Genomic DNA, 57,671 nt, shown 5'->3' with positions numbered 1-57,671 from the left:
ATTAAAGAAACTGCCAGTAGCCTGCGGATCGTTATGCGGCGTCCGTTCCCCACTGAGGTAAGGCAAAAACAGCGGCGCACGTCGCAACGCGTCATCGGTCAGTTGTGCGATCTCTTCCATTAACTGACTTTCCGTGACCGACAGCAGGTTACACACCCAGCGCAGACAGCTTGCGGCACTGAGCATCACGCTCATCTGATGCCAGCGACCGGGCAGTGCGTGGCAAAAGGCATGTACACCGGAAGCGGGATCGGCCTGCAATGTATCGTTAACCACGAAAATCACCCCGGATGTCCCCAGGGAAATAAAAGCATCGCCCGGTGCAACCGCCCCCACGCCCACTGCAGAGGTGGCGTTATCGCCACCGCCGCCCGCAACGACTACGGAGGAACTGAGCCCCCATTCCGTTGCCAGCGACGCGCGCAATCGGCCACTCACAGCACAGCCTTCCACCAGCGCAGGCATCTGTTCACGGCGTAAATCGGTCATCGCCAGCAGTTCATCAGACCAGTCGCGCTTCGCCACATCCAGCCATAGCGTTCCGGCCGCATCCGACGGATCGCTAACAAACTCGCCGGTCAACCGCCAGCGCAGGTAGTCTTTCGGCAACAACACCTTCGCCACCCGGTTAAAGATGTCCGGTTCGTGGCGTGCGACCCACACCAGCTTCGGTGCGGTGAAACCGGGCATGATCATATTGCCGCTGAGGGCCATCATTTCCGGATGGTGATCGCGCAACCAGTCGCATTCGGCGGCGCTGCGTGTGTCGTTCCACAGAATGCACGGACGCAGCACATTGCTTTCGTTGTCGAGCAGTACCGCGCCATGCATCTGCCCGGACAGGCCAATACTACGAATCGCCGCCCACTGTTGCGGGTACTGCTGGCGCAGTTCGCTGACCACGCGCCCACACGCCTGCCACCAATCCTGCGGATCCTGTTCCGCCCAGTGCGGATGCGGGCGCTGTACCGTGAGCGCCGCATGCGCGGACCCCACAATTTCACCCTGCGCATCCAGCAGCAGTGCTTTCAGTTCCGAGGTGCCAATATCCATTCCCAGGTACATATCGCCCCCTCAGGCTGTTGCCAGTTGCGCCTGCGGCTGCTTGACCCACTGTTCAAGCTCAGCCACCGTGCGGCGCAGCAAGGCAAGAAAATCAGCCGATTGCGCGAGCTCAGCGAACAGGGCTTCATCTTTTGCGAAGGTCGCCAGCGGATCGTCAGAAGCAAACAGTGCCTTTATCGCCTCCGGTCGCATGACGCCGTCCTGATAGGTATACGGCAACGTGCCGTCCGCCCAGCGACGCAGGAACAGGAAGAACAGTCCCGGCAACACGGCGGTTGCAGACGGCGTTGCACCGCGCTGGTAGCACTGAACCAAAGTGGGCGTCACCATCCCCGGGATCTTCGATAAACCATCAGCAGCGACACGCTGGTTGGTATCTTTGATATACGGGTTACCAAAGCGGGCAAGCACCACATCCCGGTATTTAGCAAGATCGAGCGGGCTGGGCGTTAATGAAGGGATCACGTCGCGGGAGACATACTCCCAGGCCATCTGACGAATCGCGCTCTGCCGGGTGCTTTCATCGATGTAGCTCAGGCCAATTAACGTTCCGGCCCAGGCAATGCAGCTATGGGTCGCGTTCAGAATGCGAATCTTCGCCTCTTCCCACGGCAGCACAGATTCCACCAGCTCGACGCCAACGTTTTCCAGCGCCGGGCGGCCGTTAATAAAGTCATCTTCAATCACCCACTGGATAAAAGATTCCCCCATCACAGGCACTGCATCGTGAATGCCCGTCGCCGCCAGCACGCGTTCGGCGACATCCGGCGTGGGTCGCGGCGTAATGCGGTCAACCATGGTGTTCGGTGAGGTGGTGTAATGTTTCACCCAGTCATACAACGCCCGTTCGCCTTTGGCTTTAAGGAAAGAGAGAAAACCGTGGCGGAAGCGTTCACCGTTATGGCGCAGATTGTCGCAATTGAGCAACGTTACCGGGCCGCCATTGTTAGCAATACGCTGGGTAAGAATGCGGGTCAGCGCACCGTACAGGGTGCGAATGCCGCCGTTGAGATCGGCCTTGATATCCGCCTGCTGCATATCCAGTTCATGTTCCGGCGTCAGGTAGTAGCCGCTTTCAGTCACGGTGAAGGCAATAACCCGGGTTTGCGCATCCGCCCCTTGTGCCACCAGTGCACTGATTTCACTGTCCCACGCCAACACTTTACGGATTGACGTGATGGTTTCGTACTGGCGTTCCCCATCCGGAGAAACGGTCTCCAGCACATACTCCCCTTTCTGCGCAGCGAGTGCGCCAAGCAGCGCATTGGCATCATCACGAATATTCCCCAGCGCGATACTCCAGCTGTCGTCACCTTGCTGCATCAGGCTGTGCAGGTACCACGCCTGATGCGCCCGATGAAACGAGCCTGCGCCAATATGCATCCACACCGCTTTATTACCGGACATAATCATCACCTTATAATGAGCATTTGACATATTCACGGGCATATGCCCGTTTATGAGGAGTATGTTAGTAGCCGTAAGCGAAATCTTTCTGCGAGGCAACTCACGAAATTAGCATTTGCCCTAGAAGCGGACTTTTGCCCACTCACACCATCAGGCTATTCAGCGGTACACTGTTGGCAGGTAATTTCAGGAATGCGTTGATGAACAAAGAAGAGAAAAAACAGGAACTCGCCGCACGCGCCGCCTGGATGTATTACGTGGCAGGCTTAACACAGCAAGATATCGCCACGGCGCTGGGATTATCCCGCCAGGTGGCACAACGGCTGATTTCCGGCGCGCGGGAAATGGGCATGGTCACGGTGAATATCAGCCATCCGGTGACCCGTTGCATGGAACTGGCGGCGAATTTACAGGAAAAATATGCGCTCTCACTGTGCCGCGTGGTGCCTTCCGCCGGGCTTGAGAATGAAGCCATCCAGCAGATGCTGGCGGTAGAAGGCGCAGACGTAATGGCTAAATTCATTGCCAACGATTCCCCGCAGGTGTTCGGCATTGGTTCCGGGAAGACGTTGCGTGCAATTATTGATGCATTGCCCTGGCTGGAACGTCCGCAGCATCAGTGCGTGTCGATGATCGGCGCCATCGCGCGTGATGATTCGGGTACCCGTTACGATGTGCCGCTGAAAATGGCGGAGAAAATGCAGGGAAAATATTTCTTCATTCCGGCACCGCTGTATGCCGACAGCCCGGAAGACAAAACCATGTGGTGCCAGCACCAGCTTTACCAGCGCGTGGCGGAGCGGGCGCTGAATGCGGATATCACGTTTCTGGGAATTGGCGAAGTGGGTCTCGGCTGCCCGCTCAATGCCGAAGGTTTTATCACCGATGAACAGGTCAAAGCACTGGAACAACAGCATGTTGCTGGCGAGATGCTGGGCCATTTCTTTAACCATCAGGGAGTGCGTCTGGAAGGAGAACTGGACACGCGACTGACCAGCGTGCCGCTGTGCAGCCAAACGCCACGTAACGTTTATGGCTTTGCCGGGGGCGCGAAAAAATACGCTGCGATCCGCGCCGCATTAACCGGACAGTGGGTGAATGGCCTGGTCACGGATGAAGACACGGCGGTGAAATTGCTGGCGGAAAAGTAGCGACTTGCCCGAGCGCAGAGCCTTTACCGGGCCTGAAAAAAAGAAAAGCGCCATTCGGCATTTCACCGGATGGCGCAACATTTAGCAGGCCAACCGCCCCCGTAATACGGTGACTTATTTCAATGAGCCTTTGAGGAACTGCTGCAAACGCGGGCTTTTCGGGTTGGTAAACACCTCTTCCGGCGCGCCTTCCTCTTCAATTTTGCCCTGATGCAGGAAGATAACGTGGGTGGAAACATGGCGCGCGAACCCCATTTCGTGGGTCACCACCACCATCGTTTTCCCCTCTTCCGCCAGCTGTTGCATAATGCGTAGCACTTCGCCCACCAGCTCCGGATCCAGCGCTGAAGTCGGTTCGTCAAACAGCAGGACTTCCGGCTCCATTGCCAGTGCACGGGCAATGGATACACGCTGCTGCTGGCCGCCGGAGAGATGCACCGGGTATTTTTGCTGCTGCATTTCGTCGATGCCGACCTTCGCCAGGTACTTCACCGCACGTTCGCGGGCTTCCTGCTTGCTTAAGCCCAGCACCTGGATCGGCGCTTCCATCACGTTCTCCAGCACCGTCATATGGCTCCACAAGTTAAAGTGCTGGAACACCATGGTCAGCCGGGTACGTAACAAGCGCAGCTGGTGCTTATCGGCCACTTTCAGTTGACCGTCTTTGTCGCGCACCAGGTTGATATTCTGCCCGTTCACGACGATCGAGCCTTCGCTCGGTTTTTCGAGGAAGTTAATACAGCGTAAAAACGTACTCTTGCCGGAGCCGGAAGAGCCAATGATGCTGATCACATCACCCGCATTGGCCTGCAACGACACGCCTTTCAGCACTTCATGCTCACCGTAGCGTTTGTGTAAATCGATAACGTTTAATTTATTCTCAGACATCGTGTTCTCAGTGCGTCGAAGAAGGCTTCATATGCTGCAACCAGCGCTTTTCCGCTTTGCGGAATAAGCTAATCAGCACATAAGAGATAATCAGATACAGCACCGCCGCCAGACCAAACGCCGTAAAAGGCTGGTAGGTGGCAGAGTTAATATCCCGGGCGATTTTCAGCAGATCCGGCACGGTGGCGGTAAACGCCAGCGCCGTAGAGTGCAGCATTAAAATCACCTCATTACTGTAGGCGGGCAGCGCAATACGCAGCGCCGACGGCAGAATAATGCTGCGGTACATTTTGAACGACGAGAAACCATAGGCCCGCGCCGCTTCAATTTCACCGTGCGGCACCGAACGGATCGCCCCGGCGAAAATCTCGGTGGTATAGGCGCAAGTGTTTAGCGTCAGCGCCAGTACTGTACAGTTGAGACCGCTGCGGAAAAACGCGTTCAGCAGTTCGGTGCCTTTCACCACTTCCAGCGTATACATTCCGGAATAGAACACCAGCAACTGGACATAGAGCGGCGTCCCGCGGAAAACGTAGGTAAATAACCAGATAGGGAAACGGATAAATTTGTTGTTGGAGACGCGCCCGATAGCGAGAAACACCGCCATTACGCCCCCCATCGTCACCGATGAAATCAGCAACCACAGGGTGATAGCCACGCCAGTCAGGCGGTAACCATCGCTCCACAACAAGGATTGCCAGTACTCCTGAATAATCTCGATCACAGGTCAGCCCTCTTCACACCCACGGAGTAGCGACGTTCGAGAAGAAGCAGCACACCATTGGAAACCGTTGTAAACGCGAGGTAAATCACACCGCAGACAATGGCGAAATAAAACGGCTCCCAGGTGCTTTTCCCGGCGAGCTGGGTGGCTTTCACCACATCCTCCAGTCCCAGCAGAGAGACCAGCGCCGTGGCTTTGAGGATCACCTGCCAGTTGTTGCCAATGCCCGGCAGCGCATAACGCATCATCGCCGGAAACAGAATACGGCGAAACGTCTGTCGCCCGGTAAAACCAAAGGCGGTAGCCGCTTCAATGTGCCCTTTCGGCACCGCCATATAAGCGCCGCGAAAGGTTTCGGTGAAGTAAGCGCCATAGATAAAACCGAGGGTGATAATCCCCGCTACCATCGGGTCAATATCCAGTTGCTCCAGACCCATGGCATCAGTGATACCGTTAAGGGCGATTTGCAGACCATAAAAGATCAGCAACATCAGCACCAGATCCGGCACGCCGCGGATAAGCGTCGTGTAACCTTCAAAGATTAATGCCAGCGCCCGGTTTTTCGAAAGCTTCGCTCCCGCCCCCGCAAGGCCAATCAGTACCGCCAGCACCACGGAACTGAGAGCCAGTTCCAGTGTGACCAGCGCACCGTGTAATATGACTTGTGAAAACCCGTACAGCATGCAGCCAGTCCTGTCGTGTGTGGTGTTCGCCGTGTCTCTTCCCCTCCCGTAGCGGGAGGGGCCGCACGTTAAGCACAGGTGGGATTAGCCACCGTAAACGTCAAAATCAAAATACTTTTTCGCGAGTTTTTCGTAAGTGCCGTCGGCGCGCATTTCAGCAAACGCTTTGTTCAGCGCTTCGCGCAGCTCGTTATCCTCTTTGCGCAGCCCCATACCGGTGCCGACGCCAAACAGCTTCTCGTCTTTAATGGACGGGCCGCCGAATTTATATGCTTTGCCCTGCGGCGTTTTCAGGAAACCTTCGCTGGCCGCGACTTCATCCTGGAATGCGGCATCGATACGGCCTGCAGTCAGGTCAGAGTAGATATTGTCCTGCCCCTGATAGGAGACAATTTCCACCCCTTTCGGTGCCCAGTTCACGTTGCCGTAGGTCTCCTGCGTAGTGCCTTGCAGTACACCAACGCGCTTACCTTTCAGCTTATCCAGCTCGGGCTGAACATCAGAATCTTTTGCGACGACCAGTCGGGAATCCGCCGCGTAAAGTTTGTCGGTAAAGGCGATTTCTTGCTGACGCTTTTCCGTAATGGAAAGCGACGACATAATGACGTCGATTTTTTTCGCTTTCAGCGACGGGATCAGCGCGTCCAGCGGGTTTTCGATAAACGTACACTGCGTTTTAATGCGTTTGCACAGTTCCTTCGCCAGATCGATATCAAAACCCACTAATTCACCCTGCGCATTTTTCGATTCAAACGGCGCATAAGTGGGATCGGTACCGATACGTAATTTTTGCGGGATAGCGGCGAACACGGTTGAAACGCTGGAAACAGCGAGTACCAGAGAAAGAGATAACACCAGTTTTTTCATCATTATCCTCAACAGACTGTCTTTCCTAAGGGAATTAGCTGAACAATACGGTGCCGTTATCGTGCCATCATATGCCCCGGCATGGCAAAAGATTCTGCCCGCACGATGGCTTTTTTTGCATCCTGAATGCGTAATTATGCATCCATGCACTATTATGGCGCGCGTCATGCACCACAATAGAACATCAACCGTATTTCTGCACCACGCCACGTAATGCGCGTGGTGCATTTTCCCTCAGACCCGGGAGCCCGGGCCATGCAGCCTTACTCGCCGTAGACGTTAAAGTCGAAGTATTTTTTGGCAAGTTTGTCGTAGGTGCCGTCTTTACGCAGTTCGGCAAATGCTTTATCGAACGCGGCTTTCAGCTCGGTATCATCTTTACGCAGACCAATACCGGTACCGTCGCCAAAGTATTTTTTGTCTTTCACTGACGGGCCAGCAAAGGCGAACCCTTTACCGGCGGGCTGTTTTAGGAAGCCTTCGCTGGCAGCGACTTCATCCTGGAACGCAGCATCAAGACGCCCCGCAGCCAGGTCAGAGTAGATCAGATCCTGGTTCTGATACGCCACCACATCGATGCCTTTGGTCCGCCAGTTGTCGTTGGCATAACCTTCCTGCGTTGACCCTTGCAGCACGCCAACGTGCTTGCCTTTCAGCGAATCCAGTGTCGGTTGGATAGGCGAACCTTTTGCCGCAATCAGGCGGGAATCCGCCGCGTAGAGTTTGTCAGAGAAGGCGATCTCCTGCTGACGTTTTTCCGTAATAGAGAGAGAAGAGATAATCGCGTCGATTTTCTTCGCTTTCAGCGACGGGATCAGCGCGTCAAAGTCGCTCCCGACCCACGTGCATTTCACATGAATGCGTTTGCACATCTCGTTACCCAAATCGATATCGAAACCCACAAACTCCCCTTTCGCATCTTTGGATGAGAACGGCGCGTAAGTCGCATCAGTGCCGATGCGCACCGTCTGGGGAAGCGCTGCATAAACGCTGGCGGTCGCAGACAGACCCAGCATTAAAGACAGAGCGAGAACCGTCTTCTTCATACATTACCCTCAAGTGTTCTGTTTTTATTTTGTATTGCGTTGTGTTGTGTGTTGCTGCCAGTTACCTTGCATGTCTTATGCCAGTTTCCCGCAGTGCATTCATAACCGCGTTAAATTTGTTAATAAAACGTTGCAAATTCACCTTAGTGATGAAAGATAGCAGGTCTGCCGAACGAACCGGAGCGTTAAGCGGGGAAAAGAGGGATTAAATGTTGAGGATATGATCGCGCTTGCAGAATTGCCCCAAAAAAGCGCACGCCCTGTAGCAACGCACTATTTTGCAGCATCCCCCCCTTGCCAGCGGGTAAAAAGATCCTGCGGCAGGTCGATAGCAAACTGATCCAGCACGCGGTTGACCGTTTGATCAATGACATCGTCAAGGGTATGCGGGCGGTGATAAAACGCCGGAACCGGCGGCATGATCACCGCACCCAACTCAGCGGCCTGGGTCATTAAACGCAAGTGACCGAGATGCAGCGGGGTTTCCCGTACGCAAAGCACCAGCGGCCTGCGCTCTTTCAGCACCACATCCGCCGCGCGTGTGAGCAGACTGTCGGTATAGCTGTGCACAATGCCGGAGAGGGTTTTAATGGAACACGGCAGAATAACCATGCCTGCGGTTTTAAATGAGCCGGACGAGATACTGGCGGCGATATCGCGCGCGTCGTGCACCACATTCGCCAGCGACTGCACATCGCGCAGAGAAAAATCCGTTTCAAGAGAGAGGGTCTGACGGGCTGCCTGGCTCATGACCAGGTGGGTTTCAACTTCCGCCACATCACGCAGCACCTGTAACAGACGCACGCCGTAGATCGCGCCGCTGGCGCCGGAGATCCCCACAATTAGTCGTTTCATGATTGTCGCCCCTCTTTAGTGCGAGAACTTTGCCTGATTATAGAGGGCGTTGCAACAGGTTGCGCCCCTCACTGGCGGAGGGGCGCGACAGGATCAACCTTCGTTATGCATCTCTAAGCTTTCCACTTCGTTCTGGCGCTGCACAGCTTTGGCATCGTCGTTACGCAGGGAATCGAGATAGTCGAGATACTGCTGATTAACGTCTTTGGTCACGTAGACACCGTTAAATACCGAGCACTCGAACTGCTGGATATCCGGATTTTCCGCACGTACTGCATCAATCAGGTCGTTGAGATCCTGGAAGATCAGGCCGTCGGCGCCAATAATCTGGCGGATTTCATCGACCTCGCGACCGTGCGCGATAAGCTCATTCGCAGTAGGCATATCAATGCCGTACACATTCGGGAAGCGAATTTCCGGTGCAGCGGAAGCGAGATAAACTTTCTTCGCTCCGGCTTCACGCGCCATCTCGATAATCTGCTCAGAAGTGGTGCCGCGTACGATGGAGTCATCCACCAGCAGGACATTCTTATCACGGAATTCGGCGCGGTTGGCGTTCAGCTTGCGGCGCACGGATTTACGACGCAGTTGCTGACCCGGCATGATAAAGGTACGACCAACGTAACGGTTTTTCACAAAACCCTGGCGATACGGTTTACCGAGGATACGCGCGATTTCCAGCGCGATATCGCAGGAGGTTTCCGGAATCGGGATCACCACGTCGATGTCCAGGTCTTCCCATTCGCGGGCAATCTTCTCACCCAGCTTGGTGCCCATGTTGACGCGGGCGCTATAGACAGAGATTTTGTCGATAAAGGAGTCCGGGCGCGCAAAGTAGACGTATTCAAACAGGCACGGATTGCTGACCGGGTTATCCGCACACTGGCGGGTAAACAACTGACCTTTTTCGGTGATGTACACCGCTTCGCCCGGTGCGATATCGCGCAGGAATTCAAAGCCCAGCGTATCCAGTGCCACGCTTTCAGAGGCCACCATAAATTCCGTACGCCCATCACCGACATCACGTTTGCCAAGCACCAGCGGACGAATACCGTTCGGGTCGCGGAAGGCAACCATACCGTGGCCGATAATCATCGCCACGCAGGCGTATGCGCCGCGGATTTGGCGGTTAGTGGCGGCAACGGCGGCAAAAATATTGTCTGCTTCCAGCGGATAGTGGCGGAAATTATCCAGTTCGCTGGCAAAAATATTGAGCAGAATTTCAGAGTCAGATGTGGTGTTAATGTGGCGGCGCTTTTCTTCAAACAGCTTTTTACGCAACTCGTGTGCGTTGGTCAGATTGCCGTTATGCGCAAGCGTAATACCATACGGGGAGTTGACGTAAAAAGGCTGAGCTTCCGAGGCGCTGGAGCTGCCTGCGGTGGGATAGCGCACGTGGCCAATGCCCATGTTGCCCTGAAGACGCTGCATATGGCGGGCTTCAAAAACATCATTTACCAGACCGTTCGCTTTACGCAGACGGAAACAGTTGTTCGCATCAATAGTGATGATACCCGCTGCATCCTGCCCACGGTGCTGTAGCACCGTTAACGCGTCATAAATCGACTGGTTGACCGGCATAACACCGGCGATACCGACAATACCGCACATACGTCTTTTCCTCGTTAAGCCACATCTCAGGGGTTATGCCCTGGGCAAGAAACTCGACGAGCCTTGCAGATAGTCAAAGAACCATCTGATGATGAAGCTGAATTGCGGGATAAGCTGCGACTTTTGCCAGTCTTCGCTTTTCGACAGGCCTGTAAATGTATCAAGAAAGAACAGAATGGCGGCGACGATCAGCACGCCACGCAGCGCGCCAAAACAGATCCCCAACACCCTGTCTGTACCCGACAGGCCGGTTTTCTCCACCAGCGCCCCTAACACGTAGTTAACGATGGCGCCAACAATCAGCGTTGCGATAAACAGCACGGCGATGGCAATCCCATTGCGCACCAGTTCATCTTCAAAGCCCGTGAACCAGACAGACAGGTAAGTGTAGTAATGACTGGCAACAAAGAAAGCACAACCCCATGTCACCAGCGATAACGCTTCACGAACAAAGCCGCGGATCAGGCTTACCAGACAAGAAAAACCAATCACCGCAATGATGGCGTAATCAATCCAGACCATATGTGTCCCACGATTTTACGCCCTGTCGTCCAGTTCGGGGCGAATTCTAACAGAAAAAGAAAACGTTTGCGTAGGGATTTCCTTCCCGCGCGTAAATAAAAATGGCGCTGAAAAAATATTCAACGCCACGTTTCCGGTCGCCTGTATTTGGGCGTTATTCAGGCTTTTTCCTCCTCACTCAGACCCTCTTCCGGAAGAGTGAGGAAGGCGTCATGCGACGCACTCTACACATTGACTGAGGGCCGGGTTAAGGAGGCGTAACACTTAGTTCGGCGTATACCCCATCACCACGCCGCTTAACCCTGACAACTGATTAAGTTCGCTAAGGGAGCCTTTCAGCTTATCCCTCGACGCGTCGGGCCCGACCAGAATACGGGTGATTTTACCCTGAACCGGCGTGGTCGGCGATGTGTAAACGCGGTACCCTGCGCCACGCAATTTGCCCACGATTTCATTGACCTTATCGGCATTTTTCAACGCGCCAAGCTGCACCACATACGCCTTGCCGGTCGGTGTTGGCTTCTCATCTTGCGCTTTCGGCGGCTCGGCGGGCTCTTCGTTCGCCATCGCCAGCTGTTCGCTGGTCTTATCACGCACGGCCTGAGGTTGCGTTTGCTGTGGTGCCTGCGGTTTTGGCTGCGGTTTCTCAACCGGTTTAGGTTTTGTCACCGGCGGTGTGGTCACTTCCGGATTGGCATTGCCGCTGGCGGCAAGTCTTGAAGCATCGAGGGACGGCGCAGCCGCATCACCAGCCTGCACCTCTTCCGCTGCCCCTTCCGGCGGCTGGGCCGGCAGCGCCTGCGTTGCAGCCGGCATCATATCGGGTTCGTCGCGATCGCCAGGTTTCGGCACCAATGGGATCGCCGCGAATTCATCCTGGTAATGCTTTTTCTGCCCGTCGAGCAACCCGGGAAGAATGATCACCCCGAGCGCGACAAGCACAATAGTGCCCATTAAACGGTTCTGAAACTTACTTGCCACCGGTTCTCCCCGCGTCCATCGCTTCCATCACATGCGCTACAGTGTGGAACGATCCACACACCAGCACAGTATCACAGGCGTCGGCTTCCGCCATTGCCGCCTGCCAAGCCTGCGCCACATCCGGCCATGCGCGGCCAGAGGTCAAATGCGCCAGCAGTTGCTCCGCTGTAGCGCCACGCGGCCCTTCCAGAGGGGCACAATACCAGCTATCGACCACCGGCTCCAGACAGGCAAGCGTCCCGGCGATGTCTTTATCATGCAGCATGCCAATAACCGCCAGCACGCGTCCTTTTTTCGGCAACGCTGCCAGACGCCCGGCGAGGTAACCCGCTGCATGAGGATTATGCGCGACATCGAGAATAAGACGCGGCGACTCGCTCACAATCTGGAAACGTCCAGGTAGAATCGCTTTCGCGACCCCGTCGCGTATCGCCTGCTCGCTGACCTCCAGCTGGCTGGCCCGCAGTGCCGCCAGTGCAGTCGCCGCATTGGGTTGCGGTACCTGCGGCAGCGGCAGATGGTTCAGGTCGCCTTGCGCATCGCTAAAGTCCCAGCCGTCTGCATTCACGGTATAGCGCCATTCCACACCGCGACGCATTAATAACGCGCCCTTTTCCTGCGCAACGTCAGCAATGGTGTGCGGCATATCCGGCTCACCAACCACGGCGGGTTTACCGCTGCGGAAAACACCGGCTTTTTCCCGACCGATGCTTTCGCGATCCGGTCCCAGCCAGTCAGTGTGATCGAGTGCAATACTGGTTACCACGGCAACGTCGGCATCTACCATATTCGTGGCATCAAGACGGCCGCCAAGCCCCACTTCGAGGATCACCACATCCAGCGCAGCCTGCTTAAATAACCACAGCGCGGAGAGTGTACCGAATTCAAAATAGCTTAATGAGATGTCGCCACGCACGGCTTCGATTTCTGCAAAGGACGCAGTGTGTGCAGATTCGGCAAGTTCTTCCCCCTGCACGCGCACACGCTCTGTGTAACGCACCAGATGCGGGGAGCTGTAAACACCCACCCGATAGCCCGCCGCCAACAGAATAGACTCCAGCGTACGACAGGTGGTGCCTTTGCCATTGGTGCCAGCAACCGTAAAGACAAACGGCGCGGGGCGCAGCACATCCAGACGCGCCCCGACCTGGCTTACGCGATCAAGACCCAGATCGATGGTTTTACTGTGCAGATTTTCCAGATAAGAAAGCCACGCGGCCAGGGGCGACGTGGCTTGCGGAATGCGTTTAGTTTCCATGATGCCCGTTGATATGTACGGTTTGAAAAACAAAAGGGCAGTGCCTGGTGGCCCTGCCCTTCGGTATTATCAGGCGTCGCCTTCCTGAACTGGCGCCGATGGGATCACCGTGCCAACATGCGTATCGTCCGGATCCGGCGAGGGCAGATTCATCAGCTTCGCCAGAATGCGCGCCAGTTTCAGGCGCAGTTCCGGGCGGCGGATAATCATATCGATAGCGCCTTTTTCGATCAGGAACTCACTGCGCTGGAATCCCGGCGGCAGTTTTTCACGCACGGTCTGTTCAATGACGCGCGGACCGGCAAACCCGATCAGCGCTTTCGGCTCAGCGATGTTCAGATCGCCCAGCATCGCGAAGCTCGCGGAAACGCCACCCATGGTCGGATCGGTCAGTACCGAAATATACGGCAGGCCGCGCTCCTGCATTTTTGCCAGTGCGGCGGAGGTTTTCGCCATCTGCATCAGTGACATTAACGCTTCCTGCATACGTGCACCGCCGGAAGCGGAGAAGCAGATCAGCGGGCAGTTATCTTCCAGCGCCTGCTCAACTGCACGCACGAAACGCGCGCCAACGACAGAGCCCATCGAACCGCCCATAAAAGCAAACTCAAACGCCGCCGCAACAACCGGCATGCCATGCAGCGTGCCTTTCATGACCACCAGCGCATCTTTCTCGCCGGTCTCTTTCTGGGCTGTCGCCAGACGGTCTTTGTATTTTTTGGAATCACGGAACTTCAGCACGTCTTTCGGCTCAAGTTCGCTACCCAGTTCCACCAGTGAACCTTCATCCAGCAGGCTATGCAGGCGATTACGCGCTGTCATACGCATGTGGTGGTCACATTTCGGGCAGACCTCAAGGTTACGCTCCAGCTCGGCACGGTACAGCACCTGGCCGCAGCTATCGCATTTTGTCCACACACCTTCAGGGATGCTTGCCTTACGGGTGGGGGTAATGTTGCTCTTAATTCTTTCAATCCAGCTCATTGATAACCTTTATACATGAACCTGGTAGCCCATAAATGGTGCACATTAAAACATAACGGTTCGCAACTTGGGATAAAAAAGTGGTCGAACCGCCGTTGACTTCTTATTTTGCCTGTCGCGCCGCGGCGCGGCGGTGGCGAATAATCTCAAACACACCGGGAAGTATAGACACCACGATGATTCCCACAATCAGCAGCTTAAGATTCTCCTGGATTGCCGGAATGGTGCCAAAGAAATACCCGGCGTAGGTAAACAGGAGTACCCACAACAGCGCGCCTACAACGTTATAGGCGGCGAAATGGCGATAAGACATATGCCCCATACCGGCGACAAAAGGCGCGAAAGTACGCACTATCGGCACAAAACGCGCCAGAATAATCGTTTTGCCGCCGTGTTTCTCATAAAACTGATGGGTTTTATCAAGATAGCTGCGACGGAACACCTTCGAATTCGGGTTGCTGAATAATCGCTCACCGAATAGCCGCCCGATAGTGTAGTTCACCGCATCACCGGCAATCGCCGCAATCAGCATGAGTAACACCATGGTGTGAACATTCAGATCATTGGTTTCCAGCGATGCCAGCGCACCGGCGACGAACAGCAGAGAATCCCCCGGCAGAAACGGCGTGACCACCAGCCCGGTTTCGCAAAACAGGATCACGAACAGGATCGCGTACACCCACACGCCATATTGCGCCACCAGTTCCGCCAGATGAACGTCAATGTGCAGGATGAAATCAATCAGAAAGCGTATTAAGTCCATATGTACTTATGCCTTTTTCAATTGCGACTAGTCCGCCAGGAACAGCGGGCCCATTGGCGCAGAGGGAAGGTCAAAACGCTGTGGGTAATCCACCGACACCAGATACAGTCCTTCCGCTTTCGCCGTTGCTGCTGCCAGCGTTCTGTCCTTTACCGCCAGCAACTCTGCTATCCAGCTCTCCGGCTGGTTGTTGGCACCTACTTCCATCAGGCTGCCGACAATATTCCTGACCATATGATGTACAAAGGCATTGGCTTTGATATCGACCACCACATAAGGGCCGTGACGACTGACATTAATGTGCATCAGATTGCGCCACGGTGTGCGCGACTGGCACTGCACCGCGCGAAACGAGGTAAAGTCATTTTCACCGATAAGACACTGTGCGGCGCGATGCATCCGCTCTGCGTCCAGCGGATGGTAGTAATGTGTTACGCCCATGCCTAACACCGCAGGACGCAAGCGATGATTATAAATGACGTAACGGTAACGGCGAGCCGTTGCGCTGAAACGGGCATGAAAATCATCGGGGACATCTTTCATCCAACGTACCGCGATGTCACCAGGTAAATTCGCATTTACACCCAACGTCCAGGCTGCCGCTTTGCGCAGCGCGGTGGTTTCAAAATGCACCACCTGACCGGTTGCGTGCACCCCTGCGTCCGTACGCCCGGCACAAAACACGGTGATCGGTTCATTCGCAACTTGCGAGAGCGCTTTTTCCAGCTTCTCCTGCACGCTACGCACTTCCTGCTGACGCTGCCAGCCGTAATATTTGCTGCCGTCGTACTCAATGCCAAGAGCGATTTTGTAGATCGGCGCTTTCAGCTCGTCCTGCATCAGTACAGATACTCCTGCACCAGTTTTTCAGCGATTTTCACCGCCATCAGCGCGCCGCCGAAGCGAACATTATCCGCCACGGACCAGAACTGGATCTGCTCCGGCATGCCGTAATCATTACGCACGCAGCCCACGGAGAGGTGTGCCTGGCCGGACGCATCGCCCACCTGCGTCGGGAAATCGTTCTCTTCCGACAATGCAATATCTTCAAAACGACCGAACGCATCGCGCGCTTCTTCTGCCGCCAGCGGACGCATGGCTTCAAAGTTCACCATCTGCGCATGACCGTAGAACACCGGCGACTGCACGCAACTGGCAGAGATCATTAACCCATCGTCCTGCAAAATTTTACGTGTCTGATCGATAATCACGCGCTCTTCGCGCACGCTGCCTTCGCGGTCAGCCAACAACGGCAACATATTGAACGCCAACTGGCGACCAAAGTAGTCATCTTCATCAATCGGGATACCGTTCAACAGCTTGGCGCTCTGCCCTGCCAGCGCATCGACGGCCTTTTTGCCATTACGTGAAACGGACAGCATACTGGTCACCGCAATACGTGACAGCCCACCTTCGTCAATCAGCGGTTTCAGCGCCGCCAGCAACTGACTGGTCAGGCTGTCCGGGACGGCAATAATGTTACGATTGCGGTAATCCGCCAGCACAAACGGGTTGATATCCGGCATCACCAGCGGCACATCCGGCTCCAGCGCGAATAAGCCGCTGGAGTCGATAACCAGACACCCCGCATTCGTCGCGTCCTCAATACAGGTTGCAGACGCCTGTGCGCCAGCCACGAAGAACGCCAGTTGCGCTTGCGTCCAGTCAAACTCAGCCGCGTCTTCCACACGCACGGTTTTGCCTGCAAAACGCAGGGTTTCGCCGACGCTTTCGCGTGTTGCCAGCGCATACAGTTCGCCTACCGGGAACTGGCGCTCCGCCAGCGTTTCGAGCAAGGCTTCTCCGACAGCGCCCGTCGCGCCGAGAACGGCAATATTCCAGCCTTCAGACATGGTGAATTACTCCAGAAAAAAGCGTCCTTGCCGGAGTGTCGGCAAGGAGCATTAAGAAGACATTAACGAACCGGGGTATGAACGGCGTTGAAGCCCAGTTTAAGCAACAACGCAGCAGCGTCAGCGTCATCGCACTGAACATACAATGATGACCATTCGCGACGCTCAAGATAATGTTTACGCAGTTTATCGAACTCACCCGGTGTGCCCGCTACTTTTCGCAGCAATGCATCGTCGCGGCGCACATCATACACCAAATGAACCAGCCTTTTCAGCGTTGACTGATCAAGCCCACCATGCAGCGTAATGCGGCCAAATTCCGGGGCCGGCAGCAGCGTATCCAGCGCCACCTGTTGGCGTTTACCAATAAATTCACTATAGGCTTCAAAGACCTGCGTTGTCCCACGTGCTTTGCCTTCAAGCGTATAACCGGCGATATGCGCCGTACCGATGTCCACGCGATCCAGCAGCGCCACGTTCAGATCCGGCTCCGGCTCCCATACGTCAAGCACCACACTCAACGCCTGACCGGCTTGTAGCCGCTGCAACAGCGCGGCATTATCCACCACCGGTCCGCGACAGGCATTAATCAGAATAGTGCCAGGCTTGAGGCGGGCAATCAGCGCCTCATCCGCCAGGTGCAGCGTTTTATACGGGCCATCTTTAAACAGTGGCGTATGGAAAGTCAGGACATCCGCCTCACGCACTAACTCGTCAAGGCTACGGAAATCGCCCGCATCACCGCGATCGGCGCGCGGCGGATCGCACAGCAATGTGCGGATCCCTAAGGCTTCCAGCCGCGCCTGCAAGCGCCCGCCAACGTTACCCACGCCGACAATACCCACCGTACGATCGGTAAGCGCAAAACCGTCACGTTCCGCCAGCATCAGCAGTGAAGAGAACACATATTCCACCACTGCAATTGCATTACAGCCGGGCGCGGCGGAAAAAGCGATCCCCGCCTGTTCCAGCCAGGCATCATCCACATGATCGGTACCTGCGGTTGCCGTACCGACAAATTTGATCCCCGTTCCCTGCAATAACGCAGCATTGACTTTCGTTACCGATCGCACCATTAAGGCATCGGCATCCGCCAGTTCCGCCACCGGGATCGGGCGACCTGGAACAGCTTTAACCTCACCCAAACGACTGAAGAGATCGCGGGCGTAAGGCATATTTTCATCAACAAGGATTTTCACTAGAGTACCTGTTTGAGAACGGGAGTTGAGCGCGCAAGTGTGCCATAATCTGGCGGCCAGGCATACCCGCAATGCCGACAACGCCATGCGAGAGTAAGAGGATTTTCATGATGCAACCCATTCAGGGTGCCCCCGGGCGCCCTCCCGGGCAGGAGCCGCTACAAACCGGCAGTGTTCCCGGTGAACTACCTTTATCCAGTGTGCAACGCACGGTGCTGGAACGCCTGGTTATTCGCCTGATCGCGTTGACGCAGCAACAGAGCGCAGAAGTCTGGGCTGGCGTGAAACACGATTTAGGGCTGAAGAACGATGCGCCGCTGCTTTCCCGCCACTTTCCGGCTGCAGAGCAGAATCTGAATCAGCGGGTGGAAACCGCCACGCAAAACCATACCACCCGGCAGATAATCTCACAGTTGACCGAACTCCTGGGCCAGGGGAATAACCGCCAGGCAGTGAGTGATTTTATTCGCCAGCAGTTCGGGCAGACGGCGCTGAGCCAGTTGACGCCGCAACAACTGAAAACCGTACTGACGATGCTGCAAAACAACCAGATTGTTATTCCGCAACCGCAGCAGCGCCCGGCCACCGAGCGCCCGTTACTGCCTGCGGAGCACAATTCGCTTAACCAGGCGGTGACAAAACTGGCGGCAGCGACAGGCGAATCCGGCAAGCTTATCTGGCAGTCGATGCTGGAACTGTCCGGGGTGAAAACAGGTGAGCTGATCCCGGCAAAGCACTTCGCCCCGCTGATGACGTGGCTACAGGCGCGCCAGACACTGAGCACCCATCCCGCGCCGACGCTGCACACGGTGCAAACTGCGTTGAAACAGCCGCTGGATCCCATCGAGATGCGCACGATGACGGAATATGCGCAGCAAAACTGGCAAGCGACACCGCAAACGGTACTGACCACGGCACAGGTGCAGGATATTCTCAATCAGGTGTTTTTACGCCGCACCGAGCGTTCGCCGGAAGCGCTGGAGATCCGCAATATTCAGCCGATCTACAGCCCGTTTGTCGCACCAATTATTGAGACGGTTAAATCGATTTCCACCCGACCGGGTTTGTTCTTTATCGCGCTGCTGGTCGTTGCGTTCCTGTTCTGGCTGGTGAGCTAAAAAAGGCCCGACGGCGTTCACGCCTGTCGGGCCTGTAGTCTTATCCGGCTTAACTTAAATATTCTCGCCGTTTTGTTTGATCACATCCTGATACCACCAGAACGATTTTTTGCGGCTGCGCGCCAGCGTCCCGTTACCGTCATTGTCTTTATCGACGTAGATCATACCGTACCGTTTTTTCATCTCGCCGGTACCTGCCGAGACCAGATCGATACAGCCCCACGGCGTATACCCCATTAAATCGACGCCATCCTCAACCACCGCTTTTTTCATTTCACTGATATGGTTGCGCATATAGTCAATACGGTACTGGTCATTGACGATACCGTCACTTTCCGGTTGATCAATGGCACCGAACCCGTTTTCCACAATAAACAGCGGGAGCTGGTAAAGGTCGTAGAAATAATTGAGCGAATAACGTAAGCCAACCGGATCAATTTGCCAGCCCCAGTCCGACGCTTTGACATAGGGGTTTTTCACCAGGCTTTTGGTTTCGTCATAGTCCAACTGTGGATTGTCTTCCATCGCTTTGGTGACGAAGGACATGTAATAACTAAAGCCGATATAGTCGACGCAACCACGTGTCAGGATCTGCAGGTCATCGTCGGTAATATCGAGTTTAAATGCCCGGCGGGCGAAATAATTGAGCAGATGCTGCGGGTAATAGCCACGCACATGCACATCGGTAAACCAGTAACGGCGGTGCATGGCCACCACCGACATCATCATATCGTTGGGATCGCAGGTTAACGGGTAAATCGGACACATGGCGATCATGCAGCCAATTTTAAAATCCGGATTGATTTTATGCCCGGCTTCTACCGCCAGCGCACTGGCGACCAGCTCGTAATGCGCGGCCTGATACATGATGACTTCACGATCTTCACCGGGTTGGTATTTCACCCCGGAGTTGGTAAATGGCGCAAAATCTTCGTGGTAGTTGGCCTGATTATTGATTTCGTTGAACGTCATCCAGTATTTCACCTTGCCGCGATAGCGGGTGAAAACGGTGCTGGCGAAGCGCACAAAGAAATCGATCATCTTACGGTTACGCCAGCCACCATATTCGGTGACAAGGTGATAAGGCATTTCGAAGTGAGAAAGGGTGATGACCGGTTCGATGTTGTATTTCAGGCACTCATCAAAGAGATCATCGTAAAATTGCAGCCCCGCTTCATTTGGCTCCTGTTCGTCCCCTTTCGGGAAAATACGCGTCCAGGCAATCGAGGTGCGAAAGCATTTAAATCCCATCTCGGCGAACAGCTTAATATCGTCTTTATAGCGATGGTAAAAGTCGATGGCATCATGGTTGGGGTAGTTTTTACCAGGCAGCACGCCATCAGTAATTTCACGCGGTACGCCGTGCGCACCGGCGGTCATAACATCGGCAACGCTGACACCTTTGCCGCCCTCTTGCCAGCCGCCTTCAAGCTGATGTGCCGCTACCGCACCACCCCATAAAAAATCCGCTTTAAACCCGGGCATATCACTCTCCTTTCGCTAATGATGCTGAAAGAATAAACAAGCCAGCGGTGACATAACATCACCGCTGTCTCGTTTTGTGAAACCGGTTGCAAAGAGAGTCATCCGCGCTGTCGGTACGCGATTATTTATGTGAACGAAAAGCGATTAACGTCACCACAATACCCATAACTGCAGAGATCGCGCCGGCCAGGAACACAGAGGAATACCCCAAAGACGTCGCAATCAGACCGGTTAACGGGCCGGTCAAGGCATACGAGATATCCTGAAAGGCAGCATACCCACCAAGCGCCGTCCCCCGTACCTGTGGCGGTACGCGTTTCACCACTTCGACGCCCAGCGCCGGGAAGATCAACGAACAACCGCAACCGGTTAATGCTGCGCCCAACAGCGCCATCCACGCGCCGTGCGCTTGCCACAGCAGCACCAGGCCAAGGGTTTCAATCACCAACGAGACAATGGCGACGCGCACCCCGCCGAAACGGTCCGGCATCCAGCCGAACAGGATGCGCATCAGCACAAATGCGCCGCCAAAAGCCGTCAGGGTAAAACCGGCCATTGGCCAGCCCTGGCTGGCGAAATAGAGCGAGACAAACGTACCAATCACCGCAAAACCCACGCCCTGCAAGGCGAGCCCGAGGCCCGGCTGCCAGATAAGCCCTACGACGCTCCATAACGACGGGCGGCCCCCTGTATGCGCAGGAACGCTGCGCACGCTGCCGTTAAACGCCCACGCGACAAGCGGTAACAGCATGGTGGTTGCCGCCAGAACAGCAAAACCAAAATGGCTGTGGATCATCAGCCCCAGCGGCGCCCCGGCGGCCAGTGCGCCGTAAATCGCCATGCCATTCCACGACATCACTTTGCCGGAACGTGCAGGCCCCACCAGCCCCATGCCCCACGTCAACGTGCCGGTCAGCAACTGGCTTTCGCCGAACCCCAGGATCAGACGCCCGATAACCAGCAACGCGAATTTCACCATCGGCTCCACCGGCAATAGCGCGGCCAGCAACCAGGCCACTCCCGCCAGCCCACAGGCAAACATCCCCTGCAATGCTGAACGCTTAGCGCCAAACTGGTCCGCCAGGCGACCGGCATAACCGCGCGTTAGCACCGTGGCAAGAAACTGAATGCCCACGGCGATGCCAACCAGGGTGTTGCCATAACCCAGTTCATTGTGCACAAACAATGGGATCACCGGTAACGGCAGCCCGACGGTCATATACGTCAGAAAAACCGCAAAAGCGATGCGAAACAGCGAGACATTCGCTGAAGAGGAACGAACAGATTGTGTTTCTACAGACATGCATTACTCCATAACGCAGAGTAAGGCGGGATTGGGAAGTGCCCACGCCCCCTCTACCTGAGTGCCAGGATTAAGGTGCGTTGGATAACGTTAAACGCTTACGCATTATCGTATTGATAATGTTGCGGTGTGGAGTTTGCCTGCCACAGTGACAGGTTGTCAACGCATAAAAAAAGGGAGCCTCAGGCTCCCTTTATCTGTTTGCTTATGGTTACTTCAGTTTGCGCATAACGAGCGTGGCGTTTGTGCCGCCGAAACCGAAGCTGTTGGACATTACCGTCGTCAGTGCGGCATCAGTCGGTTTGGTCACAATGTTCAGGCCGGCCGCTTGCTCATCCAGCTCTTCTACGTTGATGCTCGGCGCGATAAAGCCGTGTTCCAGCATCAACAGCGAGTAGATGGCTTCCTGTACACCGGCAGCGCCAAGAGAGTGACCGGTCATCGCTTTGGTCGCGGAGATTGCCGGGCTGTTATCACCGAACACTTCGCGGATAGCACCCAGTTCTTTCACGTCGCCAACCGGCGTCGAGGTACCGTGGGAGTTCAGGTAATCAATCGGCGTATCCACACCGTGCATTGCCATCTTCATGCAGCGTACTGCGCCTTCGCCTGACGGAGCCACCATGTCAGCACCATCGGACGTTGCGCCGTAACCGACGATCTCCGCATAGATATGCGCGCCGCGCGCCAGTGCGTGCTCCAGCTCTTCAACCACAACCATACCGCCGCCGCCTGCGATAACGAAACCATCGCGGTGTGCGTCATAAGTACGGGAAGCTTTGTCCGGCGTCTCGTTGTATTTGGTGGAGAGTGCGCCCATCGCGTCGAACTCACAGGCCATTTCCCAGCACAGCTCTTCACCACCGCCAGCAAAAACGATGTCCTGTTTGCCCAGTTGAATCTGCTCTACCGCATTACCAATGCAGTGCGCAGAAGTAGCACATGCAGAACTGATGGAGTAGTTCACACCGTGAATTTTAAACGGCGTTGCGAGACAAGCGGATACCGCAGACGCCATCGCTTTGGTCACCACATACGGACCGACCGCTTTCAGACCACGCGGGCTACGCATTGCGTCAGCGCCAAAGACCTGAGATTTAGAAGAACCGCCAGAACCGGCAATCAGGCCCACGCGCGGATTGTTCTGATAAACCTCTTCTTTCAGGCCAGCATCTTCAATCGCCTGCTGCATGGAGAGATAGGAATAGATAGAGGCATCGTTCATGAAACGAACCACTTTACGGTCAATCAAACCGGTCGTGTCCAGTTTAATGTTGCCCCATACGTGGCTGCGCATGCCGGAATCTTTGAATTCCTGAGAGAATGTGATCCCTGAGCGCCCTTCACGCAGAGATGCCAGGACTTCCTGCTGGTTGTTACCAATGCTGGAAACGATGCCCAGGCCAGTAATCACTGCACGTTTCATTCAATACCCCTAAGTCGCACTAATTAAGTTTCGTGTCGCAAGATAGCGTACACTTGTACGCCGAACAAGTCCGATCAGACAATTTGTGAGGAAATTTGCGCCTTTCCTTGACGACCGTTAAGATCGTGCCACTGCCTGATGGACGAGTAACTTACGTGAAACAAACCGCTATACAATCCGCCAACCTCGAATTCAACGCTGAGGGTACACCTGTTTCCCGAGATTTCGACGATGTCTACTTCTCTAATGATAACGGGCTGGAAGAGACGCGTTATGTCTTTCTCGGCGGTAATCAGCTTGAACAGCGTTTTCCGGCGCATTCCCGTCCGCTGTTTATCGTGGCGGAGAGCGGGTTTGGCACCGGGCTGAATTTCCTGACCTTGTGGCAGGCATTCGCGGCCTTTCGCGTAGCACATCCCGACGCTACCCTGGAAAGATTACATTTCATCAGTTTTGAAAAATTTCCGCTGACCGCAGACGATCTGTGTAAAGCCCATGCCCACTGGCCGGAGCTTGCCCCTTGGGCAGAGCAGTTGCAAGCGCAGTGGCCGTTGCCATTTGCGGGCTGCCACCGTGTATTACTTGATGAAGGGCGCGTTACGCTGGATCTCTGGTTCGGCGATATCAACACGCTGACGGAGAAGCTGGACGATTCGTTAAACCAGCGCGTGGATGCCTGGTTCCTCGACGGTTTCGCGCCGGCGAAAAATCCGGATATGTGGACTCCGGCGCTGTTTCAGGCCATGGCGCGCCTCGCCAGACCTGGCGGCACGCTGGCGACCTTTACCTCTGCGGGTTTTGTGCGCCGCGGATTGCAAGATGCCGGGTTTACCATGCACAAGCGCAAGGGATTTGGCCGTAAACGCGAAATGTTGACCGGAGTGATGGAACAAACGCTCGCCCCCACGCCCCGCGCGCCGTGGTTTGCCCGAAGCGCTGCCCGTGCGCGCGAAGTGGCACTGATTGGCGGCGGTGTAGCCAGCGCCCTGCTCTCTCTGGCGTTGTTGCGCCGTGGCTGGCAGGTGACGCTCTACTGCGCCGACAGTGCTCCGGCAGAAGGGGCATCCGGCAACCGCCAGGGGGCGCTTTATCCGCTCCTCAGCGCGCATGACCCGGCGCTGGCACACTTCTTCCCTGCTGCTTTTACCTTTGCCCGCCGGCTTTACGACGCGTTACCACTGGCGTTTGATCACCAATGGTGCGGTGTGACGCAACTGGGTTGGGATGGAAAAAGTCAGCAGAAGATTGCGCAGATGCTGACGCTGGAATTACCGGGTGCGCTGGCCCACGGAGTGGATGCGCTAACCGTTCAGACCCTGACCGGCGTTAATACCGGCTGTGGCGGCATCACCTATCCGGCGGGCGGCTGGCTCTGCCCGGCACAGCTGACGGCGGCAGCCATCGCGCTGGCCTGTGAACAGGGTTTGCAGGTGCACTACGGGCATGACGTACAGCAGCTCACGCCTGCGGATAATGGCTGGCAACTGCATTTTCACCACGGCGAAGCACAGCAACATGCGGTGGTGGTACTGGCTAACGGGCACCGCATCAACCAGTTTGCACAGACGGAACACCTGCCTGTCTACCCGGTTGCCGGGCAGGTCAGTCATATCCCGACCACACCCGCGCTGGCTGAACTGCGTCAGGTACTCTGTTACGACGGTTATCTGACACCGCAAAACCCGCTTAATCATCATCACTGTATCGGCGCCAGTTACCATCGCGGGCAGGCGCAGGCAGCGTATAGCGAAGCGGATCAACAACAGAATCGCCAGCGCTTGCTGGACTGCTTGCCACAAGCTGAGTGGGCTAAAGAGGTGGATATCCGCGCCGGTGAAGCCCGCTGCGGCGTGCGTTGCGCCACGCGTGATCATCTGCCCATGGTGGGCAATGTTGCGGATTATGAGGCAACGCTGGTGGCATACACGCAGCATGCCACTGAGGCAGGAAATACCGTCAGCGCGCCCGTTTATAAGGGGCTGTTCATGTTAGGCGCACTCGGTTCGCGCGGTTTATGCAGCGCCCCGCTGGCGGCGGAAATTCTGGCATCGCAGATGAGCGATGAGCCTATCCCGCTGGACGGCGAAACGCTGGCAGCGATGAATCCGAACCGGTTATGGGTGAGAAAGTTATTAAAGGGCAAAACGGTAAAATAAGGATTAAAGGGGCAATCGCCCCAATTTATTGAGCTCACGCCGAATGGCATGATCGATATGATGCAGCTGTATCTTCTCGCTCTGTTCATCTGCAGCAAGCACAGCGGCCAGTAACGCCACATTGCAGATGCTTGCCCCCGTCAGATTGCCCCGAATAGCCAGCTCGGCAAAATCCACATCTTCAGCAAGTGCCAGTGTGGCTGGCCATATACTCTGCCACATTTGCGTGCGCAGCGTCACATCCGGGTAGGTAAAGTGCGTGATAAAGGTGAACCGCCGACTAAAAGCCGTGTCGAGGTGCCCACGATGGTTGGTCGCAAGGATCACTAACCCAGGATAGTTTTCCAGTCGTTGCAGAAGGTAAGAGACTTCAATATTGGCATACCGATCATGGGCGTCTTTACTTTCACTGCGTTTACCGAACAACGCATCCGCTTCATCAAAGAATAATATTCCACTGTCTGTTTCTGCGAGATCAAAAACCAGCGACAGGTTTTTTTCCGTTTCCCCCACGTATTTACTGACCACCGCGGAGAGATCCACCTTTATAAGATCTGTATCGAGATGCTGCGCCAATACTTCCGCTGCCAGCGTTTTCCCGGTTCCGGGCTCGCCATAAAACAAAGCGCTTAACCCCTTTTTTCCGCCGGTTTTATGGGCAAAATGTTTGATAGTCACCCGTTCCCTCAGCCTGATGGCCGCCAGAATTTCCTCCATTTGTTTTTTAACAGACGGCGAAAGCACAATATCGTCGAACGTCCGAACAGGCGTTATACGGTGGGCCAGATTGCCGAAATTCTTACGTGACCGGTACAGCAACGTTTTTTGCAGATCGCCTGCGCCTAATAACGCATCTTTACCCCTTACCTGCCGGTAATAATTCGCTTCGGCAAGCAACAAGGAGATATCGGCTGGGCTAAAGGCGTAACGCTCTGCCAGCGTCTGCAACCGTTGGTTTTCGCTAACACTTTGCCGGGGCCACGCCATCTGCAATAACTTGCTTTTCGCCATGGCATCCGGACACGGCAAAGAAAGATGAATGCTGGGTAGAACGCGGAATAAAGGGCTTTCAGCTGTCGAATCCGTTAGTACAAAGAAAGGCAAGCGGACCTGAGGCAATAGTCGTTCAAGCACACTGATAACACTTTTTTTTGCCACCCCGGCATCAGCCCAGTGCACGCAAACCACCCCAGCATTATCCATCAGCGCGTCACGGATGATTTCCGCAACCGCCTGTTGTTGCTGTGGCTCGGCCACATTATCCAGATCGCGGATATCCAGACGCCATAACGCACGTTGGTGTTGCCACAGAATGTTGGCAAGCCCATTTTCACGCCCATCCAGCGCGCACCCGTCCAAAACAATGACCGGCGGTGTTTCTCCCACCGGTTCCAGGCATAAACAACTTATTTGTTCACTGAGAGTCACCGGGTACAACGTCATCGCATCGGTTACAACAGGCTGCGGATAAGGATAACGATACTTCGCCATCGATCCATTGCCGCAAAGAAAATGCCACACCGATTCGCTGCACATATAAAATGTGGTAGGTATTTTATTTTCATTAATTGTTGTTTTAAATAATAAAGAGAACTGGAATAGCGGTGATGATGGGTGTAATGATGAAAGTAATAATTGATATTCCGTTTGCGCGGATGAAAACAGTTGCATGAGTAACTTATCGCTTACCCCTTCTTTTATTCCACTGTCCGGCAATGCACTATAATGCGCACTCAAACGCGGTAACAAACAGACGAGAAGAATGTCTCGCTCAAATAATGTTAAATCAAATTGTTCAATCAGTCTGTTAAGCCGCGTCGTTAAGGCCTCTCGCGAGTCCGGGAGAGGGTGAAATGCTAACCAGACAGGAACGTCGTATAGATCGTTGGAATACGCATTCTGCGCCCTGGCAGGCAAGAAAAATGGCGAAAAATATGCAGGAACCACTTCATTTCGCTGTAAATATGCCTGCTGAAAAAGCAGATCTATTCGTGACAGGCAGCGATAGAAGTCACTCTCATCGTTATTATCATCGTGTTGAGAAAATACATCAATTCCGGAATACAGAGACATAATTTCCCCTATTGGCTATCGGTGCAGGAGGCGTTTACCCTCCTGCAAAGATGACATCCGGAATAATGGATACCCGTTTCATGCGAAAAAGTACGCAAGGATAAAAAAGACTCTAGGCCCGGCCAATGATGAGTTCAACGTTGGCAACAGGAATTTAGGATATTTCATGACCGCAAAGAGGCCGACATGAAATCAACGATACGGGAGTAAACGCTGTTGTTGTAAAAAGAGGATCCCTCTCCTGCCAGGAGAGGGTAAACAGCTTAATGCGCTTTCGCTTGCTGATAGAGGTTTTCCCACATGCCAAGCACCAGCGCCTGATCGCGTGGAGAAAGTTCGCCCGCCTGAATAGCGGTTTCCACACTGTGGGTCACTTTGGCGTACACCGCTTCGTGCGAATGGTCTTCACCGCTTTCGAGATCGGCCACCGCCAGCGTCAAATGCCCGCGCAGATAACCGCCAGCAAACAGCTCATCATCACTGGCGCTTTCCACCATATTGTCAATTAACGCCAGAATGCGTGATTCTAACTCCGCGATCATCTCTCTTCCTCTTTTGAAAACATGGCCTTACAGGTCTTCAGGCCACGGGAACTGTTCTGCCGCAAAAGGCGGCGTCTGATAATAGTCCTGCAATGCTTTGATAAACCGCGCCGGACGGGCAGGAATACCCTGTTCCAGATAGGTCATCACCTGCGCGTGGACGCGGCGCTGAAAAACAATACGATCCGGTTCGAAATCCCCTTCGAGGTTGTCGCAACTGACGTTAAACGGAAACCCCGCCGCCACGCAAAACAACCAGTCAAAAGCCTGGGGTTTGACTTCCACATCTTCGAACTGCCCCTGTGTCGCGGCATCGCGTCCATCCGGGCAGTACCAGTAACCGAAATCCACCAACTTGCGACGCTCCGCCCCGGCAATGCACCAGTGCGAAATCTCATGTAACGCGCTGGCGTAAAAACCGTGGGCAAAGACGATGCGGTTGTAGGGCGCATCGGCGTCTGCGGGAAGATAGATCGGTTCATCGTCGCCTTTAATCAGACGGGTATTAAAATCGTCTGCAAAGCAGCGATTAAAAATATCAATCAACTGTTGGTAGTGATGGGTCATACGTTCACCCCCATAAACCGGAGGATCTCCTGGCCGTGACTGTCATAGAGAAGTTTTGCGCTCATCACCGCCGAGACAATCACAATCATCGGGCGAATGAGCTTTTGCCCTTTACTGAGCACCAGGCGCGAGCCCATGCGCGCGCCGAGAAATTGCCCGGCCAGCATCACAAAACCGGTAGCCCATACCACTTTGCCGCCAATAATAAACAACAGCAGACCGCCGATATTGGAGGTCGCATTCAACACTTTGGCATGCGCGGTGGACTTTGCCAGGTTGTAACCTGCCAGCGTGACAAAAGCCAGCGCATAAAAAGAACCGGCTCCCGGGCCAAAAAAGCCGTCATAGAACCCAACACAACCGCCAGCCACCAGCGCAAAAGGCAGGCCGTACAGGCGACGCTGGCGGTCTTCTTCGCCCAGTTTAGGCATTAGCAGAAAGTAAAGACCGATACAGATAACCAACACGGGCAGGATCTGGCGCAGCACATCGGACTGCACGTGTTGGACTAACAATGCACCGGTCGTGGAACCGATGAAGGTCATCAGAATATTGAGTTTCTGATCGGCAATGTTCACCACTTTGCGACGAATAAAATAGAGCGTGGAGGAGATCGAACCGCCGCAGGCCTGCAACTTATTCGTCGCCAGCGCCTGTGCCGGAGACATCCCCGCTGCCAGTAGGGCGGGCACCGTTAACAGCCCGCCACCACCGGCCAGCGCATCAATAAACCCGGCCAGTAATGCGACAAAAAAAAGCGCCACCATTAATAGCGGCGACACCAAAAACAGTTCTTGAAAGGTTTCCATTACAATGCGTGCTCATCCAGTAGAGCCTGGCAAGACGGCGGCAAAGGCGGCGGCGTCTTTTTCTCAGGCGTGGTGCTGCCGGGTTTCGCCGGTTCGAACCAACTTTGCAATTCTGCGCCACATCCATCGCCAGGCGGCGGCAGAGGTTGATCTTCACATTCCAGGCTGTCTGCCGGGCAACGCAGACGTACATGCATATGCGCACGATGCTGGAACCACGGGCGCACTTTACGTAACCAGTCACGATCCGTACCCGCATCCAGACAGAGTTGCTGCTTGATAGCCGGGTTCACGAAGATACGCGTCACGTCGTTATCCTGCGCCGCCAGTTTGATCATACTGCTGATTTCTGGCTTCCAAAGTTCCGGCACCACCTGCTTACCATCGCGAGAGACCAGATCCAGTGCCTGCGGTTTCAGCAGTTGTGCTGCGCTCCAGCGTGCTTTCGGCAGTTGCAGGAAGATATCCACATCGAGGCCGGATTGATGGCTGGCGTGGCCGCCATTAAAGCGCCCACCGGCGGGCATCCCCATGTCGCCGACCAACACAGTCCCCATTCCCAGATTGTGCACCTGATTGCTCAGGCGCTGAATAAATAACACCAGATCCGGGTGGCCGAAATAGCGGCGCTGATCGGTACGCATCACCTGATAATTATCCGCCTGTAGCGGTAACTCCTGCGCACCAACAATGCAGCCATTGGCGAATGCGCCAATAGATTGGGGGCTACCGGCAACGGGGTGAGTCAGCTTTTGCCAGGGGGTTGCCGCCGTCGCGGCGGCGCTTATCAGCAGCGCAAACAGCGCAATTGCCGTGTTGTTCATTGTTTACCAGCGTGGAATATCGGTCGTAACATCGGCGTTCTGCGCGCGCTGGCGCAGGAAGTGATCCATCAGCACAATGGCCAGCATCGCTTCCGCGATAGGCACTGCGCGAATGCCGACGCAGGGATCGTGGCGACCTTTGGTGATCATTTCCACTTCGTCGCCAAAACGGTTGATGGTACGCCCCGGTACAGTAATGCTTGATGTTGGTTTCAGCGCGATAGTGGCAATAATTTGCTGGCCGCTACTGATACCCCCCAGGATGCCACCCGCATGGTTGCTCTGGAAACCCTGTTTGGTAATTTCGTCACGGTTTTCGCTACCGCGCAGCTTCACCACGTCAAAGCCGTCGCCGATTTCAACGCCCTTGACCGCGTTAATGCTCATCAGCGCGTGGGCGATATCCGCATCCAGGCGGTCGAACACCGGCTCGCCCAGGCCTGCCGGAACGCCGTCTGCCACCACTGTCACTTTCGCGCCAATAGAGTCGCCTTCTTTCTTCAGACCACGCATCAGTTCATCCAGTGCGTCGATCTTGCCCGGCTCCGGGCAGAAAAATGGGTTCTGCTCAACCTGATCCCAGTCTTCGATCGCCAGCGGAATATCCCCCATCTGGGTCAGACATCCGCGGATAACAATGCCAAACTTCTGCGCCAGATATTTTTTAGCAATAGCACCTGCGGCAACGCGCATGGCGGTTTCACGGGCAGAGGAACGACCACCACCGCGGTAATCACGCACGCCATATTTTTGTTCGTAGGTGTAATCTGCATGCCCCGGACGGAACAGATCTTTAATCGCGCCGTAATCCTGCGAACGCTGGTCAGTATTTTCAATCAACAAACCAATGCTGGTGCCGGTGGTCACGCCTTCAAACACGCCAGAGAGAATTTTCACCTGGTCCGGCTCACGGCGTTGCGTGGTGTAACGCGATGTCCCCGGACGGCGTCTGTCCAGATCATGCTGCAAATCCGCTTCGGTCAGCGGAATACCCGGCGGTACCCCATCAACGATACAGCCCAGTGCCAGGCCATGCGATTCGCCGAAAGTGGTTACGCGAAAGAGTTGTCCAATTGTGTTTCCTGCCATCACGGCTCCGTTGTCGTTGTTTGTGTTGTTGAGCGTCGTTTAATCTTTATAAATGCTGAAATGTTCCTGCGCGGCGATAAGTTGCGCTTTCGTCAGCATAAAGACGCCGTCCCCGCCGTTATCAAACTCCAGCCAGGTAAACGGCACATCCGGATATTGTTCAATCAGATGTACCATGCTGTTACCCACTTCACAAATCAGGATGCCATTATCAGCGAGATAATCCGGCGCGCCAGCCAGGATGCGGCGTGTCAGTTTCAGCCCATCGCTACCGGAGGCCAGCCCCAATTCTGGTTCGTGGCGATATTCTGACGGCAGGTCAGACATATCTTCTTCATCCACATAAGGCGGGTTCGTCACAATCAGATCGTACTGAACTTTCGGCAGCTCGCGGAACACATCAGAGCGGATCGGCGTAACGTGATGAATCAGGCCATGCTCTTCAATATTGTGCTCGGTCACCGCCAGCGCATCCGTGGAGATGTCCACGGCGTCCACTTCCGCTTCCGGGAAGGCGTAAGCACAGGCGATAGCAATACAGCCGCTGCCGGTGCACATATCCAGAATATGCTGGGGTTGCGCATGTACCAACCCGGAAAAATGGTTGTTGATCAGCTCGCCGATGGGCGAACGCGGCACCAGCACACGCTCATCAACATAGAATTCGTGACCGCAGAACCAGGCCTTATTGGTCAGATAGGCAACCGGAATACGCTCATTAACGCGGCGGATAACGCGCTCAACAATGCGATGACGCTCACTGGAGGTCAGGCGCGCATTGCGCATATCTTCCGGAATATCCAGCGGTAAATAGAGCGTCGGCAGCACCAGTTGCACCGCTTCATCCCACGGGTTATCCGTGCCGTGACCGTACCAGATATTGGCGGCGCTAAACCGGCTGACCGACCAGCGCAGCATGTCCTGAATGGTGTGCAGCTCATTCACTGCTTCTTCAACGAAAATTTTATCCATAGTATCCCCCAGGCCCATGCTCGCATTAAATTCGGCGGCTAGTTTGCCATGAAGACGGCGATAAATCAGCATCGTCTCGCGCCGTGGGGAGAAAAATGCATTTTGCTACACCGCAGCCGCAGTGAGTCGGGTACACTGAAGGAAAGAAGAGATGAGATGTACAGATGAAAAAGAAACCATCGCTTAGCGAGGAGGAGCAGGCGCTGTTCCGACAATTGATGACCGGGACACGTCAGCTCAAGCAAGACACAGTGATACACCGCCCGATACGCAAAAAAGTAAGCGAAGTGCCGGTGAAAAGGCTGCTTCAGGAGCAGGCCGATAACAGCCATTACTTTTCCGATGAGTTTCAGCCGCTGCTGAACACCGAAGGCCCGGTGAAATATGTCCGCGAAGATGTCAGCCATTTTGAGCTGAAGAAGATCCGCCGGGGCGATTATTCACCGGAGCTGTTTCTCGATCTGCACGGTTTAACCCAGCAGCAGGCGAAACAGGAATTGGGCGCGCTGATTGCCGCCTGCCGCCGCGAACATGTCTTTTGCGCGTGTGTGATGCACGGTCACGGCAAACATATTCTCAAGCAACAAACGCCGCTGTGGCTGGCGCAGCATCCTCACGTGATGGCATTCCATCAGGCACCGAAAGAGTACGGTGGCGATGCCGCCATCCTGGTGCTGATTGAAGTGGAAGAGTGGCAGCCGCCTGAACTTCCCTGAAGCCAGAAACGACAAGAGCCGCATTGTGCGGCTCTTGAATACCATGGTCCGGCGAATCAGATGGCTTTACGCATCTTCAGGTTGCAGGGACTCATTTGCCAGTCAAAGGTGCCTTTACCGTTCTCGTCAAGCGTAACGCAGGCGATCGCGGAAGTCGTAAACATTGGCGGTGCTTCACCCGGGCAGAGCTCGGACACCAGGTAACCCACCAGTGGCAGGTGAGAGATCACCAGCACAGAGGAGAGACCTTCGTTCGCCAGCGCCTGAAGATAAGCGCTAACAAGGCCAATGTCGCCACAAGGCGTCAGTTCCGGCAGGACATCCACGTTGTCAGGCAGGTTTACACACTCCCCCACCATTTTCAGCGTCTGTTCAGCACGTAAAAAAGGGCTGACCAGAACACGTTCAACATCCACTTTTTGACCTTTCAACCAGGTTGCCATCAGACGGGATTCGTCGCAGCCACAAGGGGTTAAGGGACGAACCGAGTCACTGGCTGCATCGAGGGCAGCGTCGCCGTGACGCATGATAAAAACTTGCATATTGCACCGCTTTTGTTAACCAGAATCATTAATAGTTCCACTGCGAAACCCTTTCGCAACGACGGGAAATATCAATGGCCGGGCATTGTGCCTGATTCATTCTCTGAATGAAACGCTGTTTTTTACCTCAATGGCGTAAGTGTAGTCAATGATTGTTTACAAAATAACCGCGAACGCCATGAGCAATAACAGATTTAAATATTTAGACCTTAACTTACAGAATCAGTTTCTTTTGCCGGACAAAAAGTCTCGCCCTGCTCCGTCATCCGTAACAGTGCTTCACAGGGGCGGAAACGTGGCCCGTATTGTATCTCCAGCCGCTGTAGCGCCACCACCACATCCCGCGCGCCGAGCCGGTCCATATAATGGAATGGCCCACCCAGAAACGGAGGGAAACCGATGCCAAACACGGCGCCGATATCGCCATCGCGCGAACTGCGGATCACCTGCTCATCAAAGCAGCGCGCTGCTTCATTAAGCATCAACATGACGCAGCGTTCCGCTATCTGTTCTGCGGGCAATTTGCCGTTGCCAGAGGTGCCGATTAAGCGGTAGATCGCCGGATCAGGTTGTTTTTTGCTTTTACGCCCTTTCACAGGGTAAAGATAGAAACCGCGGGCATTTTTTCTGCCTTTGCGATCGTCGTTCAAAATTGCACTAACAACACTTGCAGGGGCGCTAAATCGCTCTCCATAAGCGGCTTCCAACACCGGGATAATTTTCGTTCCAGTATCAATACCAACCTCGTCCAACAGTTGAATTGGCCCGACCGGGAAACCAAATTTCACTAATGCCTGATCAATCGCCTCAATACGCTCCCCTTCACTGAGCAGACGCATGGCTTCACTGATATAAGGGGCAAGAATGCGGTTAACGTAAAACCCGGCTTTATCGGCCACCACAATCGGTGTTTTCCCTTGTTTCTTTGCCAGCTTAACGGTTGTGGCAATGGTCTGTTGGTCAGTACCGGCATGGGGGATCACTTCCACCAACGGCATTTTTTCTACCGGGCTGAAAAAGTGTAATCCAATAACCTTCTGCGGGCGCTGCGCATACGCTGCAATATCACCAATTGGTATAGAAGAAGTGTTGGATGCAAAAATGGTGTGTAGTGCGCAATTCTCCTCAACTTCCCGAACCATTTGTTGTTTCAGCGCCAGGTCTTCAAATACGGCTTCAATCACCAGATCGCGATGGGCAAAACCACGGTAATCCAGCGAACCAGAAATCTTCGCCATCTGGCTGTCACGTTCCGCGGGTTTGAGATAGCGACGCCGGACTTTTTTATCCAGCTCTTGCCAGCTGTATTTCAGCGCATGATTAATGCCTTTCGCATTGATATCCTTAATGCGTACCGGCAATCCCCCTTTGCTGGCCGTCACAAAAGCGATACCTCCGCCCATCAACCCGCCGCCTAACACGCCGATGGTGCTTAACGGCCCCGGTTCAACCGCACTGCCGGGATCTTTTTTCACGTCGGTACTGGCAAAGAACAGATGACGCAGCGCCTGCGATTGCGGCGTCATCGCCAGTTGGCCAAAAGCGCGCGCTTCGGCGTCATAACCGCTACTGCGCCCGTGCGTCAGCCCGGTTTCAATCACCGATAAAATACGCGGTGCGGCAGGATAGCTCCCCTGCGTTTTTTGAGCCGTTTTCTTCGCCACCATGCGAAATAACAGCGTACGACCGAGCGGCCCGGCGAGAATGCGTTCGCGAACCGGTAAGCGGCGACTGACAGGATGCCCCTTCGTTGCCAGTTCCGCTGCAGCATCCAGCAAAATCGAGCGGGGAACAACATCGTCCACCAGCCCGGCCTTTAACGCCTGGCGCGGACGAAGCTGCTTACCGGTCAGGATCATCTCCAGCGCAGTACTCACGCCCACCAACCGCGGTAAACGTTGTGTGCCACCGGAGCCAGGCAACAGGCCGAGCTGAACTTCCGGTAGACCCAGCACCGTTTTTCCGTCATCGGTACAGATACGGCGATGGCACGCCAGCGCCAGTTCAAGGCCTCCCCCCAGACAAGCACCATGAATAGCGGCAATCACCGGAATGGGCAGCGCGTGGATTTCCGCCATCATCTGCTGCCCCTGACGGGCAAGATCTTCCGCTTCTTTAGCCGTCTTACAGCGGGCAATCATGTTGATGTCCGCCCCGGCGATAAAGTTATCTGGTTTGGCGGAGATGAAAACGACGCCCCGCAGCGATTTGTTATCACGAATCTGCTTTAAAATGGCACGGACTTCAGCGCCAAACTCCGCTTTCAGCGTGTTCATCTTTTCGTCCGGTACATCAATGGTGACAACCGCCACATTGTCGGGGCGCACGCTAAGCGTAAATGCGGATGTGAATGTCATTATTCAGCCTCCAGAACCATGGCCGCACCCAACCCACCTGCTGCACAGGCGGTCACCAGACCAAAACCGCCGCCGCGTCGGCGCAGTTCATGCAGTGTTTGGGTGATCATCCTCGCCCCGGTGGCGGCGAACGGATGCCCGTACGCAATAGAGCCGCCCAGCACGTTAAATTTGCTGTCGTCCACTTCACCTGTCGCCTGCGAGCGCCCAAGCACCTCGCGGGCAAACCGATCACTGGCCATCAGCTTCAGGTTGCTCAGGGTTTGTGCGGCAAAAGCTTCATGCATATCAAGCAAGGTTAAATCCGCCATCGTCAGCCCGGCTCTCTCCAACGCCAGCGGCGTCGCCCATGCCGGCCCCAGCAACATGTCCTGCTGTACGGCAATAGCGGTGAATGCATAGCTGCGCAGATAACCCAGCGGGGTTAAGCCCAGCTCTTTTGCGCGGGATTCGGTCATCAAGATCACCGCGGCTGCACCGTCGGTTAACGGCGTACTGTTTGCCGCCGTCACCGTGCCATGCCGACGATCAAACGCCGGACGCAGCTTTGCGTAATCCGCAAGGCTGGACTGGGCTCGCACGTTATTATCCTGCACCACGGGTTCGCGAAACGGCGGCGCGTAAGCGGTCATCACTTCATCGGCCAGTTTGCCTTCTAACCACGCCTGCGCGGCAAGCTGGTGCGAGCGATGCGCCAACGCATCCTGTTGCTCACGGGTAATCGCGTAGGTTTTCGCCATCTGCTCGGCAGTATCCCCCATGCGCAGGCCGGTGGAATACTCCGCCACAGCCGGTGGTACCGGCAGCAAATCGCGCAGGCGAAGACGGGAAAAAAGTTTCAGTTTTTGCCCAAGCGTACGGGCTTTGTTGGCATCCACCAGCGTGCGTGCCAGCGTTTTGCTGACACCAATAGGCAAGACGGAAGAGGAATCCGCACCACCGGCGATCCCGGCGCGGATAGTGCCCGCCAGCAAACTTTCCGTGACATTCGCCACGGCCTGAAAACTGGTGGCACACGCGCGACTGACGCTGTAGGCATCCGTATGGACGCTCATGCCAGTACCGAGCACGATCTCGCGGGCGATATTGGGCGCTTCCGGCATCTGAACGACCTGGCCAAAGACCAGTTGCTCAATCACCTCAGGCGGAATTTCGCTGCGCGCCAGCATCTCACCCACCACCATTTTTCCCAAATCGATAGCCGGTACACCGTGAAACACGGTCGCCTGGCGGGCAAAAGGTGTTCGTAACCCACTGACAATGGCAATGCGGTCACCCTGACGGGTAACAAGCGGTAATGCCTGACTCATAACACTCCCCTGTTAACAGCGTAATGCGCAAAGTGGTCTGACCTGATAACAGTCTTAACCAATTTTTTACATTTAGCCAATGGGGGGAGAAAAAAAGTGAGAGCTAAGGCACAGAGAAGCTTAACAAAACGCTCCCGAAGAACGGGAGCGTGGAGGGAGAAATTAACGCAGCCCGAGCTGGAAAATCAGGGTTTCCGCTTCACATGCGAAAACAAAGTCGATATCCAGTTGGACACCACCCGCCACTTCCGTAAAGGAAGAGGTGATCTGGCAAGGGTCGGACTCTACGCTGCGAGCTCTGGCGCTCAGCGCGGCCAGCGTTTCTTCAGCGTCGGTACGATTGCTGAACACGCGGCTGTAAGAGGCGGTGCAATCGGAGTTGTCCATAATGGTGCCAACATCCATACAGCAGCAAACCGGGGTTTCATCAGCACTGCATTTACTCATTGTTGATTTCCTCTGAATTCGCACCCAAGGTGCCAGGTAAACGATGTGATTATTTTACGCTCCGGCGAATAGCCTCTCCAGTTGTTCATTCCATGTAGGGCCATAAGTGACCGAAATCACACTTAAAAATGATCTAAAACAAAAATCATCCAATCGCCTGATTAAGACTTACCCCGTTTTTGCCACGCAGATCCCGTTTCGAAGATCACAATTGAAAAAACTTATATACAAACTTGCAACATTCCCTCTGGTCAGACCTATACTTCCGCCACTGGTCTGATTTGTCTGAAGTACCTCAGACCCTACACTTCGCGCTCCGTTACGACATGTAACATAGTTTGAATAAAAATAACTCGATTTCGAATGAGGTTATGGTCATGAGCCAGAAAACCCGTTTTACCAAGTCTGCTCTGGCAGTCGCAGTGGCAATCGTCTCTACCCAGGCCTGGTCCGCAGGCTTTCAACTCAATGAGTTTTCTTCCTCTGGCCTTGGTCGGGCCTATTCAGGTGAAGGCGCTATCGCAGATGATGCGGGCAACGCCAGCCGCAACCCTGCATTGATTATGATGTACGACCGCCCGATGTTCTCTGGCGGTGCGGTGTTTATCGACCCGGATGTCAACGTTACCGGCCGCTCTGCTATCGGGAATGATGCAAGCCAAAGCAACATTGCGCCAACCGCCTGGGTACCGAACCTGCACTTTGTTGCGCCGATTAATGAGCAGTTTGGTTGGGGCGCGTCTGTCACCTCCAATTATGGTCTGGCTACTGAATTTAACGATGGTTACACAGCCGGTTCGATGGGCGGGAAAACCGACCTTGAAACCCTGAACCTGAACCTCAGCGGTGCCTATCGCCTGAACAACCACTGGAGCTTTGGCCTCGGTTTCGATGCGGTCTATGCAAAAGCAAAAGTTGAACGCTACGCGGGCGATCTGCCACAGATGGTAGATGCGCAAACACGCGGCGTTTTTAATTTATCCCGTGCTATTCCGGCAAACACACAAATTGCGCGGCTGAAGGGTGATGAGTGGGGGTTTGGCTGGAACGCCGGTATCCTGTACGAGCTGGATAAAAATAACCGTTACGGTTTGACCTATCGTTCAGAAGTTAAAATCGACTTTGATGGCGATTATCGCAGCAATCTGCCGCTCACCGTGAATGCGCTGGCCCCTGCATTGGGTCTTAACAACCTGCCTTATGCCACAGCGGGTTCCACTATCAATGGTGCGCTGACGCTGAACCTGCCGGAGATGTGGGAACTGTCAGGTTACAACCGTATCGATCCGCAGTGGGCCATCCACTACAGCCTGACCTACACCAGCTGGAGCCAGTTCCAGGAGCTGAAAGCCACCGGCAGCAACGGTCAAACACTGTTCTATAAAGATGAAAGCTTTAAAGACGTGTACCGCATCGCTCTGGGCACCACCTATTATATGGATGATAACTGGACCTTCCGCGCCGGTATCGCCTATGACGATAGCCCGGTTCCGGCCGATAAGCGCTCTATCTCCATTCCGGACCAGGATCGTCTGTGGCTGAGCACCGGTGCGACCTATGCATTTAACAAAGATGCCTCTGTCGACGTCGGTGTTTCGTATATGCATGGTCAGAAAGTGAAGTTCACCGAAACCCCGTATACCTTCCAGTCTAGTGGCCGGGCGTGGCTGTACGGCATGAACTTTAACTACGCCTTCTGATAAGACAGCGGTAATAAAAAAGGTGAGCATTCGGCTCACCTTTTTTGTTGGCTGCGGTTTATTCCGCATCAATATCTTTCAAATCGCCCTCTATCGCCTTCGCGTTCGGGTTCTCTTGCGGCTTCAGCTTGCCACCATTGGCAATAAAATCATGACGCTGGAAGTAGGCTTCGCGCACCATAATATACGGATCGGAAGACTGGCGGAGTAAGCCATCGGAATCCAGCAGTTGCGCGCGGGTTTCAATGCCTTCCACCGTCCATTTACCGACGGACAATGGCCACGTCAGCCAGGAAAGCACCGGATAGAGCGTATCCGCTGCATCACCACCATCTTCACGCAACGTGAAACTGCCATAGAATGGCAACTGCATATAGGGACCGTAACCGATGCCATAATGGCCGAGCGTACTGCCGAAGCGGTGCGGTTCAACGCGCTGCAATTTCGGGTTAGACATGCCGGCAACGTCCATAAAGCCGCCCATCCCCAGCAAGGTGTTCAGGAAGAAACGGGTAAAGTGAACCATCCCCTGGTAGGGATCTCCCTGTAAGAAGAAGTTCGCCATGATCGCCGGCTCTTCAAGGTTGCTGGTAAAGTTGCTCAGACCGTTGCGCGCCGGTTGCGGCACATAATTACGCCACGCAACCGCGACGGGTCTGACAACGTAAGGATCCAGCACATTGAAGTTGAAGTTGTACATGGTGCGGTTGAACCCTTCAAACGGGTCTGAACGCCCCTGCGACTCTCGGGTACCGGAGCTGGCGCAGCCGACCAGCACCGTGGTAGCCAGCGCAAGCGCCGACAGGCGGAATTTCATAGGTGTCTCCCTGGAGAATATGGCCATCGGTGAATGCCATCCATAAAGGCGCAAACGCAAAATGCCCGGATTTGCGCCCGCAACATGTCACGCATTGTATCAGCGCGTCTTATGATGTCTACGCAGCGAACAGTCTTCATTTCAGCATAGCCCGCATTCAGCGGTGCGCTGCGTTGACAATTTTATACATACTTTCCCGACGACGTATCACCATTGTTGCTTTCCCCCTGTACTTTAGGACGATACCGCCACGAATCGCCACAGAAACTCGCTACGCTTAATTGCATCTGCAGAGAACAAGTGAGGTTGTAGTGGACGCAATAAAAGAAGAGAAAATCGACACGCAGAGTAAAGAGATCGCCGTCGAGAGCGACGAAAAAAAGCGTGGCGAAAAAATCGAACTGGATGAAGACAGGCTCCCCTCTCGCGCCATGGCAATTCACGAACATATTCGTCAGGATGGCGAGAAAGAGCTGGAACGCGATGCAATGGCGCTATTCTGGTCGGCTATCGCCGCCGGGCTATCAATGGGGGCATCTCTGCTAGCAAAAGGGATATTTCACGTTCAGCTTGATGGCGTACCCGGCGGTTTCTTGCTGGAAAACCTCGGTTATACCTTTGGTTTTATCATCGTCATCATGGCGCGCCAGCAGTTGTTTACCGAGAACACAGTGACAGCCGTATTGCCGGTCATGCAAAACCCCGGTTGGGTGAATTTTGGTCTGATGACGCGCTTGTGGGGCGTGGTGCTGTTGGGGAATCTTATCGGCACGGCGATTGCGGCCTGGGCATTTGAGCATATGCCGATTTTTGATGAACAGATGCGCGATGCTTTTGTCAAAATCGGCATGGATGTGATGAAAAACACGCCGGGCGAAATGTTCTCCAACGCGATTATTTCCGGCTGGATCATCGCCACCATGGTGTGGATGTTTCCTTCAGCTGGCGCGGCGAAGATTGTGGTAATCATTCTGATGACCTGGCTTATTGCACTGGCGGATACCACGCATATTGTGGTGGGGGCGGTGGAAATTTTTTATCTGGTTTTTAACGGCACACTGCACTGGAGCGAGTTTATCTGGCCTTTCGCGCTACCGACGCTCGCCGGAAATATTTGCGGCGGGACCTTTATTTTCGCCCTGCTCAGCCATGCGCAAATCCGCAACGATATGATCAACGCTCGTAAGGCTGAGGCGAAAGCCAGGGCCGAAGAGGAAAAGCGCCAGAACAAGGGTGCGGAAAAATAAGCATAAACGGTGACAGTTTAATCACTTGGCGGCCTGCGCGCTTAACGTGGCGCGCAAATGACGTTATACTCCAGCCGCCCTGTCCCCTTAGTTAAATGGATATAACGAGCCCCTCCTAAGGGCTAATTGCAGGTTCGATTCCTGCAGGGGACACCAGAGCATCCTTTTATTGCTTAAATCTTCACGTTATTTGCTCTCCCGGCTGATTATCACAAGCGCGTCAGGCATCCGGTGTGATGGCCTGTGTCGTGTTCATTGCCTGTGTCGTGTTCGTCCCGGCGGAATCGGTCAGTTCAAGACCGAATTTTTTAATCTCTTCATCGGTGAAGATACCGGCAACGCTAAAGTCGAGCGCTTGCGCAAGCTGTGTGGCTGTCAAATTGTCCACCAGTTCTTTCATAAAGGCATCCTCTTCATCAACTGAACGGCGTGTTCTGCTACCGGTTGCCAATGTAATCGCCCAGTGTCCGGTCTTCTCATCGCCAACCCACTTGAATTTGAAACTACTGAGCAGTTCATTAATCAGTACGACCAATGAGTCTGCATTGTTCATTTTGGTATAAGCCCGCTCCATAGCCAGAAATAGCGCTCGGGCCTGCGCTATTGCGCGGTCCAGGGTATTTAATGGCGGAAGTTCATTGACCAGATACTCGGCAGATGTTTGTGCTGTACGGCCTAATGTTGCATGCGGACTGAATGATTCCCATCTTGATTCACCGAATCTAAAATGATGCTGTTTTAAATTGGGGAATTTTTTTCCTAAGTCGGCAATATAGGCATAGTCCTCAGACCCAATGGCATGATGGGTCATCTCATGAAGAAGCGTGTTTTTAATCCCTTTCTCTTCTAATACCGTGGGGAAAACTAACATAATGCGTGCAGAAGGATCCCGCTCATAAACAAAAGCCACCGTTTGCGATATATCACCCTCACTTGCTGTAACGGGTACAACACGGCTGAGCTTGGTCTCTTTCACATGATAATGTGCTTGTTGGTAAAGCCGACTCGATAATTCATCAAGCCGTTGATAAGCTTCCCCAAGGATCGTAGCATCGGGCGTATTTAAATACCTGGCCAGCACTACGAGGATCGCATCACGCAATTCTGGCGATGCTTTTGCTTGTCCAAGCAGTGCGGAAAGTTGATCTGCCCGGGTATATGTCTTATTAAACGCCGTTTCAACTTTATCAATATTTTTCGAGGGTATAAATCTCCCCCACCATTTTTTACCCACATTTGCTTTATAGGTTATAAAATCAGGCGCAGCTATTTGGAAGCCACTATTTTGTAATTCGTAGTTATAAAAATTTGTCAGGTTCTTGATTTTAGTGGGATCTCTGAGATTGAGCGCCAGATCTTGCATGATCGGCCTGAATTTGGTTATATCCGGACCGATCTCTTTCAATAAAGCGGCATATTTCATAATGAGATCGCCTTGCGATAAATTAACCGGCACATCTGCAAAAAACGGCAGGCTCTTCAGAGAAGACTGTAACTCCGGATTTTCTTTTAACGCTTGTCGGATAGAAGCAGAAAGCGATGTTTCTGCTTCCGCACCTTTTTCCACGCCAAGCGTTTTCTCAAAAAATTCCTGCATATCATCGAAATCCAACCCCGTGCTTTTCACGCTATTTTTGTATTCTTGCGAGGTATAAATCAGTACCCCATCCACGGGATAATCTTTTAGTGGGAGACTACCCGCCGCTTCCGTCATAGGCTCAAACTCTTCAAATAACTCTGAAAAATCAGCATCATTTTTGACATCATAATAGCCAGTCACATCATCAGTCTGCTTACTTTTCTTAATCACTGTTTGGAGCCATTCATTCTCATCAAAATAAATATATGAGAATTCATTATTATCGGAAAACATCTGTACCACCACCCGATCATTACCTCTTCTCCCTTGCACAAAATATTGGTTTATCACTTCATCCGTAGTGCTTCCTTTTTTCCATCGGGTGAGGATACGGATATCAGATTTAAATCCCAATTCGCGCATTTTACTGATCACTTTTTTGGCAGTTTTTGATTGCTTCAGCAAGCCCTCCCCCGCAATGTTGTTTGCCGCAGCGCCAGCCCCGGTATCCGTCTGCTGTTTCGATGATCCGGCAGCAGCGTCTGTTTTGTCAGACGGTTTCGTTTTCACAGAGGGGCGTGCCGTGTCCGACGCTTTTAACGTCTCGACGACCTTATCGAGATCGCTGCGCGCTTCTTTGCTGATCGTCGTCACCGTATCCGGTACTTTGCGCAGACGCCGGATACCGGTTTTGGTCATTACTTGTACCAGCTTTTCCTTCACTACCCGGTACAAGTCGGGCAGCGTTTCCTTCACCGCCGTATTCCCCAGACGCGCCAGCCGCCGGGTGCCTTTCACCACGCCGCCTATTGCAGGCCCAGCCAGATTGCCCCCCAGCTCAAACGCCGCCGCCATCACCATCGAACGGATATACAGCTCACGCTCTTCCTCATCATCTGCCAGCGACGCAAGCACAGCCGTTGGCACAACCTCTCCCAGCAGGGTGACCGCCAGAGATGCCGCTACCCATGGCAGAGCAGGGCCGCCCAGCATTACGCCACCGACCATAAGCAGCACCCCGGAGAGAATGGCCAGCGTATTTATCAATTCGAATGCAACGGCCCGTTTATGCTCCGCAGACGAGTAAATAAGATCGTCGTAAAGGTCGACAAGATCCTTGCGATGCATATCGATAAGCTTGTCGAAGAGCACATCCGGCGTTTTTGCATAGGTGATAAAAGGTGGGTAGTAATCTGATGAAGACACTTCGGAGGTCATGTCCATAGAGTATGCTGGTGCATCATAGTGCTCTGCGCGATAGTCATAACTGTCGTCCACTTTCGCCAGCGCCTTCCCCGTCCGGATCGTCCGGTGTTTCTCCATAAAGGCCTTTATCGCGGGGTATTTTTCAATCACCACGCCAGGGGAAACCTTTCTCCCTCTCCCTTCCTTATGTACTTTGCCGGCAAATCCAGGCCACGGCACTTCACAATAATCATTGTTCCACAGTGACAGTAGCACGCCGATTTTCTTTTGCTTGGGAACGAGAGAAGGTGAAACCGGAATAAAAATCACATCAGCAAGGGTGACACCATGCCACTCCACGCTTTCCGCTTTGGTCTCGCCTTTGAGAAAACTTTCAACCGCATCGATATAGCGCTGATGGTACTCTCCCTGGGAAGCCTTCGATACGCGGTTTTTTCTGTCGATATACGCCAGTGCCGCTCGATCCAACATAAACTTATAGGCTTTCCTGGCCTTTTGTCCGCCCTCGGGGTTGTTCAGGTCAAACTCATCCTGAATTCGCCAGTCAGCAAAATCCCCCATATTGCCCAGACGTTCCTTCAGCGCACTGGGAAACGAGGAGGGCCATTCAATCACATCGTCGGTATAGGATGTTCCGTAATCTCTGCGCGGCCCCCCCCTGGCAATGTCGACCAGCGTGTAGCTGCGGGAAGGAATAGTGGTGGTCAGTTTCCCCTTTACATCCATGCCGACCCCGGCTTTGAGTACAACCGGACGGGAAGTGATTATTGACTGATCGGACCATTTATCTTCCAGCCCATACATCTCCAACGACTCCCGGACAAAGGCCGTCATATAGCGATCCGGGTGGAGGATGTTTTCCCCCAAAAAGTCGGTCAAATCTGCTATCCGCCGATCCAATATCGTTTTCAGCTTATCCAGCATATATTTATCGGCACTGAAACGCTCAGGCATCGGTTCGGCCTGTTCGGCTTGCTGGCGGATGTTTTCCCAGTCCACTCCGGTAAGCAACGCGTGTTCCGTCGATACGGTTGTATTGCCCACAGTCGCAGGCTGCGAGGTTGCCGTTTCACTGGTGTGCCGCGCCTCCATTGCCCACAACAGCGGCAACGCCTCCACTATCGACTCATTATATAACTCGAAATATTTCGACTGGGTTTGCTCATTCCAAAGAAGGAAAATGTGCTCTTTAATTATCTTGTTCAACTCCTCATCCAGCACGGCAAAATCATAAGCGGCAACCATATCGTCGTTTTCAAGCGCATGTAGCAGGCGTTTGACCGTCAGGATACTCCACGCGGTATAGAGCGTGACCAGGTCCACATGACCTGTATCGTCCCGAATAAGGTCCACCAGGCTTATCAGCATGATTTTGAGATACTGCGGAAATGTCCCGGAAAATCGGGATCGATCAATAAGATCGACATAAGACAGGCTGTATTGCCCAAAGAACACTTCCGATGCCGGTATATCCGTGCTGAATGACAATGACGTATTTTTCATGATATCTGTCGACGGTCTGTCAGCACTGTAGGTAGCCAACCGCGCGGTACGCTCCGCGAGTTTTTTACTTTTGGCAGCATATTCCTTCAGTTCGCCCGCATCCATCGCGTTACCTTCCCAGTCATCGTTCAGCCTGTTGGTCAGCGTTTCAAGGCGCTGCACAAGTACTTCCTCATCTCTGGCCTCCTCCACATTCATATGAAGCAGCCCCATGCCCCAGTCATACAGCGCTCTGCGGTAAAGCTGAAGGTAATAACGTCCCAGATGTAGCCAGCGTTCATCGGGTAGTTCTGCAGACTTCGCGCCTGAATGCGGATCGTAGATGCTCGCAATGGACTCCTCTTCAATCTCCTGCTGAAATTCTTGCCTGAAGGTCCCGACCTGCAATTCATCCATTCTTGTGAACCACGCATCTGCGAGCGGGAAGCTCTCTCTGGGCACATACAGACTGCCCCGATCACCCGGTTTGGGGCCTTCGCTCAGCATCAAAAATATCGATTTTTCTAAGGTGCCATTCTTGGCTGCTTTATATTCTTCAGCCCAGTATGCACTGCGTAACGAGGGGTCTGCTGTCGCGTTGGCTGGTACAGTCATGTTTGCTGATGCGGTCGCGTTGGCTGGCGCTGTTGCCTCCGTTGTCACGAACGGATCTACCAGTATCTTTTTCACTCTGATACCACGCGAAACCTGGGGCTCCGCCATCAGATGTGACCTTTTAACGCGAGATTTCGCAGCCAGGGAGGCTTCCTCTGCCATCACGGTCGTGCTTTCCGGCTGCTGGCTGGCACTATCCGTGCTGCTGAATGCAGATGAGGCAATGTTATCCTCCACCAGTTCCGCGACTATCGCTTCCAGCTCTGCAATATCACCAGGGCTGAAGGGTGATACGGCCTCAATCGGCGAAGCCGCGTTTCGTTCAGGAAAGAGCGAGTTAATCAACTCCCGCTCGTCCTCAGTTAACATCCCGGTCAGTTCAGCCAGACGTTCATAAGCAGAGGCATTTTCATCATTACTGCGACCAAACATCGAATACCAGGCGTATGATAGCCCTGCCAGCAGAGCGGAAGCGCCAACTGCTTGCGCAGCCCCTCGCGGGGAGATCTGCGATGCTGCAGCAGCCATGAGCAGGCCGGTTGTACGGGTCATATCGGCAATACGATCGCTTATACCCGGCCGTGCTGCCTGAGTGGCTACCCCCGCTCCGCCCAGCATCGTCATGGCGATATACGTCGGTGCAGCGCGATCGCCGGCAGACGCAGTGCCAGGTGCCAGCGACGTATCGTATGTTGATGGGGTATAGGTCGTTTCCTCCTCCGGCTTCGCTATCACCTCTGCTTCTGCCTCTGGAGCTGGCTCACGCACTTTCGCTTCTGCCTCCGACAGCGATTTTCGCGTCGCCGGCCCCGCTTTTACAACACCGGTCTCCTGCTGACGGGTTCGCGCCCTCTCTACCGGGATCCCGGTTCCCAGAACATTCAGCACATACAACATCAGTGTTAAGCGCTCAGCCAGATTTCGTGCGCGAAAGACAGGCAATGGCGGCAGGGGCGCTGCTGCAGCTTCCGCTGCCAGTCGGGCGTCCCGCTCATCAAATTCGTAGCGGATCCAATCCTCCACCGAAGCGAATCCTGGGATCCCCAAAGTGCGTTCGGCTATGGCGCGCCTGCCACGGTTATGCCTCCTTTCGCCTCGTTTCTTCGGATGTGCATATTTCGCTCTTTTGACTTTTTCAAAGGGAGGGGCATGTCTGGGCATCACGCTTTCCTCATGATTGAGGGTGAGTGAAAGAGAAATGGCCGGAAATATATAAAATTAAAAATAGCAATAGTCAGACAACAACTACTGGTCTGTTCCGCGAATTGGGATATTTCATTAAGGTTAATGCACAGGACCCGGAGCCAGGGAAATTCCCCCTGGCCGGTTGCAGAAACAGCGGTGATCAAATCTGACTGGGTAGCACAGCCGGCAGCAGTGGCATCAAACGCCGCGCAGCCAGAAGCGCCGTGGCCTTTTCGATGTCGGGTGCGAAAAACCGGTCTTTTTCGTAGTGCGAAACCTGCTCGCGCAGCAGGTGGCGCGCCTGTTCCAGCAGTGGACTACTGGTTAACCCTTCGCGCATATCCAGCCCCTGGCAGGCGGCCAGCCACTCCACCGCAATCACACCACGCGTGTTAGCGGCCATCTCCCATAAGCGGCGGCCGGCAGCTGGGGCCATCGACACGTGATCTTCCTGATTTGCTGAGGTCGGCAAACTGTCCACACTATGCGGATGCGCTAACGCTTTATTTTCGCTCGCCAGCGCGGCAGCGGTGACCTGTGCAATCATAAAACCGGAGTTCACGCCGCCGTTTTTCACAAGAAATGGCGGTAACTGCGACATGTGACTGTCCATCAGTAACGCTATGCGCCGCTCCGCTAATGCGCCCATTTCCGCAAGCGCCAGCGCAATATTATCCGCCGCCATCGCCACCGGTTCCGCATGGAAGTTGCCACCTGATATCACCTCATTTTCCGCCGCAAACACCAGCGGGTTGTCCGACACCGCATTCGCTTCCGTCAGCAGAACGTCCGCCGCGTTACGCAACTGCGTCAGGCACGCGCCCATCACCTGCGGCTGGCAGCGCAACGAATAGGGATCCTGCACTTTATTGCAGTTGTGATGCGACTGCGAAATGGCGCTATCGTCGGTCAGCACGTGGCGATAAAGCGCCGCAGCGTCAATCTGCCCGCGTTGGCCGCGCACCTCGTGAATACGGGCGTCAAACGGGCGACGCGAGCCCAGTGCCGCTTCTGTGGTCAATGCCCCACACACTATTGCAGCAGCAAACAGATCTTCCGCTTCAAACAGCCCGCGCAACGCGAATGCCGTAGAGGTCTGCGTGCCATTGAGCAGCGCCAGCCCCTCTTTCGCCGCCAGCGTTAGCGGTGTGAGTCCGGCATGTTTCAACGCCTCAACAGACGGTAACCATTCGCCCTGCCAGCGCGCTTTACCTTCGCCGAGCAGCGTCAACGACATATGGGCAAGCGGCGCCAGATCCCCGGATGCGCCTACCGAACCTTTCGCCGGGATCCACGGATAAACGCCCGCATTGACCATTGCCACCAGCATCTGGATCACCGGCAAACGGATACCGGAAAAACCACGTGCCAGGCTGTTAATTTTTAACACCATGATCAAGCGCACCATGGCGTCGTCCAGCGGCTCACCCACTCCCGCAGCATGGGAAAGCACCAGTGAACGCTGGAGGTTTTCCAGATCTTCGGTAGCAATACGCGTCTGCGCCAGCAAACCAAAACCGGTATTAATGCCATAGGCTGTACGCCCCTGCGCCATGATGGCATTCACACACGCCACGCTGTTATCAATGGCGGCAAACGCGCTGTCATCCAGCGTAAGATGAAGCGGGTGGCTGTAAATATCACGCAGTTGCGCCAGTGTCAGTTGGCCGGGAATAAGGGTGAGATTCTTCATGCCTGGTAAAGTCCCTGAGTTGCTGCGTTTTCAGGCTGCGTGCGGCACTCCTGAAAACACGGTGAGTATATAAACACATATACTTGTCTATACAAATACACGCAAGTCATGATTTAACATAAAAGATACAATTTTTTTATAGTGCGCCAGTAATCACGGTTTCGTGGTGACACACCCGTAGACATAAAAATCACTGCACAAATATGCCCAGGCAGACGGGTGTTTATGCATTTTTTTGCATGTCGCTTTTATTGCGTTTTTAAGACACAAAAATCCGCTTTGGCGAAGAGTGTGAACTGACTCAAAAAATTAGCCTTATAAATCAGGCGGAAATGAAGCGTTTCAGCAGGGATTTTCTCCTTCGCTGAAGCACAATTTATTTAGCAGTGAAATTAATGTGTCGCCAAACCCCGACATAGCCTAACTTACTAAAATTAAATAAAAAAACCCTCTTGTAAGGGCAAAAAATTAAGCGTACATTAGCCTCGTTTGGTGAGGAATCACCCAAGATTCTGAGATGGAGCTGTGGCCGAAAGGGAGAAAATTCTCATTTTCGTTTTGGCGTAGTTTCACCTCTCTATACTCAGTCCTGATAGGTCATGAATGCATACATAATGTATGCGGAGCGATGAACGTGAAATATTTCTTTATGGGCATTTCGATGATGGTCATTGTTTGGGCCGGCACATTCGCCCTGATGATCTAACCTGAGCTTATTGATGCAGAAAAAGAAAAAGGAGCCTTTCGGCTCCTTTTTTTATTGATTCGGTTTAAGGTTCAATATCTTCCGTTGTGGTTTTGGGCGCTGCCGCAAGCAGGCCATCAGCGCGGAACATGCTTTTAATACCCCGTACCGCCTGCCGAATACGATCGCGGTTCTCAATCAGCGCGAAACGCACGTGAGTATCGCCGTAATCACCAAAACCAATCCCCGGCGACACACAGACTTTGGCGTCTTTCAGCAACTTCTTGGCAAATTCCAGCGACCCCATTGCTGCATACGGCTCCGGTATTTTCGCCCATACGTACATGGACGCTTTCGGCATCTCAACCATCCAGCCGGCTTCATGCAAGCCTTTCACCAGTACATCGCGGCGGCGCTTGTACTGCGCGGCAATGTCGCGCACGCACTGCTGATCCCCTTCCAGCGCCGCGATTGCCGCGACCTGCAACGGCGTAAACGTACCGTAGTCATGGTAACTTTTGATACGCGCCAGCGCGTTAACCAGCACCGGATTGCCGACCATAAAGCCAATACGCCAGCCCGCCATATTGTAGCTTTTCGACAGGGTAAAGAATTCGACCGCGACGTCGCGCGCGCCGGGCACCTGCATGATCGACGGCGCTTTCCAGCCATCATAAACAATGTCGGCGTAAGCCAGATCGTGCACGACCAGTACATCGTAGCGTTTTGCCAGCGCCACCACTTTCTCGAAGAACTCTAACTCTACACACTGCGCCGTAGGGTTGGACGGGAACCCGAGGATCATCATCTTCGGCTTCGGGTAACTTTCGCGGATTGCACGTTCCAGTTCGTTGAAGAAATCGACCCCTTCTACCAGCGGTACAGAACGCACCTGCGCGCCCGCGATCACCGCGCCATAGATATGGATGGGGTAGCTTGGGTTTGGTACCAGTACCGTATCGCCATGATCCAACGTTGCCAGCATTAAATGCGCCAGCCCCTCTTTCGAGCCAATCGTCACAATGGCTTCGGTTTCCGGATCGATATCCACCTGATAGCGATCCTGATACCAGCGGGAAATCGCTCGACGCAGACGCGGAATACCGCGCGAAGTCGAGTAACCGTGTGTATCCGGACGCTGCGCCACAGTACAGAGTTTCTCGACAATGTGGGGGGGAGTCGGACCGTCCGGATTCCCCATGCTGAAATCAATGATGTCTTCGCCGCGCCGACGCGCAGCCATTTTCAGTTCAGCAGTGATATTAAAAACATAAGGGGGAAGACGATCGATACGCGTAAAACGGCGTTCAGGACTGAAGTCAGCCATAGATTCCTCGGGATAACGTGAGCGCCCGGACCGTCCGAGCGACGTCGCCGCGATTGCGGCGTGCTAAGAACATAGCCCGAAAAATTTCCTGCTGTCGAGAGGGAAAGGAAAAAATAATGTTCTGACAAAAAAGGGGAACCCCAAAAAACCACCCTGAGTGCAAGACCATCCCTTTATTACCGAATCAAACAAACATTTTAACAACATGATATCAATATAATTACTCTACATTTTCATCAAATCTCCGTCTTCGCTCACATGCTTTCGACGCTAATTAATCCCCTTTTGAAATAGTGGTTTTTCCTCATTCACTCAATGAATGTCCCGGCTGGTCATCCGGGCCGCAGTTTCTTATCATAGCTTTTTGACGCCTTTCACATGAGTTTCCCGTGCACGAAATATTCGACATGCTGTTGGCGGTTTTCGATCGCGCGGCGTTGATGCTGATCTGCCTGTTTTTCCTGATCCGTATCCGCCTGTTTCGCGAGCTGCTGCATAAAACCGCCCACTCCTTCAAAGAGTTACTGGGCGTAACCGCCATCTTCTCCATGTTCGCACTGTTCAGTACCTGGTCCGGTGTCCCCGTGGAAGGTTCGCTGGTCAACGTGCGTATTATTGCAGTGATGTCCGGCGGCATTCTGTTTGGTCCGTGGGTCGGTATCATTACCGGCGTGATTGCAGGCGTACATCGCTATTTGATTGATATTGGCGGGGTTACGGCGATCCCCTGCTTTATCACCAGTATTATTGCCGGGATCATGTCCGGGGTGATTAACCGCAAGATCCCGAAAGCGCAACACTGGCGCGTGGGGATTATCGGCGGCATGATCTGTGAAAGCCTCACCATGATGCTGGTGGTGGTATGGGCGCCTTCCACCGCGCTCGGCCTCGATATTGTCTCCAAAATCGGCGTACCAATGATCCTGGGTAGTGTCTGTATCGGGTTTATTGTGCTGCTGGTACAGAGTGTTGAAGGGGAAAAAGAGGCCATGGCAGGACGTCAGGCAAAACTGGCACTGGATATCGCCAATAAAACACTGCCGCTGTTCCGTAACGTTAACAGCGAATCCCTGCGCCAGGTGTGCGATATCATTCGTCGTGATATCGACGCCGACGCGGTCGCGATTACCAACGTCGACCATGTTCTGGCTTATGTTGGCGTTGGGGAAAATAATTACCGCGACAGTGATGACATCATCAGCCCCACCACGCATCAGGCGATCAACACCGGCGAAATTATCATTAAAAACAATGATGAGGCGCACCGCACGCCAGAGATTCACTCCATGCTGGTGATCCCGCTGCGTGAACAAGGCATCGTCACCGGGACGCTGAAAATCTACTACTGTCACGCACACCAAATCACGTCGTCGCTACAGGAGATGGCCGTCGGGTTATCACAAATTATCTCCACCCAACTGGAGGTGTCCCGCGCCGAACAGTTGCGTGAAATGGCAAATAAGGCAGAACTACGTGCATTGCAGAGCAAAATTAACCCGCACTTCCTCTTTAATGCCCTGAATGCTATCTCGTCATCCATTCGTCTTAATCCGGATACCGCCCGGCAATTGATCTTCAATTTGTCGCGTTATTTACGCTATAACATTGAATTAAAAGATGATGAGCAGATAGATATCAAAAAAGAGCTCTACCAGATTAAAGATTACATTGCGATTGAACAGGCGCGCTTTGGCGACAAACTGACCGTCATTTACGACATTGATGAAGAGATCGGGTGCGAAATCCCCAGCTTGTTGATCCAGCCACTGGTAGAAAACGCTATCGTGCATGGCATTCAGCCCTGTAAAGGCAAAGGGGTGGTGACCATTAGCGTAGAAGAGTGCGGCAACCGCGTGCGTATTGCCGTGCGTGATACCGGAAATGGCATATCGCCGGAGATGATCGCCCGCGTAGAAGCCGATGAAATGCCCGGCAATAAAATCGGTCTGCTGAATGTTCACCAACGAGTAAAACTGCTGTACGGCGAAGGGTTACATATCCGCCGCCTGACGCCGGGGACGAAAATCGCGTTTTACGTGCCACGCCAGTCGACGCCCGCGCCCTCGATTGCCGCGCTGTTGCCTTAACGGGAGATGTGAATGAAAGTCATCATTGTTGAAGATGAAATCCTGGCGCAACAGGAGCTAAGCTGGCTGATTAAAGCGCACAGTCAGATGGAGATTGTCGGCACGTTTGACGACGGTCTCGACGTACTGAAGTACCTGCAACACAATAAAGTCGACGCCATTTTTCTCGATATCAACATTCCCTCGCTGGACGGTGTATTGCTGGCGCAGAACATCAGCCAGTTCGCCCACAAACCCTTTATCGTGTTTATTACCGCCTGGAAAGAGCATGCGGTCGAAGCCTTCGAACTGGAAGCGTTTGACTACATCCTTAAACCTTATCAGGAGTCACGTATTATCAGCATGTTGCAAAAGCTGGAACATGCGTGGCAACAACACACTGGCGCGACTACAAACCCGCAGCCACGGGAAAACGCGACCATCAATCTGGTGAAAGACGAACGCATTATCGTCACCAGCATTCATGATATCTATTATGCGGAAGCACATGAGAAGATGACCTTCGTCTACACGAAGCGGGAGTCTTACGTGATGCCGATGAATATCACCGAATTTTGCAGCAAACTGCCAGCGGCGCATTTCTTCCGTTGCCACCGCTCCTACTGCGTCAATCTGGATAAGATCCGCGAAATAGAGCCATGGTTTAACAATACCTATATTTTGCGGCTGCGCGACCTGGAGTTTCAGGTGCCCGTCAGCCGCAGTAAGGTAAAAGAGTTTCGGCAGTTAATGGCGCTCTAGAGATAGTAGCCCAGTGTCTGGCGCAGGTGCGCGCCTGCGCCTAACAGCCCCGGATTGTCGTGGACGATAAGATAAACCGGAATATCCTCGACGTAGGATTTAAAACGGCCTTTATCTTCAAAGCCGCCGCGAAAACCGGAAGCGGTAAAGAAATCGAGGAAGCGCGGTACAATCCCGCCGGCAATGTAGACGCCGCCAAAGGTGCCAAGGTTCAGCGCCAGGTTGCCGCCGAAGCGCCCCATAATGACGCAGAACAGTGACAGTGCGCGGCGACAATCGATGCAGCTATCCGCCAGCGCGCGCTCGGTTACATCTTTCGGTTGCAGATTTTCCGGCAAACGCCCGTCGGATTTCACAATTGCGCGGTAGAGGTTCACAAGCCCGGGGCCGGACAGCACACGCTCGGCGGAGACATGACCAATCTCACTGCGCAGCTCTTCAAGGATAATCCCTTCTTCTTCGCTGTTGGGCGCAAAATCCACATGACCGCCCTCGCCCGGCAAGCTCACCCAGCGTTTATCCACATGCACCAGGTGCGCGACGCCAAGGCCGGTGCCCGCACCGTAAACGGCGATCGGCTTGCCTTCCACCGGCTTAGCGCCGCCAAACTGGATCAGATGCTCTTGCTTCAGCATCGGGATCGCCATCGACACAGCCGTAAAATCGTTAATGATTTCCAGATGGGCGAAGCCAAGGTTTTTCTTCATTTCTGCGATGGAAAAAGCCCAGGTGTGGTTGGTCATCGCTACCCAGTCACCGGTGATCGGGCAGGCAATGGCGATACACCCGTCCTCCACGCTCACGCCGTGCTCCTCAAGGTATACACGTACCACGGCTTCCAGGCTTGGGTAGTCGAGGCCTGAGTAGGTCTTGGCCCGGGAGATGACGCCGCTGTCGACATCGCATAACGCTAAGCGCGCGTTAGTGCCGCCTACGTCTCCCACTAAAGCATATTTTGTCATTCTTTTACGGCTCCGCTAAAGTCAGAATAAATCTTTGGCACACTGTAAATTCAAGGCGCTTTAACGACAATGACCATAACACGAGTGCCCCAGGATTATCGATCTTCGTCACAGATTAACTTCGTGGTTTCGGCTCTGTTAGCAGCCACTGCCACACTCTTCCGGTAAAAGGACATAAGCATGCTCCATCCGCGAGCCAGAACCCTGTTATTGCTGGCGCTGCCAGCACTGACGATTGGCGTAGCCTCAAGCCTCGTACTCCTGCTGGTGATGAAAATCGCCGCAGTGTTGCAATCCATTTTATGGTTCGGCATTCCCTGGCGGCTGGGAGTCGATCCGGACTCTCCCGGCTGGATCCTGCTGATGTTGACACTGACGGGTGTGGCCGTTGGGTTGGTGATCCGCTTTAGCACGGGTCATGGCGGCCCTGATCCGGCGACCGAGCCGTTGATCAGCGCGCCGGTTGCCGTCAATGCGCTGCCGGGTCTGGTGCTGGCATTGATCCTTGGGCTGGCGGGCGGCGTCAGCCTCGGGCCTGAACACCCGGTGATGGTGCTGAATATTGCGCTGGCGGTGGCGATTGGCGCGCGCGCATTTCCGCGAGTCGCCCCACTGGACTGGACGATTTTGGCCTCTGCGGGCACACTTGGCGCACTGTTTGGTACCCCGGTTGCAGCAGCGCTGATCTTTTCACAAACGCTGACCGCCAGTAATGATGTACCGCTATGGGATCGTCTGTTCGCCCCACTGATGGCCGCTGCTGCTGGCGCGCTGACCACCACGGTGCTGTCGCATCCCCATTTCACTCTACCGATTCCCCATTATCCGCAGTTGCACATTGTCGATATCATCAGCGGTGCGGTCGTCACCATGCTCGCCATCGCGCTGGGGATGGTTGCGGTCTGGTGTTTACCCCGCCTGCATCAGCTTATGCAGCGGCTAAAAAATCCGGTGCTTGCGCTGGGCATTGGTGGGTTTCTGCTCGGTATTCTTGGCATCATGGGCGGTAATATCACCCTGTTTAAGGGGCTGGATGAGATGCAGCAACTGGCCTTTGCGCAGACATTCACCGTCAGCGATTATCTGCTGTTTGCGGTGATAAAACTGGCGGCGCTGGTGGTAGCAACAGCGTGCGGGTTCCGCGGTGGGCGTATTTTCCCGGCGGTGTTCGTCGGGGTAGCACTAGGTCTGATGTTGCACCAGCATGTGGACGCGGTACCGGCGGCGGTAACCGTCTCCTGTGCAGTGCTTGGTCTGGTGCTGGTGGTCACGCGGGATGGCTGGTTAAGCCTGTTTCTTGCCGCTGTCGTTGTGCCGGACACGACACTGCTGCCGTTGTTATGCATCGTGATGCTTCCTGCCTGGCTGTTGCTGGCCGGGAAGCCAATGATGGTTGCTCCCCGGCGGGACAAGTGATCACTGGTTGTTGCGCGCTTCAAGCGAGCGGGTGACGTCACGCAACAAATCAGGGAGATCTGTCTTCGGCAGCATGACTTCAATCAGCGCGAGGCGGTGATGATGGGCGGCAGCTTCCAGTGCCTCGGCCAGTTGTACCGTTTCGCTGACCCGCCAGCACTCAGCCTGACAATCATGGCTAAGTGCATGCGGAATATGCGTCCAGTTCCAGCGAGCAATGTCGTTATAACGCTGCTGCGCGCCATGAATGGCACGTTCCACCGTATACCCATCATTATTCAGCAATATAATGATGGGCCGCAGACCGTCGCGTAGCATCGACCCCAGTTCCTGAATGGTTAACTGAGCCGCACCATCGCCGCTGAGCAAAATCACCCGCCGTTCCGGGCACGCTGTTTGCGCGCCAAACGCGGCGGGCAGACAAAAACCGATCGATCCCCATAACGGTTGTACCAAAAAATCGACTTCCGCAGGCAAGCGCAAATCCGCTGCGCCAAACGCCGCGGTTCCCTGATCGGCCAGGAGGATATCGCCAGGACGGATAATATCTTGCAGTGTTTGCCAGAGTGCTGACTGATCCAGCGTCCCCTGATGAACGCGGGGCGGCGCGTCAGTGTGATTAACCTGCTTAGGCGGGTTGCGCGGAAGATGGCGACACACCGAGATCAGGGTATTCACCGCATCGCGCATCGACACGCCGCTGAACCAGGTTTCCCCTACCCGCGCGGCGAACGGCTGAATGTCGATAGTCCGTTCCCGTGGCAACTGCTGACTAAACCCGGCGGTCAGCGTATCGGTGAAACGAGCGCCCACACAAATCACCGTGTCCGCCCCTTCTATGGCTTCGCGTACTGTTGGCGGGCTTGCGGCACCGCTGTAAGTGCCCACAAACCCGGGTTGTGTTTCATCAAATAGCCCTTTCCCCATCAGCATCGTGGCATGGGGGACGGGGAAATCACGCATCCAGCATTGCAACATTTTCTGTACGCCGAAGCGACGAGCAAGAAAATCCGCCAGTAGCGCAACGCGTGGACTGCCCGAAATCAGCGCCTGTGCATGACGGCGAAACGCATCAAGGCGCGTTTCGTCGGATTGCATTACCGGGGAAGTGATAGCGGTTACAGGCGGTGTCGCTGCCATTTTGGCGACATCAGCCGGTAACATCAGGTAACCGGGACGTGACTCTGTCAGCATGGTGCTGATAACCCGGTCGATTTCATAGCAGGCGTTTTGCGCCGTTAAAATGGCGCGCGCGGCAGTAACCGGTTCGCTCATCCGCCAGAAGTGGCGAAAATCCCCGTCGCCGAGTGTATGGTGCAGTAATTCGCCACGTTGC

General features: G+C 54.2%; 47 protein-coding genes and 1 tRNA gene (2 of these 48 running past the window's edge). 11 read left to right on the top strand and 37 right to left on the bottom strand.

The features are described from left to right. Nucleotides 1-1,065, bottom strand: partial view of a xylulokinase gene (gene xylB, locus ABGA49_RS04610; protein ID WP_347665196.1) — the 5' portion only. It extends 396 nt beyond the left edge of the window; 1,065 of the gene's 1,461 nt are visible here — the first part of the coding sequence; its start codon is at nucleotides 1,063-1,065; its stop codon lies beyond the left edge, outside the window. Nucleotides 1,066-1,074: 9 nt separating this feature from the next. After that, nucleotides 1,075-2,472: a D-arabinitol 4-dehydrogenase gene (dalD, locus tag ABGA49_RS04605; protein WP_061493898.1), complete on the bottom strand. Its 1,398-nt coding sequence runs from the start codon at nucleotides 2,470-2,472 to the stop codon at nucleotides 1,075-1,077. 200 nt (nucleotides 2,473-2,672) lie between these two features. Between dalD and ABGA49_RS04600 the strand changes: the two genes are divergently transcribed. After that, nucleotides 2,673-3,623 carry a sugar-binding transcriptional regulator gene (locus tag ABGA49_RS04600; RefSeq protein WP_061493897.1) on the top strand — a complete coding sequence of 317 codons (951 nt, stop codon included), beginning with the start codon at nucleotides 2,673-2,675 and terminating at the stop codon, nucleotides 3,621-3,623. Between the two features lie 114 nt (nucleotides 3,624-3,737). Here the strand turns inward: ABGA49_RS04600 and hisP are convergent, their stop codons facing one another. From hisP to pdxB, 15 genes are all read right to left on the bottom strand, one after another. Next, nucleotides 3,738-4,511 (bottom strand): histidine ABC transporter ATP-binding protein HisP, encoded by a 774-nt coding sequence (gene hisP / locus ABGA49_RS04595; protein ID WP_061493896.1) that lies wholly within the window; start codon nucleotides 4,509-4,511, stop codon nucleotides 3,738-3,740. Between the two features lie 7 nt (nucleotides 4,512-4,518). Further along, entirely contained in the window at nucleotides 4,519-5,235 is a 717-nt protein-coding gene (locus ABGA49_RS04590) for an ABC transporter permease (RefSeq protein WP_061493895.1), read from the bottom strand. Then, nucleotides 5,232-5,918 (bottom strand): histidine ABC transporter permease HisQ, encoded by a 687-nt coding sequence (locus ABGA49_RS04585; protein ID WP_061493894.1) that lies wholly within the window; start codon nucleotides 5,916-5,918, stop codon nucleotides 5,232-5,234. The genes ABGA49_RS04590 and ABGA49_RS04585 overlap by 4 nt, the downstream gene beginning before the upstream one ends. Nucleotides 5,919-6,002: 84 nt before the next feature. Further along, nucleotides 6,003-6,785 (bottom strand): histidine ABC transporter substrate-binding protein HisJ, encoded by a 783-nt coding sequence (hisJ, locus tag ABGA49_RS04580; RefSeq protein WP_061493893.1) that lies wholly within the window; start codon nucleotides 6,783-6,785, stop codon nucleotides 6,003-6,005. 263 nt (nucleotides 6,786-7,048) lie between these two features. Beyond that, entirely contained in the window at nucleotides 7,049-7,831 is a 783-nt protein-coding gene (gene argT / locus ABGA49_RS04575; RefSeq protein WP_061493892.1) for a lysine/arginine/ornithine ABC transporter substrate-binding protein ArgT, read from the bottom strand. A gap of 273 nt (nucleotides 7,832-8,104) precedes the next feature. Next, the gene (locus ABGA49_RS04570; RefSeq protein ID WP_088238134.1) at nucleotides 8,105-8,686 is read right to left on the bottom strand and encodes a UbiX family flavin prenyltransferase; all 582 of its coding nucleotides are present in this window, start codon (nucleotides 8,684-8,686) and stop codon (nucleotides 8,105-8,107) included. Nucleotides 8,687-8,779: 93 nt separating this feature from the next. Further along, nucleotides 8,780-10,297 (bottom strand): amidophosphoribosyltransferase, encoded by a 1,518-nt coding sequence (gene purF, locus ABGA49_RS04565; protein WP_061493890.1) that lies wholly within the window; start codon nucleotides 10,295-10,297, stop codon nucleotides 8,780-8,782. A gap of 33 nt (nucleotides 10,298-10,330) precedes the next feature. Beyond that, a complete protein-coding gene (gene cvpA / locus ABGA49_RS04560) occupies nucleotides 10,331-10,819 on the bottom strand; it encodes a colicin V production protein (protein WP_061493889.1) in 489 nt (162 codons plus the stop codon). 264 nt (nucleotides 10,820-11,083) lie between these two features. Next, nucleotides 11,084-11,800, bottom strand: a complete 717-nt coding sequence (gene dedD / locus ABGA49_RS04555) for a cell division protein DedD (protein WP_061493888.1) — start codon at nucleotides 11,798-11,800, stop codon at nucleotides 11,084-11,086. Continuing rightward, entirely contained in the window at nucleotides 11,790-13,058 is a 1,269-nt protein-coding gene (folC, locus tag ABGA49_RS04550; protein WP_088238239.1) for a bifunctional tetrahydrofolate synthase/dihydrofolate synthase, read from the bottom strand. Before folC ends, dedD begins: the two co-directional genes overlap by 11 nt. Nucleotides 13,059-13,127: 69 nt before the next feature. Next, nucleotides 13,128-14,042 (bottom strand): acetyl-CoA carboxylase, carboxyltransferase subunit beta, encoded by a 915-nt coding sequence (gene accD, locus ABGA49_RS04545; protein ID WP_061493887.1) that lies wholly within the window; start codon nucleotides 14,040-14,042, stop codon nucleotides 13,128-13,130. Nucleotides 14,043-14,145: 103 nt separating this feature from the next. After that, on the bottom strand, nucleotides 14,146-14,805 hold the full coding sequence (locus tag ABGA49_RS04540; RefSeq protein WP_061493886.1) for a DedA family protein: 660 nt from the start codon (nucleotides 14,803-14,805) through the stop codon (nucleotides 14,146-14,148). Between the two features lie 27 nt (nucleotides 14,806-14,832). After that, on the bottom strand, nucleotides 14,833-15,645 hold the full coding sequence (gene truA, locus ABGA49_RS04535; protein ID WP_061493885.1) for a tRNA pseudouridine(38-40) synthase TruA: 813 nt from the start codon (nucleotides 15,643-15,645) through the stop codon (nucleotides 14,833-14,835). Then, nucleotides 15,645-16,658, bottom strand: coding sequence for an aspartate-semialdehyde dehydrogenase (locus tag ABGA49_RS04530; RefSeq protein WP_061493884.1), 1,014 nt, complete (start codon nucleotides 16,656-16,658; stop codon nucleotides 15,645-15,647). The genes truA and ABGA49_RS04530 overlap by 1 nt, the downstream gene beginning before the upstream one ends. Nucleotides 16,659-16,720: 62 nt before the next feature. Beyond that, nucleotides 16,721-17,857 (bottom strand): 4-phosphoerythronate dehydrogenase PdxB, encoded by a 1,137-nt coding sequence (gene pdxB, locus ABGA49_RS04525; protein WP_061493883.1) that lies wholly within the window; start codon nucleotides 17,855-17,857, stop codon nucleotides 16,721-16,723. Between the two features lie 110 nt (nucleotides 17,858-17,967). Here pdxB and flk point away from each other — a divergent pair, with 110 nt between their 5' ends. After that, nucleotides 17,968-18,975 (top strand): flagella biosynthesis regulator Flk, encoded by a 1,008-nt coding sequence (gene flk, locus ABGA49_RS04520; RefSeq protein ID WP_088238137.1) that lies wholly within the window; start codon nucleotides 17,968-17,970, stop codon nucleotides 18,973-18,975. Between the two features lie 54 nt (nucleotides 18,976-19,029). Here flk and ABGA49_RS04515 read toward each other — a convergent pair whose 3' ends face one another. From ABGA49_RS04515 to fabB, 3 genes are all read right to left on the bottom strand, one after another. After that, on the bottom strand, nucleotides 19,030-20,460 hold the full coding sequence (locus ABGA49_RS04515; RefSeq protein ID WP_061493881.1) for a 6-phospho-beta-glucosidase: 1,431 nt from the start codon (nucleotides 20,458-20,460) through the stop codon (nucleotides 19,030-19,032). Nucleotides 20,461-20,581: 121 nt separating this feature from the next. Beyond that, nucleotides 20,582-21,763: an MFS transporter gene (locus ABGA49_RS04510; protein WP_061493880.1), complete on the bottom strand. Its 1,182-nt coding sequence runs from the start codon at nucleotides 21,761-21,763 to the stop codon at nucleotides 20,582-20,584. A 211-nt stretch (nucleotides 21,764-21,974) separates the two neighbouring features. Then, nucleotides 21,975-23,189 carry a beta-ketoacyl-ACP synthase I gene (gene fabB / locus ABGA49_RS04505; protein WP_061493879.1) on the bottom strand — a complete coding sequence of 405 codons (1,215 nt, stop codon included), beginning with the start codon at nucleotides 23,187-23,189 and terminating at the stop codon, nucleotides 21,975-21,977. Between the two features lie 155 nt (nucleotides 23,190-23,344). On the opposite strand from fabB, the gene mnmC reads away from it, so the two are divergent. Then, entirely contained in the window at nucleotides 23,345-25,345 is a 2,001-nt protein-coding gene (gene mnmC / locus ABGA49_RS04500; RefSeq protein WP_347665195.1) for a bifunctional tRNA (5-methylaminomethyl-2-thiouridine)(34)-methyltransferase MnmD/FAD-dependent 5-carboxymethylaminomethyl-2-thiouridine(34) oxidoreductase MnmC, read from the top strand. A gap of 3 nt (nucleotides 25,346-25,348) precedes the next feature. On the opposite strand, the gene ABGA49_RS04495 is transcribed toward mnmC, so the two are convergent. The 7 genes from ABGA49_RS04495 to prmB all read right to left on the bottom strand — a co-directional run bounded on the left by ABGA49_RS04495 (nucleotide 25,349) and on the right by prmB (nucleotide 32,221). Beyond that, nucleotides 25,349-27,418, bottom strand: coding sequence for an ATP-binding protein (locus ABGA49_RS04495; RefSeq protein WP_347665194.1), 2,070 nt, complete (start codon nucleotides 27,416-27,418; stop codon nucleotides 25,349-25,351). Nucleotides 27,419-27,681: 263 nt separating this feature from the next. Further along, nucleotides 27,682-27,960 (bottom strand): YfcL family protein, encoded by a 279-nt coding sequence (locus ABGA49_RS04490; protein WP_061493876.1) that lies wholly within the window; start codon nucleotides 27,958-27,960, stop codon nucleotides 27,682-27,684. A 27-nt stretch (nucleotides 27,961-27,987) separates the two neighbouring features. Further along, a complete protein-coding gene (locus ABGA49_RS04485; protein WP_061493875.1) occupies nucleotides 27,988-28,527 on the bottom strand; it encodes an elongation factor P hydroxylase in 540 nt (179 codons plus the stop codon). Further along, nucleotides 28,524-29,336: a sulfite exporter TauE/SafE family protein gene (locus ABGA49_RS04480; protein WP_088238141.1), complete on the bottom strand. Its 813-nt coding sequence runs from the start codon at nucleotides 29,334-29,336 to the stop codon at nucleotides 28,524-28,526. The genes ABGA49_RS04485 and ABGA49_RS04480 overlap by 4 nt, the downstream gene beginning before the upstream one ends. Beyond that, complete coding sequence (gene mepA, locus ABGA49_RS04475) at nucleotides 29,336-30,160, bottom strand: penicillin-insensitive murein endopeptidase (protein WP_061493873.1); 825 nt, start codon at nucleotides 30,158-30,160, stop codon at nucleotides 29,336-29,338. The genes ABGA49_RS04480 and mepA overlap by 1 nt, the downstream gene beginning before the upstream one ends. 3 nt (nucleotides 30,161-30,163) lie before the next feature. Then, on the bottom strand, nucleotides 30,164-31,249 hold the full coding sequence (aroC, locus tag ABGA49_RS04470; RefSeq protein ID WP_134317857.1) for a chorismate synthase: 1,086 nt from the start codon (nucleotides 31,247-31,249) through the stop codon (nucleotides 30,164-30,166). 39 nt (nucleotides 31,250-31,288) lie between these two features. Then, nucleotides 31,289-32,221 (bottom strand): 50S ribosomal protein L3 N(5)-glutamine methyltransferase, encoded by a 933-nt coding sequence (prmB, locus tag ABGA49_RS04465; RefSeq protein WP_061499838.1) that lies wholly within the window; start codon nucleotides 32,219-32,221, stop codon nucleotides 31,289-31,291. A gap of 164 nt (nucleotides 32,222-32,385) precedes the next feature. Between prmB and smrB the strand changes: the two genes are divergently transcribed. Then, on the top strand, nucleotides 32,386-32,937 hold the full coding sequence (gene smrB, locus ABGA49_RS04460; RefSeq protein WP_061493871.1) for an endonuclease SmrB: 552 nt from the start codon (nucleotides 32,386-32,388) through the stop codon (nucleotides 32,935-32,937). Nucleotides 32,938-32,993: 56 nt separating this feature from the next. Here smrB and sixA read toward each other — a convergent pair whose 3' ends face one another. The 4 genes from sixA to ABGA49_RS04440 form a co-directional block, all read right to left on the bottom strand. Further along, nucleotides 32,994-33,479, bottom strand: coding sequence for a phosphohistidine phosphatase SixA (gene sixA, locus ABGA49_RS04455; RefSeq protein ID WP_061493870.1), 486 nt, complete (start codon nucleotides 33,477-33,479; stop codon nucleotides 32,994-32,996). A gap of 209 nt (nucleotides 33,480-33,688) precedes the next feature. Beyond that, entirely contained in the window at nucleotides 33,689-35,836 is a 2,148-nt protein-coding gene (gene fadJ, locus ABGA49_RS04450) for a fatty acid oxidation complex subunit alpha FadJ (RefSeq protein WP_347665193.1), read from the bottom strand. Beyond that, on the bottom strand, nucleotides 35,836-37,146 hold the full coding sequence (fadI, locus tag ABGA49_RS04445) for an acetyl-CoA C-acyltransferase FadI (protein ID WP_347665192.1): 1,311 nt from the start codon (nucleotides 37,144-37,146) through the stop codon (nucleotides 35,836-35,838). Before fadI ends, fadJ begins: the two co-directional genes overlap by 1 nt. 162 nt (nucleotides 37,147-37,308) lie before the next feature. Continuing rightward, nucleotides 37,309-37,593 (bottom strand): YfcZ/YiiS family protein, encoded by a 285-nt coding sequence (locus ABGA49_RS04440; protein ID WP_061493867.1) that lies wholly within the window; start codon nucleotides 37,591-37,593, stop codon nucleotides 37,309-37,311. Between the two features lie 377 nt (nucleotides 37,594-37,970). Here ABGA49_RS04440 and fadL point away from each other — a divergent pair, with 377 nt between their 5' ends. Then, nucleotides 37,971-39,293, top strand: coding sequence for a long-chain fatty acid transporter FadL (gene fadL, locus ABGA49_RS04435; protein WP_061493866.1), 1,323 nt, complete (start codon nucleotides 37,971-37,973; stop codon nucleotides 39,291-39,293). Between the two features lie 58 nt (nucleotides 39,294-39,351). Here the strand turns inward: fadL and mlaA are convergent, their stop codons facing one another. Further along, nucleotides 39,352-40,110, bottom strand: coding sequence for a phospholipid-binding lipoprotein MlaA (gene mlaA / locus ABGA49_RS04430; RefSeq protein WP_061493865.1), 759 nt, complete (start codon nucleotides 40,108-40,110; stop codon nucleotides 39,352-39,354). Between the two features lie 311 nt (nucleotides 40,111-40,421). Here mlaA and ABGA49_RS04425 point away from each other — a divergent pair, with 311 nt between their 5' ends. Both ABGA49_RS04425 and ABGA49_RS04420 read left to right on the top strand, forming a co-directional pair. After that, the gene (locus tag ABGA49_RS04425; protein ID WP_347665191.1) at nucleotides 40,422-41,357 is read left to right on the top strand and encodes a formate/nitrite transporter family protein; all 936 of its coding nucleotides are present in this window, start codon (nucleotides 40,422-40,424) and stop codon (nucleotides 41,355-41,357) included. Between the two features lie 81 nt (nucleotides 41,358-41,438). Next, a tRNA-Arg gene (locus ABGA49_RS04420) sits at nucleotides 41,439-41,513 on the top strand. A 64-nt stretch (nucleotides 41,514-41,577) separates the two neighbouring features. Here the strand turns inward: ABGA49_RS04420 and ABGA49_RS04415 are convergent. Together ABGA49_RS04415 and hutH are read right to left on the bottom strand one after the other, a co-directional pair. Continuing rightward, nucleotides 41,578-47,400, bottom strand: coding sequence for a hypothetical protein (locus ABGA49_RS04415; RefSeq protein ID WP_347665190.1), 5,823 nt, complete (start codon nucleotides 47,398-47,400; stop codon nucleotides 41,578-41,580). Between the two features lie 184 nt (nucleotides 47,401-47,584). Continuing rightward, nucleotides 47,585-49,117 (bottom strand): histidine ammonia-lyase, encoded by a 1,533-nt coding sequence (gene hutH / locus ABGA49_RS04410; protein ID WP_134317852.1) that lies wholly within the window; start codon nucleotides 49,115-49,117, stop codon nucleotides 47,585-47,587. A 634-nt stretch (nucleotides 49,118-49,751) separates the two neighbouring features. Between hutH and ypdK the strand changes: the two genes are divergently transcribed. Further along, the gene (gene ypdK, locus ABGA49_RS04405; RefSeq protein ID WP_134318594.1) at nucleotides 49,752-49,823 is read left to right on the top strand and encodes a membrane protein YpdK; all 72 of its coding nucleotides are present in this window, start codon (nucleotides 49,752-49,754) and stop codon (nucleotides 49,821-49,823) included. Between the two features lie 64 nt (nucleotides 49,824-49,887). Here the strand turns inward: ypdK and alaC are convergent, their stop codons facing one another. Further along, on the bottom strand, nucleotides 49,888-51,129 hold the full coding sequence (gene alaC / locus ABGA49_RS04400; RefSeq protein WP_061493860.1) for an alanine transaminase: 1,242 nt from the start codon (nucleotides 51,127-51,129) through the stop codon (nucleotides 49,888-49,890). Between the two features lie 389 nt (nucleotides 51,130-51,518). On the opposite strand from alaC, the gene ABGA49_RS04395 reads away from it, so the two are divergent. Then, on the top strand, nucleotides 51,519-53,216 hold the full coding sequence (locus ABGA49_RS04395) for a sensor histidine kinase (RefSeq protein WP_347665189.1): 1,698 nt from the start codon (nucleotides 51,519-51,521) through the stop codon (nucleotides 53,214-53,216). Between the two features lie 12 nt (nucleotides 53,217-53,228). Beyond that, nucleotides 53,229-53,957, top strand: coding sequence for a LytTR family DNA-binding domain-containing protein (locus tag ABGA49_RS04390; RefSeq protein WP_088238146.1), 729 nt, complete (start codon nucleotides 53,229-53,231; stop codon nucleotides 53,955-53,957). On the opposite strand, the gene glk is transcribed toward ABGA49_RS04390, so the two are convergent. Then, a complete protein-coding gene (gene glk, locus ABGA49_RS04385; protein ID WP_061493857.1) occupies nucleotides 53,954-54,919 on the bottom strand; it encodes a glucokinase in 966 nt (321 codons plus the stop codon). The genes ABGA49_RS04390 and glk overlap by 4 nt on opposite strands. Nucleotides 54,920-55,099: 180 nt before the next feature. On the opposite strand from glk, the gene ABGA49_RS04380 reads away from it, so the two are divergent. Continuing rightward, nucleotides 55,100-56,335 carry an ion channel protein gene (locus ABGA49_RS04380; protein ID WP_061493856.1) on the top strand — a complete coding sequence of 412 codons (1,236 nt, stop codon included), beginning with the start codon at nucleotides 55,100-55,102 and terminating at the stop codon, nucleotides 56,333-56,335. Here ABGA49_RS04380 and ABGA49_RS04375 read toward each other — a convergent pair whose 3' ends face one another. Further along, nucleotides 56,336-57,671, bottom strand: the 3' portion of a protein-coding gene (locus ABGA49_RS04375; RefSeq protein WP_347665188.1) for a thiamine pyrophosphate-binding protein. The gene runs 323 nt beyond the window's last position; 1,336 of the gene's 1,659 nt are visible here — the last part of the coding sequence; the start codon falls outside the window, past its right edge; it ends in the stop codon at nucleotides 56,336-56,338. It abuts the gene before it with no gap.

This window comes from Kosakonia sp. WA-90, assembly GCF_039871955.1.
Classification (GTDB): domain Bacteria; phylum Pseudomonadota; class Gammaproteobacteria; order Enterobacterales; family Enterobacteriaceae; genus Kosakonia; species Kosakonia oryzendophytica.
The sequence above is the reverse complement of the archived record's forward strand: the minus strand, read 5'-3'. Positions and strand labels throughout refer to the sequence as shown.

Bases quoted from the DNA above. Each gene is read 5' to 3' on its own strand.
- dalD (WP_061493898.1), bottom strand. From the start codon at position 2,472: ATGTCCGGTAATAAAGCGGTGTGGATGCATATTGGCGCAGGCTCGTTT.
- ABGA49_RS04600 (WP_061493897.1), top strand. From the start codon at position 2,673: ATGAACAAAGAAGAGAAAAAACAGGAACTCGCCGCACGCGCCGCCTGG.
- hisP (WP_061493896.1), bottom strand. From the start codon at position 4,511: ATGTCTGAGAATAAATTAAACGTTATCGATTTACACAAACGCTACGGT.
- ABGA49_RS04585 (WP_061493894.1), bottom strand. From the start codon at position 5,918: ATGCTGTACGGGTTTTCACAAGTCATATTACACGGTGCGCTGGTCACA.
- hisJ (WP_061493893.1), bottom strand. From the start codon at position 6,785: ATGAAAAAACTGGTGTTATCTCTTTCTCTGGTACTCGCTGTTTCCAGC.
- argT (WP_061493892.1), bottom strand. From the start codon at position 7,831: ATGAAGAAGACGGTTCTCGCTCTGTCTTTAATGCTGGGTCTGTCTGCG.
- ABGA49_RS04570 (WP_088238134.1), bottom strand. From the start codon at position 8,686: ATGAAACGACTAATTGTGGGGATCTCCGGCGCCAGCGGCGCGATCTAC.
- purF (WP_061493890.1), bottom strand. From the start codon at position 10,297: ATGTGCGGTATTGTCGGTATCGCCGGTGTTATGCCGGTCAACCAGTCG.
- cvpA (WP_061493889.1), bottom strand. From the start codon at position 10,819: ATGGTCTGGATTGATTACGCCATCATTGCGGTGATTGGTTTTTCTTGT.
- folC (WP_088238239.1), bottom strand. From the start codon at position 13,058: ATGGAAACTAAACGCATTCCGCAAGCCACGTCGCCCCTGGCCGCGTGG.
- accD (WP_061493887.1), bottom strand. From the start codon at position 14,042: ATGAGCTGGATTGAAAGAATTAAGAGCAACATTACCCCCACCCGTAAG.
- ABGA49_RS04540 (WP_061493886.1), bottom strand. From the start codon at position 14,805: ATGGACTTAATACGCTTTCTGATTGATTTCATCCTGCACATTGACGTT.
- truA (WP_061493885.1), bottom strand. From the start codon at position 15,645: ATGCAGGACGAGCTGAAAGCGCCGATCTACAAAATCGCTCTTGGCATT.
- ABGA49_RS04530 (WP_061493884.1), bottom strand. From the start codon at position 16,658: ATGTCTGAAGGCTGGAATATTGCCGTTCTCGGCGCGACGGGCGCTGTC.
- flk (WP_088238137.1), top strand. From the start codon at position 17,968: ATGCAACCCATTCAGGGTGCCCCCGGGCGCCCTCCCGGGCAGGAGCCG.
- ABGA49_RS04515 (WP_061493881.1), bottom strand. From the start codon at position 20,460: ATGCCCGGGTTTAAAGCGGATTTTTTATGGGGTGGTGCGGTAGCGGCA.
- ABGA49_RS04510 (WP_061493880.1), bottom strand. From the start codon at position 21,763: ATGTCTGTAGAAACACAATCTGTTCGTTCCTCTTCAGCGAATGTCTCG.
- fabB (WP_061493879.1), bottom strand. From the start codon at position 23,189: ATGAAACGTGCAGTGATTACTGGCCTGGGCATCGTTTCCAGCATTGGT.
- ABGA49_RS04495 (WP_347665194.1), bottom strand. From the start codon at position 27,418: ATGTCTCTGTATTCCGGAATTGATGTATTTTCTCAACACGATGATAAT.
- ABGA49_RS04490 (WP_061493876.1), bottom strand. From the start codon at position 27,960: ATGATCGCGGAGTTAGAATCACGCATTCTGGCGTTAATTGACAATATG.
- ABGA49_RS04485 (WP_061493875.1), bottom strand. From the start codon at position 28,527: ATGACCCATCACTACCAACAGTTGATTGATATTTTTAATCGCTGCTTT.
- ABGA49_RS04480 (WP_088238141.1), bottom strand. From the start codon at position 29,336: ATGGAAACCTTTCAAGAACTGTTTTTGGTGTCGCCGCTATTAATGGTG.
- mepA (WP_061493873.1), bottom strand. From the start codon at position 30,160: ATGAACAACACGGCAATTGCGCTGTTTGCGCTGCTGATAAGCGCCGCC.
- aroC (WP_134317857.1), bottom strand. From the start codon at position 31,249: ATGGCAGGAAACACAATTGGACAACTCTTTCGCGTAACCACTTTCGGC.
- prmB (WP_061499838.1), bottom strand. From the start codon at position 32,221: ATGGATAAAATTTTCGTTGAAGAAGCAGTGAATGAGCTGCACACCATT.
- smrB (WP_061493871.1), top strand. From the start codon at position 32,386: ATGAAAAAGAAACCATCGCTTAGCGAGGAGGAGCAGGCGCTGTTCCGA.
- sixA (WP_061493870.1), bottom strand. From the start codon at position 33,479: ATGCAAGTTTTTATCATGCGTCACGGCGACGCTGCCCTCGATGCAGCC.
- fadJ (WP_347665193.1), bottom strand. From the start codon at position 35,836: ATGACATTCACATCCGCATTTACGCTTAGCGTGCGCCCCGACAATGTG.
- fadI (WP_347665192.1), bottom strand. From the start codon at position 37,146: ATGAGTCAGGCATTACCGCTTGTTACCCGTCAGGGTGACCGCATTGCC.
- ABGA49_RS04440 (WP_061493867.1), bottom strand. From the start codon at position 37,593: ATGAGTAAATGCAGTGCTGATGAAACCCCGGTTTGCTGCTGTATGGAT.
- fadL (WP_061493866.1), top strand. From the start codon at position 37,971: ATGAGCCAGAAAACCCGTTTTACCAAGTCTGCTCTGGCAGTCGCAGTG.
- mlaA (WP_061493865.1), bottom strand. From the start codon at position 40,110: ATGAAATTCCGCCTGTCGGCGCTTGCGCTGGCTACCACGGTGCTGGTC.
- ABGA49_RS04415 (WP_347665190.1), bottom strand. From the start codon at position 47,400: ATGCCCAGACATGCCCCTCCCTTTGAAAAAGTCAAAAGAGCGAAATAT.
- hutH (WP_134317852.1), bottom strand. From the start codon at position 49,117: ATGAAGAATCTCACCCTTATTCCCGGCCAACTGACACTGGCGCAACTG.
- alaC (WP_061493860.1), bottom strand. From the start codon at position 51,129: ATGGCTGACTTCAGTCCTGAACGCCGTTTTACGCGTATCGATCGTCTT.
- ABGA49_RS04390 (WP_088238146.1), top strand. From the start codon at position 53,229: ATGAAAGTCATCATTGTTGAAGATGAAATCCTGGCGCAACAGGAGCTA.
- glk (WP_061493857.1), bottom strand. From the start codon at position 54,919: ATGACAAAATATGCTTTAGTGGGAGACGTAGGCGGCACTAACGCGCGC.
- ABGA49_RS04380 (WP_061493856.1), top strand. From the start codon at position 55,100: ATGCTCCATCCGCGAGCCAGAACCCTGTTATTGCTGGCGCTGCCAGCA.